At 71.2% G+C, this 56,116-nt stretch carries 51 protein-coding genes (2 of these 51 running past the window's edge); 24 read left to right on the top strand and 27 right to left on the bottom strand.

Going from position 1 to position 56,116, the window contains the following annotated elements:
- Positions 1-8 carry the start of an ABC transporter permease subunit gene (locus ACFY8W_RS08325; RefSeq protein WP_391101944.1) on the bottom strand. 946 nt of this gene lie to the left of the window's left edge, so the window shows 8 of its 954 coding nt (coding positions 1-8); its start codon is at positions 6-8; the stop codon falls past the left edge of the window.
- Positions 1-933, bottom strand: a complete 933-nt coding sequence (locus ACFY8W_RS08330; RefSeq protein WP_391103810.1) for an ABC transporter permease subunit — start codon at positions 931-933, stop codon at positions 1-3. Before ACFY8W_RS08330 ends, ACFY8W_RS08325 begins: the two co-directional genes overlap by 8 nt.
- Before the next feature lie 176 nt (positions 934-1,109).
- A complete protein-coding gene (locus tag ACFY8W_RS08335) occupies positions 1,110-2,750 on the bottom strand; it encodes an ABC transporter substrate-binding protein (RefSeq protein ID WP_391101946.1) in 1,641 nt (546 codons plus the stop codon).
- A 495-nt stretch (positions 2,751-3,245) separates the two neighbouring features.
- A complete protein-coding gene (typA, locus tag ACFY8W_RS08340; protein WP_391101949.1) occupies positions 3,246-5,147 on the bottom strand; it encodes a translational GTPase TypA in 1,902 nt (633 codons plus the stop codon).
- Positions 5,148-5,553: 406 nt separating this feature from the next.
- On the bottom strand, positions 5,554-8,052 hold the full coding sequence (locus ACFY8W_RS08345; protein WP_391101952.1) for an ABC transporter substrate-binding protein: 2,499 nt from the start codon (positions 8,050-8,052) through the stop codon (positions 5,554-5,556).
- Between the two features lie 250 nt (positions 8,053-8,302).
- Between ACFY8W_RS08345 and ACFY8W_RS08350 the strand changes: the two genes are divergently transcribed.
- Genes ACFY8W_RS08350 through ACFY8W_RS08365 form a run of 4 tightly spaced genes read left to right on the top strand, consistent with a single transcriptional unit; the run spans position 8,303 to position 12,061 of the window.
- Complete coding sequence (locus ACFY8W_RS08350; protein ID WP_391101955.1) at positions 8,303-8,530, top strand: hypothetical protein; 228 nt, start codon at positions 8,303-8,305, stop codon at positions 8,528-8,530.
- Between the two features lie 16 nt (positions 8,531-8,546).
- Positions 8,547-9,368, top strand: coding sequence for a hypothetical protein (locus ACFY8W_RS08355; RefSeq protein ID WP_391101958.1), 822 nt, complete (start codon positions 8,547-8,549; stop codon positions 9,366-9,368).
- Between the two features lie 19 nt (positions 9,369-9,387).
- Complete coding sequence (locus ACFY8W_RS08360) at positions 9,388-11,277, top strand: fumarate reductase/succinate dehydrogenase flavoprotein subunit (RefSeq protein WP_391103812.1); 1,890 nt, start codon at positions 9,388-9,390, stop codon at positions 11,275-11,277.
- A 10-nt stretch (positions 11,278-11,287) separates the two neighbouring features.
- Entirely contained in the window at positions 11,288-12,061 is a 774-nt protein-coding gene (locus ACFY8W_RS08365) for a succinate dehydrogenase/fumarate reductase iron-sulfur subunit (protein WP_391101961.1), read from the top strand.
- A 10-nt stretch (positions 12,062-12,071) separates the two neighbouring features.
- On the opposite strand, the gene ACFY8W_RS08370 is transcribed toward ACFY8W_RS08365, so the two are convergent.
- Entirely contained in the window at positions 12,072-13,091 is a 1,020-nt protein-coding gene (locus ACFY8W_RS08370) for a hypothetical protein (protein ID WP_391101963.1), read from the bottom strand.
- Positions 13,092-13,265: 174 nt separating this feature from the next.
- On the opposite strand from ACFY8W_RS08370, the gene ACFY8W_RS08375 reads away from it, so the two are divergent.
- Together ACFY8W_RS08375 and ACFY8W_RS08380 are read left to right on the top strand one after the other, a co-directional pair.
- The gene (locus ACFY8W_RS08375; protein WP_391101965.1) at positions 13,266-15,395 is read left to right on the top strand and encodes a TPM domain-containing protein; all 2,130 of its coding nucleotides are present in this window, start codon (positions 13,266-13,268) and stop codon (positions 15,393-15,395) included.
- Positions 15,396-15,460: 65 nt separating this feature from the next.
- On the top strand, positions 15,461-16,171 hold the full coding sequence (locus ACFY8W_RS08380; protein WP_391101967.1) for a PspA/IM30 family protein: 711 nt from the start codon (positions 15,461-15,463) through the stop codon (positions 16,169-16,171).
- A gap of 8 nt (positions 16,172-16,179) precedes the next feature.
- On the opposite strand, the gene ACFY8W_RS08385 is transcribed toward ACFY8W_RS08380, so the two are convergent.
- The 6 genes from ACFY8W_RS08385 to ACFY8W_RS08410 all read right to left on the bottom strand — a co-directional run bounded on the left by ACFY8W_RS08385 (position 16,180) and on the right by ACFY8W_RS08410 (position 22,511).
- Entirely contained in the window at positions 16,180-18,825 is a 2,646-nt protein-coding gene (locus ACFY8W_RS08385) for a SpoIIE family protein phosphatase (protein ID WP_391101969.1), read from the bottom strand.
- 144 nt (positions 18,826-18,969) lie between these two features.
- On the bottom strand, positions 18,970-19,392 hold the full coding sequence (locus tag ACFY8W_RS08390) for an ATP-binding protein (protein WP_391101972.1): 423 nt from the start codon (positions 19,390-19,392) through the stop codon (positions 18,970-18,972).
- A gap of 109 nt (positions 19,393-19,501) precedes the next feature.
- Entirely contained in the window at positions 19,502-19,951 is a 450-nt protein-coding gene (locus ACFY8W_RS08395; RefSeq protein WP_391101974.1) for an NUDIX domain-containing protein, read from the bottom strand.
- Positions 19,952-19,986: 35 nt separating this feature from the next.
- Positions 19,987-20,166, bottom strand: coding sequence for an SPOR domain-containing protein (locus ACFY8W_RS08400; protein ID WP_128975943.1), 180 nt, complete (start codon positions 20,164-20,166; stop codon positions 19,987-19,989).
- Positions 20,167-20,435: 269 nt separating this feature from the next.
- Positions 20,436-21,188: a GntR family transcriptional regulator gene (locus ACFY8W_RS08405; protein ID WP_391101976.1), complete on the bottom strand. Its 753-nt coding sequence runs from the start codon at positions 21,186-21,188 to the stop codon at positions 20,436-20,438.
- Positions 21,189-21,386: 198 nt separating this feature from the next.
- Positions 21,387-22,511 (bottom strand): DUF4190 domain-containing protein, encoded by a 1,125-nt coding sequence (locus ACFY8W_RS08410; protein WP_391101978.1) that lies wholly within the window; start codon positions 22,509-22,511, stop codon positions 21,387-21,389.
- A 297-nt stretch (positions 22,512-22,808) separates the two neighbouring features.
- On the opposite strand from ACFY8W_RS08410, the gene ACFY8W_RS08415 reads away from it, so the two are divergent.
- Positions 22,809-24,035: a serpin family protein gene (locus ACFY8W_RS08415; protein ID WP_391101981.1), complete on the top strand. Its 1,227-nt coding sequence runs from the start codon at positions 22,809-22,811 to the stop codon at positions 24,033-24,035.
- A gap of 107 nt (positions 24,036-24,142) precedes the next feature.
- Here the strand turns inward: ACFY8W_RS08415 and ACFY8W_RS08420 are convergent, their stop codons facing one another.
- Positions 24,143-25,714: a S8 family serine peptidase gene (locus tag ACFY8W_RS08420; protein WP_391101983.1), complete on the bottom strand. Its 1,572-nt coding sequence runs from the start codon at positions 25,712-25,714 to the stop codon at positions 24,143-24,145.
- 206 nt (positions 25,715-25,920) lie between these two features.
- Between ACFY8W_RS08420 and ACFY8W_RS08425 the strand changes: the two genes are divergently transcribed.
- On the top strand, positions 25,921-27,153 hold the full coding sequence (locus tag ACFY8W_RS08425; protein ID WP_391101985.1) for a pyridoxal-phosphate dependent enzyme: 1,233 nt from the start codon (positions 25,921-25,923) through the stop codon (positions 27,151-27,153).
- Between the two features lie 120 nt (positions 27,154-27,273).
- Here ACFY8W_RS08425 and ACFY8W_RS08430 read toward each other — a convergent pair whose 3' ends face one another.
- The 3 genes from ACFY8W_RS08430 to ACFY8W_RS08440 are packed head-to-tail and all read right to left on the bottom strand — an operon-like array spanning position 27,274 to position 28,882.
- Entirely contained in the window at positions 27,274-27,756 is a 483-nt protein-coding gene (locus ACFY8W_RS08430; protein WP_391101987.1) for a cupin domain-containing protein, read from the bottom strand.
- A gap of 14 nt (positions 27,757-27,770) precedes the next feature.
- On the bottom strand, positions 27,771-28,106 hold the full coding sequence (locus tag ACFY8W_RS08435; RefSeq protein WP_391101990.1) for a hypothetical protein: 336 nt from the start codon (positions 28,104-28,106) through the stop codon (positions 27,771-27,773).
- A gap of 53 nt (positions 28,107-28,159) precedes the next feature.
- Positions 28,160-28,882 carry a DUF4232 domain-containing protein gene (locus ACFY8W_RS08440; protein WP_391101993.1) on the bottom strand — a complete coding sequence of 241 codons (723 nt, stop codon included), beginning with the start codon at positions 28,880-28,882 and terminating at the stop codon, positions 28,160-28,162.
- A 256-nt stretch (positions 28,883-29,138) separates the two neighbouring features.
- Here ACFY8W_RS08440 and ACFY8W_RS08445 point away from each other — a divergent pair, with 256 nt between their 5' ends.
- Positions 29,139-29,753 (top strand): antibiotic biosynthesis monooxygenase, encoded by a 615-nt coding sequence (locus ACFY8W_RS08445; protein WP_391101996.1) that lies wholly within the window; start codon positions 29,139-29,141, stop codon positions 29,751-29,753.
- A 360-nt stretch (positions 29,754-30,113) separates the two neighbouring features.
- Here the strand turns inward: ACFY8W_RS08445 and ACFY8W_RS08450 are convergent, their stop codons facing one another.
- From ACFY8W_RS08450 to ychF, 3 genes are all read right to left on the bottom strand, one after another.
- Positions 30,114-30,368, bottom strand: a complete 255-nt coding sequence (locus tag ACFY8W_RS08450; protein ID WP_391101998.1) for a Txe/YoeB family addiction module toxin — start codon at positions 30,366-30,368, stop codon at positions 30,114-30,116.
- Positions 30,365-30,646, bottom strand: coding sequence for a type II toxin-antitoxin system prevent-host-death family antitoxin (locus ACFY8W_RS08455; protein ID WP_391102001.1), 282 nt, complete (start codon positions 30,644-30,646; stop codon positions 30,365-30,367). The genes ACFY8W_RS08450 and ACFY8W_RS08455 overlap by 4 nt, the downstream gene beginning before the upstream one ends.
- 199 nt (positions 30,647-30,845) lie before the next feature.
- Positions 30,846-31,934, bottom strand: a complete 1,089-nt coding sequence (gene ychF, locus ACFY8W_RS08460) for a redox-regulated ATPase YchF (protein ID WP_391102004.1) — start codon at positions 31,932-31,934, stop codon at positions 30,846-30,848.
- Positions 31,935-32,107: 173 nt separating this feature from the next.
- Between ychF and ACFY8W_RS08465 the strand changes: the two genes are divergently transcribed.
- Positions 32,108-32,728 carry a DUF6542 domain-containing protein gene (locus ACFY8W_RS08465; RefSeq protein WP_391102007.1) on the top strand — a complete coding sequence of 207 codons (621 nt, stop codon included), beginning with the start codon at positions 32,108-32,110 and terminating at the stop codon, positions 32,726-32,728.
- A 160-nt stretch (positions 32,729-32,888) separates the two neighbouring features.
- Here ACFY8W_RS08465 and ppgK read toward each other — a convergent pair whose 3' ends face one another.
- Entirely contained in the window at positions 32,889-33,638 is a 750-nt protein-coding gene (gene ppgK, locus ACFY8W_RS08470) for a polyphosphate--glucose phosphotransferase (RefSeq protein WP_391102009.1), read from the bottom strand.
- Between the two features lie 53 nt (positions 33,639-33,691).
- Entirely contained in the window at positions 33,692-34,699 is a 1,008-nt protein-coding gene (locus tag ACFY8W_RS08475; protein WP_391102012.1) for a 4-hydroxy-3-methylbut-2-enyl diphosphate reductase, read from the bottom strand.
- A 65-nt stretch (positions 34,700-34,764) separates the two neighbouring features.
- On the opposite strand from ACFY8W_RS08475, the gene ACFY8W_RS08480 reads away from it, so the two are divergent.
- The 4 genes from ACFY8W_RS08480 (at position 34,765) to ACFY8W_RS08495 (ending at position 38,538) form a co-directional block, all read left to right on the top strand.
- Entirely contained in the window at positions 34,765-36,135 is a 1,371-nt protein-coding gene (locus ACFY8W_RS08480) for an amino acid permease (protein ID WP_391102015.1), read from the top strand.
- 151 nt (positions 36,136-36,286) lie between these two features.
- On the top strand, positions 36,287-37,504 hold the full coding sequence (xseA, locus tag ACFY8W_RS08485) for an exodeoxyribonuclease VII large subunit (RefSeq protein ID WP_391102017.1): 1,218 nt from the start codon (positions 36,287-36,289) through the stop codon (positions 37,502-37,504).
- A 35-nt stretch (positions 37,505-37,539) separates the two neighbouring features.
- The gene (locus ACFY8W_RS08490; protein WP_385693245.1) at positions 37,540-37,791 is read left to right on the top strand and encodes an exodeoxyribonuclease VII small subunit; all 252 of its coding nucleotides are present in this window, start codon (positions 37,540-37,542) and stop codon (positions 37,789-37,791) included.
- Positions 37,792-37,947: 156 nt separating this feature from the next.
- The gene (locus tag ACFY8W_RS08495; RefSeq protein WP_391102019.1) at positions 37,948-38,538 is read left to right on the top strand and encodes a malonic semialdehyde reductase; all 591 of its coding nucleotides are present in this window, start codon (positions 37,948-37,950) and stop codon (positions 38,536-38,538) included.
- Between the two features lie 72 nt (positions 38,539-38,610).
- Here the strand turns inward: ACFY8W_RS08495 and ACFY8W_RS08500 are convergent, their stop codons facing one another.
- Positions 38,611-39,126: a DUF4245 family protein gene (locus tag ACFY8W_RS08500; protein WP_391103815.1), complete on the bottom strand. Its 516-nt coding sequence runs from the start codon at positions 39,124-39,126 to the stop codon at positions 38,611-38,613.
- A 135-nt stretch (positions 39,127-39,261) separates the two neighbouring features.
- Between ACFY8W_RS08500 and glpX the strand changes: the two genes are divergently transcribed.
- Positions 39,262-40,293 (top strand): class II fructose-bisphosphatase, encoded by a 1,032-nt coding sequence (gene glpX / locus ACFY8W_RS08505; protein ID WP_391102021.1) that lies wholly within the window; start codon positions 39,262-39,264, stop codon positions 40,291-40,293.
- Between the two features lie 186 nt (positions 40,294-40,479).
- Here the strand turns inward: glpX and ACFY8W_RS08510 are convergent, their stop codons facing one another.
- Both ACFY8W_RS08510 and ACFY8W_RS08515 read right to left on the bottom strand, forming a co-directional pair.
- Positions 40,480-40,857, bottom strand: coding sequence for a WhiB family transcriptional regulator (locus ACFY8W_RS08510; RefSeq protein WP_391102023.1), 378 nt, complete (start codon positions 40,855-40,857; stop codon positions 40,480-40,482).
- 154 nt (positions 40,858-41,011) lie between these two features.
- Entirely contained in the window at positions 41,012-41,710 is a 699-nt protein-coding gene (locus ACFY8W_RS08515) for a DUF1707 domain-containing protein (RefSeq protein WP_391102025.1), read from the bottom strand.
- A 272-nt stretch (positions 41,711-41,982) separates the two neighbouring features.
- Between ACFY8W_RS08515 and ACFY8W_RS08520 the strand changes: the two genes are divergently transcribed.
- Positions 41,983-43,650, top strand: a complete 1,668-nt coding sequence (locus tag ACFY8W_RS08520) for a FumA C-terminus/TtdB family hydratase beta subunit (RefSeq protein ID WP_391102028.1) — start codon at positions 41,983-41,985, stop codon at positions 43,648-43,650.
- Positions 43,651-43,844: 194 nt separating this feature from the next.
- A complete protein-coding gene (locus ACFY8W_RS08525; protein ID WP_391102030.1) occupies positions 43,845-44,486 on the top strand; it encodes an HAD family acid phosphatase in 642 nt (213 codons plus the stop codon).
- 134 nt (positions 44,487-44,620) lie between these two features.
- Here ACFY8W_RS08525 and ACFY8W_RS08530 read toward each other — a convergent pair whose 3' ends face one another.
- A complete protein-coding gene (locus tag ACFY8W_RS08530) occupies positions 44,621-45,118 on the bottom strand; it encodes a hypothetical protein (protein WP_391102032.1) in 498 nt (165 codons plus the stop codon).
- A gap of 94 nt (positions 45,119-45,212) precedes the next feature.
- Here ACFY8W_RS08530 and ACFY8W_RS08535 point away from each other — a divergent pair, with 94 nt between their 5' ends.
- The gene (locus ACFY8W_RS08535) at positions 45,213-45,899 is read left to right on the top strand and encodes a lipoprotein (RefSeq protein WP_391102035.1); all 687 of its coding nucleotides are present in this window, start codon (positions 45,213-45,215) and stop codon (positions 45,897-45,899) included.
- Positions 45,900-45,989: 90 nt separating this feature from the next.
- On the opposite strand, the gene ACFY8W_RS08540 is transcribed toward ACFY8W_RS08535, so the two are convergent.
- Positions 45,990-47,519 (bottom strand): ricin-type beta-trefoil lectin domain protein, encoded by a 1,530-nt coding sequence (locus ACFY8W_RS08540; RefSeq protein ID WP_391102038.1) that lies wholly within the window; start codon positions 47,517-47,519, stop codon positions 45,990-45,992.
- A gap of 176 nt (positions 47,520-47,695) precedes the next feature.
- Here ACFY8W_RS08540 and ACFY8W_RS08545 point away from each other — a divergent pair, with 176 nt between their 5' ends.
- The 3 genes from ACFY8W_RS08545 to ACFY8W_RS08555 all read left to right on the top strand — a co-directional run bounded on the left by ACFY8W_RS08545 (position 47,696) and on the right by ACFY8W_RS08555 (position 51,975).
- Positions 47,696-49,090 (top strand): aspartate ammonia-lyase, encoded by a 1,395-nt coding sequence (locus tag ACFY8W_RS08545; protein WP_391102040.1) that lies wholly within the window; start codon positions 47,696-47,698, stop codon positions 49,088-49,090.
- Between the two features lie 64 nt (positions 49,091-49,154).
- Positions 49,155-49,820, top strand: coding sequence for a DUF402 domain-containing protein (locus ACFY8W_RS08550; protein WP_391102042.1), 666 nt, complete (start codon positions 49,155-49,157; stop codon positions 49,818-49,820).
- 301 nt (positions 49,821-50,121) lie between these two features.
- Entirely contained in the window at positions 50,122-51,975 is a 1,854-nt protein-coding gene (locus ACFY8W_RS08555) for a SpoIIE family protein phosphatase (protein ID WP_391102044.1), read from the top strand.
- 72 nt (positions 51,976-52,047) lie between these two features.
- Here ACFY8W_RS08555 and ACFY8W_RS08560 read toward each other — a convergent pair whose 3' ends face one another.
- On the bottom strand, positions 52,048-54,234 hold the full coding sequence (locus tag ACFY8W_RS08560) for a transglycosylase domain-containing protein (protein WP_391102046.1): 2,187 nt from the start codon (positions 54,232-54,234) through the stop codon (positions 52,048-52,050).
- A 263-nt stretch (positions 54,235-54,497) separates the two neighbouring features.
- Between ACFY8W_RS08560 and ACFY8W_RS08565 the strand changes: the two genes are divergently transcribed.
- The 3 genes in view from ACFY8W_RS08565 to ACFY8W_RS08575 are tightly spaced (each overlapping or abutting the next) and all read left to right on the top strand, a layout consistent with a single transcriptional unit that may run on beyond the window.
- On the top strand, positions 54,498-55,022 hold the full coding sequence (locus tag ACFY8W_RS08565) for a helix-turn-helix transcriptional regulator (RefSeq protein ID WP_391102048.1): 525 nt from the start codon (positions 54,498-54,500) through the stop codon (positions 55,020-55,022).
- A complete protein-coding gene (locus tag ACFY8W_RS08570; RefSeq protein ID WP_391102051.1) occupies positions 55,019-55,702 on the top strand; it encodes an ATP-binding cassette domain-containing protein in 684 nt (227 codons plus the stop codon). Before ACFY8W_RS08565 ends, ACFY8W_RS08570 begins: the two co-directional genes overlap by 4 nt.
- Positions 55,699-56,116: the 5' end (the start) of an FtsX-like permease family protein gene (locus tag ACFY8W_RS08575; protein ID WP_391102054.1), read on the top strand. Its footprint extends 1,934 nt past the window's final position; 418 of the gene's 2,352 nt are visible here — the first part of the coding sequence; it begins with the start codon at positions 55,699-55,701; its stop codon lies beyond the right edge, outside the window. Before ACFY8W_RS08570 ends, ACFY8W_RS08575 begins: the two co-directional genes overlap by 4 nt.

Consider the following 56,116-nt stretch of genomic DNA (forward strand, 5'->3'; position numbering starts at 1 on the left):
TCAGGCATAACGGATCCTCGGGTCCAGGACCGCGTACAGCAGGTCGATGAGCAGGCTGGTGACGAGGTAGACGATCACCAGGATGGTGACGAGTCCGACGAGGGTGCTGCCCTCACGACGGGAGATGGACTCGTAGATGAGGCCACCGACACCCTTGATGTTGAAGATGCCTTCGGTGACGACCGCACCACCCATGAGAGAGCCGATGTCGGTACCGAGGAAGGTCACGACCGGGATCATCGAGTTGCGCATCAGGTGGATGCCGATGACACGGCTCTTCGGCAGACCCTTGGCGACCGCAGTGCGCATGTAGTCGGCCCGCAGGTTCTCGGCCATCGAGGTACGGGTCAGCCGGGCCACGTACGCGAGGGAGAGGCCACCGAGCACGATCGCCGGGGCGATCAGCTCCGAGAACAGCTGGTCGTTGCTGACGTTCGGCTCGATCCAGCCCAGCTGGAAGGCGAACACCATCTTGATGATGAAGCCCAGGACGAAGACCGGCACCGAGATGATCAGCAGCGTGAAGATCAGGATGGCGTTGTCGGCCAGGCGACCGGCCTTGAGGCCGGCGATGATGCCGAGCGTTACGCCGAAGACCAACTCGAAGGCGAAGGCCAGCGCGGCCAGTTGGAGCGTCACCGGGAAGGCGTCACCCAGCACTTCGGTGACCGGGCGCCCGTTGCGGATCTGGGTGCCGAAGTCGAAGTGAAGAATGATGCCGGACATGTAGTCCCAGTACTGCTTGAGAATCGGCTGGTCGAGTCCGAGCTCATGCTTGATCTTCGCGAGCGTCGCCGGGTCCACGCCCTTGTCGCCGAACAGACCCGCCACGGGGTCGCCGGGCAGGCTGTAGACCATCAGGAAGATCAGCAGGGTTGTCCCGAAGAAAACCGGGATCATCTGGAGCAGTCGTCGTGCGACATAACGCCCCATCATGCCTCCGTTGAGATGTCACAGCGGCAGCCGGACGGGCCCCTCCTCGACGCCGTACCCGGATTCAGGCACGGTCAAGTCGCGGAAGGGCCCCCCAGCCACTGCGTAAGGCGCCGGATGGAGCCGGCCGGCGGACGGCCGGCTCCCCTCACGGCATGCGGACTACGCTTTTGGGTTTACTTGTGGACCTCGACGCCGGTCAGGATCGGGTCACCGTCCTGGCCGAACTGCACGCCGGTCACCTTCTCGGAGTAGCCCGCGTTGACCTTGTAGTACCACATCGGGATCGACGGCATGTAGTTGACCAGGTCCTTCTCGATGGCCTGGTACGCCTTCACCGACTCGTCGAGGGTCTTGGCCGAGTCGGCGGCCGCGATCTTCGCGTCCAGCTCCTTGTTGGAGAAGCCACCCTGGTTGCCACCCGCACCCGTACGGAACAGGTCCGAGATGAAGTTGGCGTTCACCGGGTAGTCGAGCACCCAGCCGGAGCGGTAGAACGACTTGACCTGCTTGTTCTTACGAGCGGTCAGGTCGGCCTGGAAGTCCGGCTTGCCGTCGCCCACGCACTGGACACCGGTCGCCTGCTGGATGGAGTTGCAGACGGCCTCCACCCACTCCTTGTGACCGGAGTCGGCGTTGTACTGGATGAAGATCTTGTTGTTCGGGACGCCGCCGCCGGCCTTGATGAGCTCCTTGGCCTTGGCCGGGTCGAACTTGGTGACGTCGCCCGCCGCGTTCTCCTGGAAGCCCAGGACGCCCTTGGCCACCCAGCCCGTCGCGGGCTCACGGGTGCCGTTCAGCACCGTCTTGGTGATGGTGGCGCGGTCGATCGCCATCGACAGACCCTGGATGACCTTCGGGTCGACCGGCTTCGGCTTCGACCACTGGTCGGCGTAGAAGGCGACGGCGATGGTCTGGATCGCGGAGTACGGCTGGTCCACGGCGCGGTCGCCGAGGTCCTGGCGGTAGACCGGCAGGTCCTTCGGGCCGACCTGGCGGATGACGTCCAGGTTGCCGGACTTCAGGTCCTCGTACGCGGCCTCGACGGTGGTGTAGTTCTTGAAGAGCACACCGCCGTTCTTCGCCTTGTTCGGGCCCTTGTAGCCGTCGTAGCGGACGATCTCGATCTGCTTCTTGTGGTCCCAGCTCTTGAACTTGTAGGGACCGTTGCCGACCGGCGCCTGGCCCGCGGCCTTCGGGTCCTTGAAGAAGGACTCCGGCAGCGGCGCGAAGACGATGTAGGCGAGCTTGTGGGCGAAGTACGGAACGGCCGTCTTCAGCTCGATGGTGAGCGTGTTGTCGTCAACGACCTTGAGGCCCTCGAGCTTGTCGGCGGTCGCCTTGGCGCCCTCCTCCTCGGGGTGGACCTTCTCGAAGCCCTTGATGTCCGCGAACCAGGACGCGAGGCCCTGGGCGTTCGCGATGTTGGCGTTCCAGTTCCACGCGTCCACGTAGGACTTGGCGGTGACCGGGGTGCCGTCGTGGAAGGTCCAGCCCGGCTTGAGCTTGACGGTCCACGTCTTGGAGTCCGTGGTCGTGACCGACTCGGCGTTGATCATCTCGAGCGAGCCGTCGGCCTTGTAGTCGACCAGGGTCGAGAACAGACCGGCCATGACGGACGCGCCGTTGGACTCCATGGTGTCGCCGGTGAGCAGCGGCTTCTCCGGCTCACCGAGGTCCATGGAGAAGATGCCGTTGGCATCGACGGCGCCCGCGGCACCCTTGTCCCCGTCGCTCTTACCCCCGCCACAGGCGGTCGCTGCCAGGGCGACGACGATCGCGCCCGCTACCCACTTGGCGCTCTTGGCACCGCGCATGGGTTCCTCCTCATGAGTCCACTTGTCACTACAAGAGGGGCACTCCGGGTGTTGCCGACACCCCTGACGGCGTTTCACCCATGTACCCCGAGTGTGCTCGTGAGTCGGCACTCCCCACAGTGCGTGACCCATTGACCCGAGCTCAATGGAGCCAACTATTAAGTACGCCCGGGCTGTAAACCACACTTAAGTGGTCTCGTTTTGACAACATCAGCAGGGGCCGTAAGACCGAAATCCGGACAAAGCGAGCACAGACAGACAGCGACGAAACGGACCGTTAACACACGTTCCGGAGAGCGACGGCCGATATCCGGACGTCGCCCCTCCTAAATCAGGTTGACGAAAAGTTGACGATCCACCGAAGAAGGGTCCGGCCCCTCGCACGTCGTGCGAGGGGCCGGACCCGGAGTGTGATGTTCCGCTCAGCCGGCCCCGGAGCGGGGCCGACGGCGGGCGGCGTCAGCGGTCGCCGACGCCTCTGTCGTTGTCGACGCGTCAGCCGTTCTTGGCGCGGGAGGCGGCGCGGGCGCGCTCGCGCTGGTCCAGGTTGACCTTGCGGATGCGGACGGCCTCCGGGGTCACCTCGACGCACTCGTCGTCGCGGCAGAACTCCAGGGACTGCTCCAGGGAGAGCTTGCGCGGCGGGACGATCGCCTCGAACGAGTCGGCCGACGAGGACCGCATGTTCGTCAGCTTCTTCTCCTTGGTGATGTTCACGTCCATGTCGTCGGAGCGCGAGTTCTCGCCGACGATCATGCCCTCGTACACCTCGGTGCCGGGCTCGGTGAACAGCACGCCGCGCTCCTGGAGGTTGGTCATCGCGAACGCGGTGACCGCACCGGCGCGGTCGGCGACCAGGGAGCCGTTGTTACGGGTCTGCAGCGGGCCGAACCAGGGCTCGTGGCCCTCGTGGATCGAGTGCGCGATGCCCGTACCGCGGGTCTGGGTCAGGAACTCCGTACGGAAGCCGATGAGGCCACGGGACGGAACGACGAACTCCATGCGGACCCAGCCGGAGCCGTGGTTCGACATGTTGTCCATGCGGCCCTTGCGGACGCCCATGAGCTGGGTGACGGCACCCATGTGCTCCTCGGGCACGTCGACCGTGAGGCGCTCGACGGGCTCGTGGATCTTGCCGTCGATCTCCTTGGTGACGACCTGGGGCTTGCCGATGGTGAGCTCGAAGCCCTCGCGGCGCATCTGCTCGACCAGGATGGCGAGCGCGAGCTCACCACGTCCCTGGACCTCCCAGGCGTCCGGGCGCTCGGTGTCGAGGACGCGGAGCGAGACGTTACCGATCAGCTCGCGGTCCAGACGGTCCTTCACCTGGCGGGCGGTGACCTTGCGGTCCTTGACCGCGGTCTTGGCGTCCGCGCCCTTGCCGGTGCCACCACGGCCGACGAGCGGCGAGGTGTTGGTGCCGATGGTCATGGAGATGGCGGGCTGGTCGACCGTGATCAGCGGCAGCGCGACCGGGTTCTCCGGGTCGGCCAGGGTCTCGCCGATCATGATGTCGGGGATGCCGGCGACGGCGCAGATGTCACCGGGGCCGGCGACCTCGGCCGGCTTGCGGGTGAGCGCCTCGGTCATCATCAGCTCGGTGATGCGGACGTTGGAGATCGTGCCGTCCCGCTTGATCCACGCGACCGTCTGGCCCTTGCGCAGCTCGCCCTGCTCGACGCGGAGCAGCGCGATGCGACCGAGGAAGTTGTCGGCGTCGAGGTTGGTGACGTGGGCCTGGAGCGGCGCGTCCTCCTCGTAGGCCGGGGCCGGGACGTGCTCCAGGATCGTGGAGAAGAACGGCTCCAGGTTGGTGGAGTCCGCCGGGACGGTGCCGTCCTCCGGCTTGGTCAGCGAGGCGACGCCGTCACGGCCGCAGGCGTAGACGATCGGGAACTCGATCTGGTCCTCGTCGGCGTCCAGGTCCAGGAACAGGTCGTAGGTCTCATTGACGACCTCGTCGATCCGGGAGTCCGGGCGGTCCGTCTTGTTGATGCAGAGGATGACGGGCTTGCGCTGCTGGAGGGCCTTGCGCAGCACGAAGCGGGTCTGCGGGAGCGGGCCCTCGGAGGCGTCGACGAGCAGGACGACCGCGTCCACCATCGACAGACCGCGCTCGACCTCGCCACCGAAGTCGGCGTGGCCGGGGGTGTCGATGATGTTGATCGTGATCGGGGCCCCGCCGTCCTTGGGGTGGTACTTCACCGCCGTGTTCTTGGCGAGGATCGTGATGCCCTTCTCACGCTCCAGGTCGTTCGAGTCCATGACTCGGTCGTCGACCTGCTGGTGGGCGGCGAAGGCACCGGCCTGCTTGAGCATGGCGTCGACGATGGTCGTCTTGCCGTGGTCGACGTGGGCGACGATGGCGACGTTACGGATGTCGTGGCGCGTGGGCATGGGTGGCTTGCGCTTCTCTCGGATCGTGGGAATCGGCGTCAGTTCCTCTTACGCCCGCCGGGCGGACGCGCCACGGCTATGTCCTATGGTACGGGGCTGCCGTGCAAGGGGCTTCCCCGGAGGGATCCGAGAGGGTCTACTGGGAGGTTTCAGGGTGTGGGGAAGATCATGCGACCGGGTCAAAGGGCCTTGGCGATCCTGCCCGCCGGGATCACCGGCGGGCAAGGAACTTGAGCTGGTTCTGAGCTTGTGACTTGGAGTTTCGGCCGCTTTCGGGTAATGGGGCGGTTTGCGTGCGGCCGGAGCCTGAGGTTCCGCGACGGGCGGCGGGAGGGGCGGGCCAGGCCGCTTCTTTCGGATCGGGGCCGGACACGCCGCGGGCCCGGTCAGGATCCGGAGGAGAGCCCTAGCGCCTGTTGCGCTCGGCACCCTTCGCGGACTCGGGCTTCTTGAAGCCGATGTCCTGGTAGCGCGGGGCCGCGAAGCCCCAGGCGCCGGCGTTCACCACCTCGGGCTTGACCGCCACCAGCTGCGGACGCTGGTAGAGGGGGATGGAACCGGCCGCGGCCCAGATCCGGGCGTCGGCCTGGCGGACCAGGTCGCGGGCCTCCTCCTCGTCGAGGGTGCTCGCCGCCTGGTCGAACAGCTGGTCGATGCGGTCGGTGCCGACCCGGGCGTAGTTCTGCTCGACGAGCAGCGAGCCGTCGGAGGCCGGCTCCGGCTTGGCGTAGATCGGCCGGGCGTCGGTCGCCGGGAAGGCGGTGGCGGGCCAGGAGTACAGGGCCAGGTCGTAGGCGCCGGAGGCGATGTGGTCCTTGAAGAAGCTCTCGTCGGAGACCTTGGTGACCTCGGTACGGATGCCGACGGCGTCGAGCATCCGGACGATCCGGTCGCCGACCGCCCGCAGCGACTCCGAGCCCGGCCCCGAGGGCAGGACGAAACGGAGGCTGAGCGGCTTGCCGTCCTTGCCGAGCGCCTGCGCGGCCGTGTCCGCCACGGCCGGGGCGGCGGAGCCGCGCGGCGCGTAGGCGCCGGCCACCGGCTTGGCCGGGTGGGCCTGGAGCTGGGAGTGGGCCTGGGTGCCGGTGGCGGCGCCGGAGCCCGAGCCGGTGTCGAGGGCCTCGGCCTGGCTGAGCAGGGCGGCGCTCTGGAAGGCGGCGACGGGGGCCGGGGCGAGGATGTTGGTGCCGTTCTCCGGGCCGCCGGCGCCGATGAGCGGGCTGATCATGCGGTCCCCGGGCTTGTCGTCGCCGACGATGTACGCGCCCTCGTCGGAGGCGGCGTCGGCCTCCTTCTTCCGCGTCTTCTCGGCGGCCGCCTTCTTCTCCGCGGCCTTCTTCTCCTCCGCCGCCTTCTCCTCGGCCGCCTTCTCCTCGGCCGTCTTCTCCTCGTCGGTCGCGGCCGCGTCCTCCTCCTTCGCCGCGTCCTTCTTCTCCGCGGCCTTCTTCGCGGCCTTCTTCTCCGCCTCGCTGCCCGCCTTCGTCCCGGCCACGGGCTTCTTCAGCGCGCCGCCCGGCACCCATCCGGCGTCGGCGAGCAGCGCCCGCGCCTCCTTGGTGTCCTGGTCGCCGAGCGCGTCACTGCTGTCGGCGTACGCGGCCTGCCCGGCCAGCGCGAGGTGGCTGCCCGGCGGCCTGGCCGGCAGGCCGAGCGGCTTGAGCACGGTCTCGGCCAGCTCCTGGCGGTCGATGGCGCGGGCCACGGCCCGGCGTACCCGCTCGTCGGCGAGCGGTCCCGACTCGCCGTTGAGGGAGAGCTGGGTGTAGGCGGGCTCCAGGGACTTGCGGACGACGAACTTCGCCAGGCCGTTCTGCTCGGCGGCGTACGCGGTGACGGCCTTCTGGTTCTTCTCCCGGGCGGCGCGCACCTCCGCGGCCTTCTCCTGGTCGGAGCCGTACGCGAGCGCCCAGGACCTGAGGGCGGCGGCCGGGGTGATCCCGGCGCCGGGTCCGTGAGCGACCGCGCCCTGCGAGCCGCTGCGGGCGGCCCGGGCGTCCCGTACCGCGAGGGCGATCCGCTCGGCGGCGGCCCGGTCGATCTCGGCCAGGTCGAGCTTGCCCGCGGCGAGCGCGGCGGCCCGGCCGGCGCGCGGGACGGCGCTGAGGACGAGGCTGTCGAGCTTCGCGCTCTGACCCCACCAGCGGGGGTTGCGGGCGAGGGTGACGCTGCCCGCCTTCCGGTCGATCGCCTTGAGGAGGAACGGTCCTGCGGTGGCCTTCAGGGTGGTGCGCGCACCGTCGTTGAAGGTGTTCGGGGAGCCCATCACCTCCTTCGGGTACAGCGGGGTGAAGAGCGCGCGCCAGTCGGCGTACGGCTTGGCGAAGGTGACCCGCACCTCCAGGTCGTTCTTGCCGCGCTCGATCTTCTCGATCCGCTCGTACCCGGCGTTGCGGGCGGTCCAGTACGCGGTGTCGCGGCCGCTGAGCGCGCGCCACTGGGCGACGAAGTCCGGTGCGCCGATCTCCCGGCCGTTGCTCCACACCGCCTGCTGGTTGAGCTTGTAGAGGACGACCTGCCGGGGCTCGGTCTCGACGACCTGCGCGGACTCCAGGTAGTCCGGGTTGAGCCGCGGCCGGCCACGCTCGTCGAGGGTGTGCAGGGCGGGGAGCACGGCCCCGGCGACCCTGGCGGTGGCGCCGTCGGCGTCCGCCTGGAAGGCGTTGAGCGTGGTGGGCAGCGCGTCGACGGCCCAGCGCAGGGTCCCGCCGTCGGCGACCTGGTCGCGTGCGGCCGGCGCGTGGTCCTGGGCGGCGGCGGGCGGCTCGTCGCCGCCGTCGCCGGAGCTGCATCCGGCGAGCACGGCGAGGGCGAGGACCGCACTGCCGAGGGAGGCCACGGAGCGGAGCGTGCGGGAGCGGGGGCTCCTGGAGCATGTCCTCCCGCGAGGGGCGCCGACCTGGGACATGACTTGTACCCCTTCGTCCAGTTTCCTGCCATTTGGAGATGATCACACCTATTGCTCATACACTGAAAAGGACGGAGCGGATCCGGTGACGGCGACACGGCGGCACGGCCGGCAAACCCCACTCGTGCGGCCCAATCGCCCGGACGCCGGGGCGCTCCGGACGAGTGGAATCACGTGCACACGGCTTCACAAGCGGGATGTGACGCGCGACACTCGCGTGTGACCCGCGCTCGCGGAAGTGAGGGCAACCATGTCCGTTCAGGACGACCTGGCGGCCGTCAAGCGCCGTCTGCAAGACCTGGAACACACGGTCGAAGAACTGGAACGACGCGTCGGGGCCGAGCGGAGCGCACCCAGGGTGCCGCCGAAGGGGCGCACCGAGAACATCGTGACGATCCCCGACACCCCGTACGACTCCCAGAAGTGGACGGACACCGACGACGAGGGCCTGGGAGCACGCGACCGCCACGCGCCGTAGAGCCGAGGAGGCCCTGTTGGCCACAGGTACCGAACCCCCTTCAGCGGCGACGGGGGTGCGCTCTCCGGGGCGCGCCTCCCTCGCCGCCCGCCATCTGCGCACCGACCGCTGGTGGCTGGCACCCGCCGTCACCGCCGCAGGACTGCTCGCCTTCGTCGCGTACTCGACCTGGCGGGCCTTCGCGAACGCCGACTACTACGCCGCGCCCTACGTCTCGCCGTTCTACTCGCCGTGCCTGGCGGAGAACTGCGTGCCGATGCGCGGCGGCCCCAACTGGGAGGTCTTCGGCAGCTGGTGGACCCTCTCCCCCGCCCTGCTGATCCTGATCTTCCCGCTCGGCTTCCGGCTGACCTGCTACTACTACCGCAAGGCCTACTACCGGGGCTTCTGGGCCTCGCCGCCGGCCTGCGCGGTGGCCGAACCCCACCGCGCGTACAGCGGGGAGACCCGTCTCCCGCTGATCCTGCAGAACATCCACCGGTACTTCTTCTACCTGGCCCTGCCCGTCGCAGGCGTCCTCACCTACGACACCGTGCTGACCTTCCGGGACGAGCACTACGAGTGGGGGCACGCGGGCCTCGGAACGCTGATCTTCCTGATCAACATCGTCCTCATCTGGGCGTACACGGTGTCCTGCCACTCCTGCCGGCACGTCGTCGGGGGCCGGCTGCGGCACTTCTCGAAGCACCCGGTGCGCTACCGGCTGTGGACCTGGGTGGGCCGGCTGAACCGCCGGCACATGCTCCTCGCCTGGTCCTCGCTGATCAGCGTCGCCGTGTGCGACCTCTACGTGTACCTCCTCGCCACCGGCGCCTTCGACGACCCGAGGTTCTTCTGAGATGACTCCTGTGACTCCGGTGAGTCCTGTGGAACGACAGCAGTGGGACGTGATCGTGGTCGGCGCGGGCGGCGCCGGGCTGCGCGCGGCGATCGAGGCACGGCAGCGCGGGGCCCGTACCGCCGTCATCTGCAAGTCCCTCTTCGGCAAGGCGCACACGGTGATGGCCGAGGGCGGCATCGCCGCCTCCATGGCCAATGCCAACCCGCACGACACCTGGCAGATCCACTTCCGCGACACCATGCGCGGCGGGAAGTTCCTCAACCAGTGGCGGATGGCCGAGCTGCACGCCCAGGAGGCCCCCGAGCGGGTGTGGGAGCTGGAGACCTGGGGCGCGCTCTTCGACCGCACGCCCGACGGACGGATCTCCCAGCGCAACTTCGGCGGCCACGAGTACCCGCGTCTCGCGCACGTCGGCGACCGCACCGGCCTGGAGCTGATCCGTACGCTCCAGCAGAAGATCGTCTCCCTCCAGCAGGAGGACCACCGCGCGACCGGCGACTACGAGAGTGGTCTGCAGGTCTTCCAGGAGTGCACGGTCACCCGCGTCCTCAAGGACGCCTTCGGCCGGGTCGCGGGCGTCTTCTGCTACGAGCGCGAGTCCGGGCGCTTCTTCGTGCTCCAGGCGCCCGCGGTCGTCCTCGCGACCGGCGGCATCGGGAAGTCCTTCAAGGTGACGTCGAACTCCTGGGAGTACACGGGCGACGGGCACGCGCTCGCGCTGCTCGCCGGGGCACCCCTGGTGAACATGGAGTTCGTGCAGTTCCATCCGACCGGGATGGTCTGGCCGCCTTCGGTGAAGGGCATCCTCGTCACCGAGTCGGTGCGCGGCGACGGTGGCGTGCTGCGCAACTCCGAGGGCCGGCGCTTCATGTTCGACTACGTCCCCGAGGTCTTCAAGGAGAAGTACGCGCAGTCGGAGGAGGAGGGCGACCGCTGGTACGAGGACCCGGACAACAACCGCCGGCCGCCCGAGCTGCTGCCCCGCGACGAGGTGGCCCGGGCCATCAACGCCGAGGTCAAGGCGGGCCGCGGCTCCCCGCACGGCGGGGTCTTCCTCGACGTGTCGACCCGCATGCCGGCGGAGGTCATCCGGCGCAGGCTGCCGTCGATGTACCACCAGTTCAAGGAACTGGCGGACGTCGACATCACGGCCGAGCCGATGGAGGTCGGCCCGACCTGCCACTACGTGATGGGCGGCGTCGCCGTCGACTCGGAGACCGCGGCCACGGCCGGCGTGCCCGGCCTGTTCGCGGCCGGTGAGGTCGCGGGCGGCATGCACGGCTCCAACCGGCTCGGCGGCAACTCCCTCTCCGACCTGCTCGTGTTCGGGCGCCGGGCCGGACTGCACGCCGCCGAGTACGCGGCCGGGGCCACCGCCGACGAGGTCGGCGAGGAGGCGGTCGCCGCGGCCCGGGCTGAGGCGCTGGCACCGTTCGACGGCGAGTCGTTCGGCGACGCCGCCGAGAACCCGTACACGCTCCACCAGGAGCTCCAGCAGACCATGAACGACCTCGTCGGGATCATCCGGCGGGAGGGCGAGATGGCCGAGGCCCTGGAGCGGATCGCGAAGCTGCGCGAGCGGGCGCGGCGGGTCTCCGTCGAGGGCCACCGGCAGTTCAACCCCGGCTGGCACCTCGCCCTCGACCTGCGCAACATGCTGCTCGTGAGCGAGTGCGTGGCCCGGGCGGCCCTGGAGCGCACCGAGTCGCGCGGCGGGCACACCCGCGAGGACCGCCCGGCGATGGACCGGGCCTGGCGCCCGGTGAACCTGCTGTGCCGGGCGGTCCCCGGCGGCGGGATCGAGCTGGAGCGGGTGCGCACCGAACCGATCAGGGACGACCTGCTCGCCCTGTTCGAGAAGGAGGAACTGGCGAAGTACCTGGCCGAGGAGGAGCTCGAGTCATGAGGCGGGACGCATGAGCACGTACGACGCGAGGTTCCGGATCTGGCGGGGCGACGCCGGCGGCGGCGGACTCACCGACTACACGGTCGAGGTGCACGACGGCGAGGTGGTGCTCGACATCGTCCACCGCCTCCAGGCCACCCAGGCGCCCGACCTGGCCGTCCGCTGGAACTGCAAGGCCGGCAAGTGCGGTTCCTGCTCGGCCGAGATCAACGGGCGGCCGCGGCTGTTGTGCATGACCCGGATGTCGGTCTTCGCGCGGGACGAGACCGTCACGATCACCCCGATGCGGGCCTTCCCGGTCGTCCGCGACCTGGTCACGGACGTCTCCTTCAACTACGCGAAGGCGCGGGAGATCCCGGCCTTCGTGCCGCCCGCCGGGCTCGCGCCCGGCGAGTACCGGATGCGGCAGGAGGACGTCGACCGCTCGCAGGAGTTCCGCAAGTGCATCGAGTGCTTCCTGTGCCAGAACACCTGCCACGTGGTCCGCGACCACGAGGAGAACAAGGCCGTCTTCGCCGGCCCGCGCTTCCTCATGCGGATCGCCGAACTCGACATGCACCCGCTCGACGCTGCGGACGAGGCCGGCCTGGACCGCCGCCGCACCGCCCAGGACGAACACGGCCTCGGCTACTGCAACATCACCAAGTGCTGCACCGAGGTGTGCCCGGAGGACATCAAGATCACGGACAACGCCCTGATCCCGATGAAGGAGCGCGTGGTGGACCGCAAGTACGACCCGGTGGTGTGGCTGGGCAACAAGATCCGGCGCCGGAGCGGCACATGACCGGCCCCGGTCAGTGCCAGCCCTCCCGGTAGGCCGTCCAGTCGCGCTCCTCCGCCGCGAAGTCGACGTACAGGGCGAGGCCGAAGCGCTCGCGGCCCGGGTCGGTGCGGCCGAGGCCGAGGCGTGCGCCGCGGACGGCCGCGGCGACCGTCTCGGCCGACTCGTGGTGGCCGAGGTCGTCCTCGTGGAAGAAGGGCAGGCCCATGAGCAGATCGGTCTCCTCGGGAGTCACCTCCAGAGCGAGGCTGGTCTGCTGGGCGACATAGCCGCCGTACAGGCCCTCCAGCGGCATCCAGGTGTCGTACGACATGACGGCTATCTGGTCGACGCGCCGGGCCACCTGGCCGAAGAACTCCTGTGACCACCACTTCTCGCTGCCGCTGACCGCGCCCAGGACCGAGTGGGCGGCCGGCAGCGGGTCTATCTGGTGCGCGGCGACCGACAGCGGCGCCTGGCGGGCCCTGGTCAGCGCCCGGAGGTCGTCGAGCAGGGACAGGTAGTGGGCGTCGTCCGAGTGCAGCGGCTCCAGGTCGAAGTGGACGCCGTCGAAGCCCGCGTCGAGGATCTGCCGGGCCGAGGTCACCACGGCGGCCCGCGAGCCGGTGTCCTCCAGGCGCAGTCCGTTCGGTCCCTCGGTGGCGAGGACGTCGCCCAGCCACGCGTGCACCCGTATGCCCGGCATGGTGCGGTGCACGGCACCGATCAGCCAGGCGGCCCGGGGATAGCGCTCGGCGGGCAGGGTGCCGTCATGCTCCAGCGGCCCCGCGTGGACGTACAGGTCGCGGATGCCGGTGTCCTTGATCCGCGCGGCGAACGCGATGAGGTCGGCGTCCTTCTTCCGGCCGTCGACCCAGGCGTGGCCCAGCCATATCGCGTCCTTGCCCCGGGTCGTCGCGTCCTCGCGGAGCTCCCCCGTGTAGTTGAGCCGGAGCGCGGTGCCCGCGGCGAGCACGGGCACGACGAGCACGAGGGCGAGCACGAGGGCGAACCAGCGCCCCCGTCGCCATGCGCGCTTCCACCGTCCGGTCACTGGGCCCCCCGAGGGTCGTCGTGTCACTGGAACCACCGTAGCGATGGCTACCGACAGTGACGCGAGCCTGTGGAGAACGGTTTCCGCATGGACCGTCGGCTTCCGCTCGTCCCCCGTTCCCGTCCGGCCTCGGTCCGGTCGCGGGCGCACAAGCCCGGACATAGCCTCGCTTTCGTGACGCGAATAGCCGCCCGAGTCCTGCTGTCGACGCTGACGGCGGCGTGGTGGCTGGTCGTGCCCGCCGCGCCCGGCGCCCACGCCGACGATCCCGTCGTCCTGTCCCGCGAGGGACAGATCACCGACCGGGTGGGCGCGCTCGGCGACCGCCGGCCCGCCGTGGTCGAGGCCCTCGACGGGCTCTACGACGCCCGGCGGGTGCAACTCTTCGTCGTGTACGTACGGGACTTCTCCGGCCGCGGGGCGCAGGGCTGGGCCGACGCCACCGCCGAACGGAACGGACTGGGCGACGACGACGTCCTCCTCGCCGTCGCCACCCACGACCGGCAGTACGGCTACTCCGCCGACCCGGACTCGCGCTTCACCCAGGCCCAGCTCGACGACGTGGCGCGCACGGCGATCGAACCGGCCCTGCGGCAGAACGACTGGGCGGGCGCCGCCATCGGCGCCGCGGACGGCTATACCGCCGTGCTCGCCGGACAGCCCGTCCCCGCGCCCGCGATCACCCCCGGCCCCGCCGACCCCGGCGGCACCGCGTCCGAAGACCCGACCTCCGCCTCCGACCTCATCCTGCCCGTCGCCCTGGTCGGCGGCGCGGGCGCCCTCGCCGCGTACACGTACACCAGACGCCGTCGCAGGGCCGCCAACCGCACCACGCCCGGCGGCGGGGGCTGGGGTTCCGCCAGCGGGGGCACCGGCTGGGGCGCCCCCAAGGGAGTTCCCGCGCTGCCCGCGCTCGACGAACTGGACGGGAAGGCCCGTCAGGCGCTCGTCGCCACCGACGACGCGGTGCGCACCAGCCATGAGGAACTGGGCTTCGCGACCGCCCAGTTCGGCGAGGAGGCGGTGAAGCCCTTCACCGAGGCCGTGCGGTACGCGGAGGGCGAGCTCACGACCGCGTTCCGGCTGCGCCAGCAGCTCGACGACGCCCTTCCCGAGGACGACGCGACGCGCAGGTCCATGCTGGAGGAGATCCTGCGGCGCTGTGCCGAGGGCAACGCCCGACTCGACGCCGAGTCCGCCGGCTTCGACCGGCTGCGGGACCTGGAGCGCAACGCCCCGCAGGCGCTGGCGGCGGTCGAGGCGGCCTTCCGCGAGCAGACCGGCCGGGTCGGCACCGCGGAGGCGGCGCTGACGGCGATGCGCGAGCGGTACACCGAGGCCGCGGCGGCGCCGGTGTCCGGGGACGTCGAACAGGCCAAGGACCGCCTGGTGTTCGCCACCGGCACGATCAACCAGGCCCGGCAGCTGGTCGACCGGGGCGACAACGGCGGCGCGGCCGTGCAGATCCGGGCCGCCGAGGGCGCCGTCGACCAGGCGGCGCGGCTGATCGAGGCCGTGGACCGGCGGGCCCAGGAGCTCGCGGAGGCGGTGGGCAAGCTGTCCGGGGCCCTGACCGAGACCGAGGCGGACCTGGCCGACGCCCGCGGCCTGCTCCAGGGCACGGCGGAGGACGTGCCGACGGCGGACCTGCGGGGCCGGATCGGCCGGGCCGAGTCGGTGCTCGCCGCCGTGCGGACCACGGTGGAGTCGGGCCGCTACGACCCGATCGACGCGCTCCGCCGGGTCGAGGAGGCCGACACCGCGCTCGACGAGGCCCTGGAGGGCGCGCGGGCGCGCGAGTCGGGCGACCGGCGCGCCCGGGCGCTCCTGGACCAGGCGACGCTGACGGCCCGGTCCGCGATCGGTGCCGCGGCAGACTACGTCACGACGCACCGCGGCGCGGTCGGCGCCGAGGCCCGCACCCGCCTGGCCGAGGCGCGGCGACGGCTCGACCGGGCCGGGCAGCTGGCCGACGAGGACCCGGCGGCGGCGCTCGCCGAGGCGCAGCAGGCGGACGCGCTCGCCCGGCGGGCGCAGGAGCTGGCGGAGCAGGACGTGCGGGCGTACGGGAACCCGAACGGCCTGGGCGGTGTAACAGGGGTGGGAGGTGCCGGAGGCGGCGGGCTCGGAGGAGCCGTGCTCGGCGGCATCATCCTCGGCGGACTGTTCGGCGGAGGTCGTGGGGGTGGGCACGGTGGTGGCGGTTCCGGAGGGGGTTTCGGGGGCGGGGGCTTCGGCGGCGGGCCCGGCAGTTTCGGCGGCGGTGGCACGCGCGGCCGGCTGGGCGGTGGCGGCCGCTTCTGACGCCGTCCTCTCTTTCACGACCCGTCTCGTACGTCTCGTACGGGGTGCACGCAAGGAGTCCGACCATGAGCAAGCAGACCGTCCTCGGCCGGGTGGCCCAGCTGGCGAAGGCCAACATCAACGCGCTGCTGGACCAGGCGGAGGATCCGCAGAAGATGCTGGACCAGCTGATCCGCGACTACTCGAACAACATCGCGGAGGCGGAGGAGGCGGTCGCGGCGACCATCGGCAATCTGCGGCTGATGGAGCAGGACCACCAGGAGGACCTGGACGCGGCGAAGGAGTGGGGCGAGAAGGCCCTGGCCGCCAGCCGCAAGGGGGACGAGCTGCGGGCCGGCGGCCGGACCGAGGAGGCGGACCGCTTCGACAACCTGGCGAAGGTCGCACTGGGCCGCCAGCTCCAGTCGGAGAAGGAGGCGCGGACGGCCGAGCCGACGATCGCCGCGCAGACCGAGGTCGTCGGGAAGCTCAGGTCCGGCCTGGACCAGATGAAGGCCAAGCTGAGCGAGCTTCAGGCCAAGCGGGACGAGCTGGTCGCGCGGGCGAAGTCCGCGCAGGCGCAGAACCGGATGATGGACGCGGTGAAGAGCATCGACGTCCTGGACCCGACGAGCGAGCTGAGCCGCTTCGAGGACAAGGTGCGCCGGGAGGAGGCGAAGGCCCTGGGCAAGCAGGAGCTCGCCGCCTCCTCGCTGGACGCCCAGTTCGAGCAGCTGGACGCGCTCGGCGACCAGGCGGAGGTCGAGGCCAGGCTCGCCCGGCTCAAGGCCGCCTGACCGGTCCCTCAGAACATGCTGAGCAGCTGGTCGACGGTGGGTTCGGCCGAGCCGTCGCCGTCCGGCAGCTGGAGCTCGAACCACACGGTCTTGCCGCGTGGCGTGCGGCGCGATCCCCAGGCGGCGCTGAGCAGTCCGACCAGCTGCAGCCCGCGGCCGCCCTCGTCGGTGTCCTTGGCGCGGCGGCGCCGCGGCTGGACCAGGCCCGCGTCCCACACCTCGCAGACCAGGGTGCGGTCACGCAGCAGCCGCAGCCGGATCTCGCCCTCGCCGTAGCGCAGGGCGTTGGTGACGAGCTCGCTGACCAGCAGCTCCACGGTGTCCACCAGGGGTTCGAGCTCCCAGGCGGTGAGCTGGGCACGGGCCAGCTCGCGGGCGCGGCCGACCGAGCGGGGTTCCCTGGGGAGCCGCCAGTCACCGACGGCCTCGCTGGGCAGGCCCTGGATGCGGGCCATGAGCAGGGCGATGTCGTCCTCGCCGTGCCGGGTGTCGAGAGTGGTCAGGACGTGGTCGCAGACGTCCTCGAGCGGCCGGCCCGGATCGGTGAGGGCGCCGCGGAAGGCGCTCAGCCCCTCGTCGAGCGGATGGTCGCGGGACTCGACGAGTCCGTCGGTGTAGAGCGCGAGGAGCGCGCCCTCGGGCAGGTCGACCTGGACCTCCTCGAAGGGCTCGCCGCCGACGCCGAGCGGCATCCCGGGAGGCACGTCGAGGAGCAGGGCCTCACCGCCCGGTTCGACGAGCACGGGCGGGAGGTGGCCCGCGTTGGCGAAGGTGCAGCGTCGCGTCACCGGGTCGTAGACCGCGTAGACGCAGGTGGCGAGGTAGACCTCGGAGAGTTCGGGGCCGCGGGCCTTGTGGGCGCGGGCGGACTGCTGGGCGTCGGCCGGGGCGCCGAGTCCGCGGGCGATCTCGTCGAGGTGGGAGAGGACCTCGGCGGGCTCCAGGTCGAGCTGGGCGAGGGTGCGCACGGCGGTGCGGAGTTCGCCCATGGCGACGGCGGCGCGCAGGCCGCGGCCCATGACGTCGCCGACGACGAGCGCGGTGCGGTGGCCGGGCAGTTCGATGACGTCGAACCAGTCGCCGCCGACCTCGGAGCCGACGGTGCCGGGGAGGTAGCGGCAGGCGATGTCGAGTCCGGCGGCCTCGGGGTCGCCCGGGGGCAGCAGGCTGCGCTGGAGGATCAGGGCGCGCTCGTGCTCGCGGCGGTAGAGGCGCGCGTTGTCGATGCAGACGGCGGCGCGGGCGGCGAGTTCGACGGCGAGGGCGCGGTCGCGTTCCCCGAAGGGTTCGCTGCCCTTGGCGCGGGAGAACTGGACGAGGCCGACGACGGTGTCGTGGGCGACCATCGGCACGACGAGCGTGGACTGGACGAGACCGCCGTCCACGCCGGGCACCGTGCGCACCCGCCCGGTGCGCAGGGCCCCGGCGCACGCGGAGTTGAAGGCGTAGCGGTGGACGGAGCCGACCTCGATGGGGCTCTCGTCACAACAGAGCTCGCCGGCCGTCGGGGTGGACCCGGCGGTTCCGGTGGCGCCGGCGCTCTTCCCGGTGCTTCCGGCGGGCTCGTCGTCCTCGCTCTGCCGCGGTTTCCCGACGCGTACGGGCGTGTCGGCGACGGCGCTGGCGACGGCCACGCGGCGCAGTTCGGCGCTGCCCGCGCCGTAGCCGACGTCGTGGGAGCTGCCCCAGCGTCCGGGCGGGGCCTCGTCGCCGGTGAGCAGACCCTGGTAGAGGTCGACGGCGGCGAGGTCGCAGAAGCCGGGGACGGCGACGTCGAGGAGTTCTCTGGCGGTGGCCTCGAGATCGAGGGAGTTGCCGATGCGGGCGCCGGCCTCGTTGAGGAGGGCGAGGTTGCGGCGGGCGCTGGCGGCCTCGCGGGCGGCGCTCTGCCGGCGGGTGACGTCGATGCCCAGCCCGGCGACGCCGATGGGCCGGCCGGAGCCGCTGTGCACGCGGTAGAGGTTGACCGACCAGTGGCGGCGGTCGCTGGAGCCGGGCGCGGCGCCGACGATCTGGAGGTCGGCGACGGACTCGCCGGTCTCCAGGACCTTGCGGAGCGCGGCGGTCATCCGGTCGGCCTCGGGCCTGGCGAGGTAGTCGTGGACTGTCCGGCCGCGGTGGTCGTCGGCGGAGCCGCCGAAGACCGTGGCGAAGCGGCGGTTGGCCCGCTTCACGGTGAGGTCGGTGCCGAAGAGCAGAAAGCCGAAGGGCGATTGGCCGAAAATGGCCTGCGAAGCGGCGAGGTCCGTCTCGATGCGGCGCAGGGCGCGCACGTCGACCACGATGCACAGCGCGGCCCGCTCGCCGCTCTGGGTCTCACTGGGCATGACGTAGATCTCGGCGATACCGCGCGGACGGTTCTCGCCGGGGATCCGGAACGGGACGAGGCCCGTCCACTCCTTGCCGTCGAGGATCTCCCGGATCCTGCGGTGTCCGCGCTCGCGCTGGTCGGCGGGCAGGAAGGCGTCCACTGGATCCTTGCCCCTGGCCTCCTCGGCGGTCACACCGAAGAGCTCGACGGCCCGTCTGCTCCACTGGTCGACGAGCCCGTCGGGGCCTATCGAGAAAGAGGCGACCCGGATGTAGTCATAGATCGACCCGGGCGGGCTGCTCTGCCACACGACACCGCTCGCCGTCTCAGGTATCTCGCTCACGCGACCGTCCCCTCCAGCTCACCGCACCGGACCGGCCATGACGGCAGTATTCAGCACCATGGCCCCCGTCGGCACGACGTTCACGATCACAGGGTGGTCTCGTTCGTTTCCGGCCGAGCCCCGCTGATCGTCGTCCCACCCTGTTTACTCACCAGGCAAGGCCAGCTCGAACCACACGGTTTTCCCGTGGTGCCCGGCCTTGGTGCCCCAGCGGCGGGCGGAACAGGCCACGAGCTGGAGTCCCCGGCCGCCTTCGTCCTCGGGTCCGGCGGGCCGCTCGGTGGGCTCGTCCGGAAGCGGATCGGAGACCTCCACCAGAAGGGCGGGGCCGGGGCCGGGGCGGGTTCCGTCGGGGTTCAGGCGGACGAGGCGGACGCCGATGGGCCCGGAGGCGTAGCGGAGCGAGTTGGTCACGAGTTCGCTGACGAGGAGGACGGTCACGTCGCCGATCACGGAATCGAGCCGCCAGGCCCTGAGGGTGTCCCGCACCGCGTGACGGGCCGTGCGCACGGCGTTGGCCTCCGCGGGAAAGTGCCACTCGGCGCAGTCGCCTTCGGTGTCGATCACGAGGCCCACGTCCTATTTCGGGGGGTTAATCACGACATACCCGATATTCGGAGTGGGATATCGCACCGACCGGTGCCGTCGGCGCATGGTGGTACGAACGGCGTAGGACTCAGCCCCGAGCGCCCTCCACCGGGTCTTCCGAGGCGTCAGGGACGGCCGGAAGCAGGCGCGCCGCCTCGGCGACGGCGGGGCGGTCCTGGTCGAGCCAGTCGACGGAGTCCAGCTCGTGACGGGCCAGCCAGCGCAGCTCGTCGTGGTCCTCCAGCGGCTCGGGCTCACCGGAGAGCAGGCGGGCGGTCCAGACCCGCAGGACGTAACCGGGCTTCAGCGGCCACTCGCCGGGGATGCGACCCGTGGTCTCCGACTCGACGCCGAGCTCCTCGCGCAGCTCCCTGACCAGGGCCTCTTCGGGGCTCTCACCCGGCTCCAGCTTGCCGCCGGGGAGCTCCCAGCGGCCGGCGAGTTCGGCGGGGGCGCTGCGGCGCGCGGCCAGCAGTCGCCCCCGGTCGTACAGGGCCCCGGCGACGACGACCACGGGGCCGGCACTGCGTTCGGTCATGCCCGGGAGCCTAACGCGCTCCCGGGACCCGGAGGTCAGAGCGCGGGCTGACCGATGCGCTCGACCCAGTAGAGCTGCTTGTGTCCGCGGTCGTCGAGGCTGTCGGCGACCTTCTGGGCCTCGTCCTTGGTCGCGTACCTGCCGACGCGGTAGCGGTTGCCGTTGTCGTCCTGGCGTATGACGAGCCAGGCAAGGTCGGGACCGCTGTCGCTCATCGGACTTCCCCCTCCGCCGCTCCGGCCATGTCTGACGATCTCCTGGAAACCGCACTGCGCATATGCCCGAGCTTACGCCTGACCTTTACGCAGCGGATACGGGTTTTCACAAAGAGATATGTATCTGGCCGGTAACAAGCGGTCGTCCGGTCCTCGCGGCGGCGGAAGACGCCGCCGCGTCAGCGAATCCGACGCCCCGTCACCGCGACGTGCCCCCTCCGGCACCTCGCACTCCACGCCCCGGCGCCCCCGGCCGCCGGGCCCTCCGGTCACCGCACCGGCAGGTGGTAGGCGACCTTGTAGCGGTCGGCCGGGACGACGACGTCGGCGGTCTCGACCGGCCGGCCCGAGGCGTAGTAGGTACGCTCGATCACCATCACCACATGGCCCGGCACTCCGCCCAGGGTCAGCAGTTCCTCCGCGAGGCCGGGGCGGGCGGTGACTTCCTCCAGCACGTTGTCCACGACCACGTCGATCGCGGCCATCCGCTCGACGACCCCGCAGCCACCCAGCGGCCCTTCCTCGGGCAGCATCACCGGGGTCCGGCCGGTGACCGAGAGCGGCTCCCAGGAGGTGGAGAGCATCATCGGCTCGCCCGCGTCCCGGAACACGTACCGCGTGCGCATGACCCGCTCCCCCGGCTCGACGCCGAGCCGGGCTGCGACCTCGACGCTCGCCGGCTCCTGCTCGCTGCCCGACTCCCAGGTGCCGCGCGTCCCTTCGGCGGCCTGCTCCTGGCGGAAGGGGCTCGCGCCGGAGCCCGGGCGATAGCCGGAGCGGGCGATCCGGCGCGGCACCGGCCGCTCGCGCACATAGGTACCCGAGCCCGAGCGGCCCTCCACCAGACCCTCGGCCATCAGGACCTTGCGGGCCTCCAGTGCGACGGTGTCCGAGACCCCGTACTCCTCGCGGATGCGCGCCTGCGAGGGGAGCCGGGTGTGCGGGGGAAGCGAGCCGTTGGCGATCTTCTCCCGCAGATCGCTCGCCACACGCAGATAGGCGGGCTGCTCACCGAACGTCACTGGACACTCCCCTCAGGTTGACTGTGAGCTACAGCCTGGCAACCGAGGGTGCACGGTCGCAAGCATGGGCCAGAGTTTCACCCGAAGTGATGACTTGCCTTTACGTAAACGCTCGTCGCAGGTATAGCCACCGAACTCCCGTCGGAATCCGCGGCGTTCACGGGTCAGGCCTGCGGGGCGCCCCGTAACGACGGGCCGTCAGACCTTCTCGCCGCTGTCCTCGAGCGTCTCCGTAAGCCCGAGCGAGGCGCGCGACGAGGCCTCGAAGTCCGTCGACAGCGCGTCGTACGCCTCCTCGTAGACGTCCCAGAACGCGTTCGCGTCCTTGGCCGAGGCGAGCTTCTTCCACTTCACCGCCGCGGCGTCCAGCTTCCGGGCCAGCTCGGAGACCGGCTTGGCGGAGGCACCGGACCAGGCGTGCCCGCGCAGACCGCTGCTCGCGGAGGTGACGGCCTCGTGGACCTGCCCGGCCCAGGCCTTGTTGGCCGCGAGGTCGGTGTCCACGTCCTCCTCCGGCTCCTCGAAGAGGGCGTCGTCGATCGGGTTGACGGTCCGCAGGAAGTGCAGCTGATGCGGGTCGAGGGTGGACTCGTCGCTGCGCAGCGAGGCGGTGAGGGGAGCCTTCTCCGTGGCGAAGGCACAGGTCACCGAGCGGTCCCCGGCCCGCCAACTCGCCTTGGTGGGAATGTAGTAGTAGACGAGCGCGTCCTCCGGCACCGCCCAGGTGTCCAGAGCGTAGGCGTTGTTGGTCCGGTCGCAGCGGTCCTCGGCGACCCGGTCGATCGCGTCCTCGCCCGGCCACCTGGTGAAACCGGAGAGCTTGAAGCCGCCGGTGACCTCGCCCTCGTGCGGCGAGGTGCACGGGACGGTGTCGACGTCGGTGGTGTAGGTCTCCAGCTTGCCGTCGACGCGGAAGCAGTCGCCCTTGCGCAGCGAGAACGGCGACTGGGCGGCGGCGGCCTCGTCCATGCCCTCCTTGAAGCTCCGCCAGGCCTCGCCGATCCCGCCGGACGCGAGACCGAGGATCAGCAGCAGGCAGGAGACGGAGGAGAGCACGATGCCGGCGATGGCCATGCCCTTGCCCTTCTGCTGCTTCTTCCGCGCCTGCGGCAGCGCGATCAGGCCGAGGACGAGACCGAGCGGCGGCAGGCAGCAGACGATGCCGGAGACGAGCGAGGCGACGGCGAGACCGTTCGTGGTCTGCTGCGGCGTCCCGTAGGGACCGGCTCCCGGCCGGCCCGGCCCACCCGGCCCGTAGGGCCCGTACGGACCGGGCGGCGGGGAGGTGTAGGGCCCCGGGGACGCGGCGTACGGACCGGGCACGGGCCCCTGACCAGGCGTGGGCCAGCCCTGCCGGGGCGGCGGCGGGGGCTGCTCCGGGCTCGGAGAATCCTGAGGCGGCTGGACGGGGTCCACGAGTACGGTGCTCCTGTTGGGGCGGGGATCTTGTTTCACGGTCCGAGGACCGGCTGCGGACGACCGGCTGCGGACCACGGCTGCAGCCCATCTGCTGCAGACATTCAGACGCAACAAGCGCATGCGGACAATCGGATTCTCGGATCCGGATGCAAGCAATCGAACGGCCGCGCGCATCGTACGCGGTCCGGAAGTGGGGGCGACATGCGGGGCTCGACGGTAGGCGCGGTCAACCGGCTCACGGCCCGTTGGGCCGGTGCCCTGCCGGACGGCCGGGACACCGTCCTGTCGGCGGCCGGTGTCTGGCCGCTGCTCGCCTTCCTCGCGGACGCCGCCGACGGCCCCGCCCGCGGCGAACTGGAGGACGCCCTGGGCCTGCCGGCCGGCACGGCGGCGGACGCGGCCCGCGAACTGCTCGCCGGTCTCGGGCGGATGCGCGGGGTCGACTCGGCGATCGGCCTCTGGACCCGCCCGCGCGTGGCGCTGCGCGAGGACTGGGCCGCCGGCCTGCCGGAGGCGACGCTGGAACGGCTCGGCGAGGACGACGCGGAGAGCAAGCGGCTCCTCGACGCGTGGGCGGCGAAGCACACCGGTGGCCTGATACCGGCGATGCCGGTCCTCATCGACGAGGACACGGAGCTGGTCCTGGCTTCCGCGCAGGCCGTACGGACGACCTGGCTGCGCCCGTTCCTCGACGGCCGGATGCGCCCCGCTCACGGCCCCTGGGCCGACCGCGAGCTCGTGGCGCTGTACCGCACGACCCAGCTGCTCGACCGGGTGGGCGTGGCGGAGACGGACGCGGGGCCGCTGACCGTCCTGAAGGTGCTCGGCGACACGGGGGTCGACGTCCATCTGCTGCTCGGCCCGGAGGAGGCCGGCGCCGGCACGGTCCTGAAGGCCGGACTCGACGTCCTGGCGGGCACGTTCCGCTCGGTTCCGGGCCACCTGCTTCCGCTGGGCGAGCCGGGCCCGGGCCTGACCGTCCGCAACGAACGCAGCAGCTCGCGCGCGTCGTACCTCTGGGTGAGGACCTCGCCGTTCTCGGTCGAGGCCACGCACGACCTCACCGAGCTGCACGAACCGCTCGGCCTAGGCACGGCGCGGGACCCGGGCCGCGGCCACTTCCCGGGCATCGCCGACCATCCCCCGCTCTACGTCCAGGGGGCCCGGCAGGCGGCGATGGCGCGGTTCGGCGCGAAGGGCTTCGAGGCGGCCGCCGTGACGGCCTTCGGGATGGCGGCCGGCGCGGGCGTGGTCCGCGAACCGTACGTGGTCCGGAGGGTCGGCGCGGCCTTCGACCGGCCCTTCGGCTTCCTGACGGTGCACCGCACCTCGCGGCTGGTCCTCACGGCGGGCTGGGTGCACGATCCGGTCCCGTACGTCCACCAGGACGTGGACTGGGACGAGGATGAGGACTGGAACGAGGACTGAGGGAGCCGCTGAACGCGGGGCCGAGGAGTGGCGGAGGGGCGGCCGCCGGATCGGCGACCGCCCCTCGCTCTTCCCGCTCGCGTACGCGGGTCAGTTCTCTACGGGGATCAGAACTGCAGCGCCCAGGAGTCGATCTTGCCGACGTCGTAGTTCGCGTTGTCCGTGACCCGGAGCTTCCACGTGCCGTTCGCGACCTCCGAGGAGGCGTTGACGGTGTAGGTGGTGTTGATGTTGTCCGCGCTGCCGCCGGTGCCGAAGGCCTTCAGCGTGTACGCGGTCCCGTCGGGCGCGATCAGCTGGACCTGGAGGTCACCGATGTAGGTGTGGACGATGTTCACCGGCACCTGGAGGGCGGACGGCGCGTTGCCGGAGACTCCGCTGACGGTGACCGGGGACTCGACGGTCGCGTTGTCGTTGATCGTGTAGTCCGCGGTGTTCTCGAAGCGCGGGCCGGGCGGAGTGGTCGTACCGCCGCCGACGTACAGCAGGCGGTTCGGGGAGCCGGTGCCGGGGCTGGTTACCACGTTCGGGGTGGCGGCGTTGACGAGCGCCGTGGCGACCGCCGACGGGCTCGCCGTCGGGTTGGCGGCCAGGTAGAGGGCGGCGGCACCGGCGACGTGCGGGGTGGCCATCGACGTGCCGGAGATGGTGTTGGTGGCCGTGTCGCTGGTGTTCCAGGAGGACTTGATCGAGGAGCCCGGGGCGAACAGGTCCAGGAGGCTGCCGTAGTTCGAGTAGCTGGCCTTGGCGTCGGTCGACGTCGTGGCGCCGACCGTGATGGCCTCGGAGACGCGCGCCGGCGAGTGGTTGTTCGCGTTGTCGGTCTCGTTGCCGGCGGCGACCGCGTAGGTGACGCCGGAGGCGATCGAGCGGCGCACGGCGTCGTCGAGGACGGTGTCGACCCCGCCGCCGAGGCTCATGTTGGCGACGGCCGGCTTCACGGCGTTCTGCGTCACCCAGTCGATGCCCGCGACGACCTGCTCGGTGGTGCCGGAGCCGGAGTTGTCGAGGACGCGGACGCCGACGATCTTCGCCTTCTTGGCGACGCCGTACGAGCTGCCCGCGACGGTGCCGGCGACGTGGGTGCCGTGGCCGTGGCCGTCCTGCGCGGTGTTGTCGTTGTCGATCGCGTCGTAGCCGTTGAAGGCCCGGCCGCCGAAGTCGCTGTGGCTGATGCGGACGCCGGTGTCGATGATGTACGCCGTGACGCCCTGGCCCGCGCTGTCCGGGTAGGTGTAGCTCTGGTTGAGCGGGAGGGCCTTCTGGTCGATCCGGTCGAGGCCCCAGGACGGCGGGGAGGGCTGGGTGCCGTCGACGTGGAAGACACGGTTCTGGCTGACGGACTCGACGGCCGGGTCGGCGGCGAGCTTCTTCGCCTGGGCCTCGGACAGCTCGATCGAGTAGCCGTTGAGCGCGGCCGTGTAGGTCCGCTTGATCTTGGCGCCGAACTTGGTCGCGACCGCCCGGCCCTGCGCGGTCTCCGCCTGGGCGGCGGACTCGCGGAGGGTGACGATGTAGCTGTTGGCGACGGTCCCTTCCGCGCCAGCGTTCAGGATGACGCCTTCGGCGGTCCCGGCGGCGTTGGCCGGGAGGGCGGAGAGGGAGCCGAGCGCGAGGGCCGCCACGGCTATGGCGCCGGCAGCGGCGAGTCTGCGCCGCGAGTCACGCATCACGGACATGTGAGGGGTCCTCCTCATAGGTGGTGCGTTGCTGTGGGGGTTGTTGAGCAGTGAAACGGTTAGCAGGGACATGACAATGCGACAGGGGCTCCGCGCCGCTCGTCATGTCCGGCCGCCGAGCGAAAGATTGACGGATCCATAGGAATCCCACAAGGGCCCCGAGCGCCCCGTAACGCCGCCGCCACACGGCTGACATGCTGGGGATCATGACCGACTACGTGTGCCCCCGGTGCCGTACGCAGGCACCCGACACCGCCCTCACCTGGTGTTGTCCGCGCTGCCGCGGCCCCTGGGACCTCGCGTACGCCGCCGCCCCCGTGTCACTCCAGTCGCTCGCGTCACTTCCGTCACGTGTGAATTCCCTGTGGCGTTACGCGGAGGCACTTCCGCTCGCCCCCGGGGCGACGGGTACGACCGATGCGCCGGGTGCGGCGGGTGGCACCACCACGACGGACGTCACCGGCCCGGCGGGCACCACCACCACGGCCGGCACCACCGGCGCGCCCCCGGTGAGCCTCGGCGAGGGCCGTACACCGCTGGTCCCGCTCACCGACACCGTTTCGGCCAAACTCGACTTCCTCATGCCCACGTTGTCCTTCAAGGACCGGGGTGCCGTGATGCTCGCCGAGCTGGCCCGCCGGCTCGCGCCGCGCACCGTGATCGCCGACAGCAGCGGCAACGCGGGCACGGCCGTCGCGGCGTACTGCGCACGGGCCGGACTCGACTGCTCCGTCTACGTACCGGACGGGACCTCCCCGAAGAAGCTGGAGCAGATCCGCGCCCACGGCGCCCGTACGGTCCTGGTCCCCGGCGGCCGCGAGGCCACCGCGCGGGCGGCCCGCGCCGCGGCCGACGGGCCCGGCGTCTTCTACGCCTCGCACGTGTACAACCCGCACTTCCTGCACGGCACGAAGACCTACGCCTACGAGCTCTGGGAGGAACTCGGCGGCCGGCTCCCCGACACCCTCGTCCTGCCGGTCGGCAACGGAACGCTGCTGCTCGGCGTCGCCCTCGCCGTCGAGGAGCTGTACGGCCACGGGCTCGTCGACCGCCGGCCCGCTTTCGTCGCCGTCCAGGCCGAGGCGGTCTCCCCGCTGGCCGCGGCCTTCCACGCGGGCTCGGAGGAGCCGCCGGGCCCCGCGGAGGTCCGGCCCACCCTCGCCGAGGGCATCGCCATCCCGGCACCGCCCCGGGCGGCCCAGATCCTGCGGGCGGTACGGGCCTCCGGCGGGACCTTCCACACCGTGACGGAGGACCAGATCCTCGCCGCCCAGCTCGACCTGGCCCGGCGTGGGCTGTACGTGGAGCCGACGGGCGTCGCCTGCTGGGCGGCCGTACGGGCCGCACCGGAGCGCCCGGGAACGACCGTCGTCCCGCTGTGCGGAGCGGGAGCGAAGACCGGCCTCGCGGCCGGAGCCGGCGACCGGGCCGTCCGGTAGGTGCCGGTCAGGGCGGGGTGCCGGCCAGTCCGGTAGGTACCGATCGGTCCGGTGGGTGCCGGTCAGGCCGGTGGGTGCCGGTCAGTCCGGTGGGGTGCCGGTCAGTCCGGTGGGTGCCGGTCAGTCCGTCCAGTAGGTGTCGTGCTTGACGAAGAACTCCGTGCGCTCCTCGTCCGTCATCCCGGCCACCGTCGAGACCTTCTCGAAGTACTCCTCGCGGGGCGCGCCCGGCGCGAACAGCAGCAGCATGGAGGAGGGTTCGTCGGAGTCGTTGCGGAAGGCGTGCAGACCGCCGGTCGGCACGTAGAGGAAGTCGCCCTTCTCGGCGTCGACCCAGCGCTCGCCGTCGTAGAGCCGGACCGTCCCGTCGAGGATGAAGAAGGTCTCGGAGATGGTGCGGTGGAAGTGCGTCGACGGACCGCCGGCCTTCGCCTGCATGTCGATCCGGTAGAGGCCGAACTCCCCGCCCGTGGAAGCGGTGGTGGCGAGGTAGTGGGTCCGCGTCCCGCCCGGGGACACGAACTCCGGGGGCGTACCGGCGGGCCGGAAGGCGGCGGTGATCTCGCCGCTCTCGCCGTGGTAGCGGGGTTCGGGGTACGACATGGGTGCTCCGTTCGTCAGGCGGCCGGACCGACCGCCCCCTGTTCGTACCCGAACTCCGGCACCCGCACCTCCAGCCACTCCGCACCCGCCCACCCCGCTGTGAGCAGGGTCACGAGGACGGCGACGGCGAGGACGGCGGCGGAGCGCCGGTGGAACAGTGCCCAGACTCCGAGGGTGAGGGCCGGGATGCCGAGCAGCATCACCGGCAGCTCCAGCCAGACCACGCTGAAGTCCCGTCCCTCACCCTCGAATCCGCCGGTCAGGGCGGGAGTCGCGCCGATGCCCCACACAACGAGCGCGACACCGAAGCCGCCGAGCACGGCCAGGAAGCCGATTCCGTCCTTCATCATGCGACGAAGGACGCCGGCCGCCCGGCCGGCGGTTCGGACTTCCCGTGGCTGAATCAGAACTCGTCGGCACCGTTGCGGAGTTCCGGAGTCCAGTAACCGGTCTTGGCGGCGGCCTCGTCGACGGCCAGGCCGCCGGCCGGGGCCTTGACGACGATGCTGCCCTCGGTGGGGGCGCTGCCGGTGAAGAGGTTCACGTTGAACGAGGTGACGACCCTGTTGTCCTCGTGGGCTCCGCCGAGCGCGATCCGCACGTTGGCGTACGCCGGGGCACCGGGCTGGAGCACGACGGGCGCGGCCGGCTTGCTCTTGGCCACGGCCGGGACGTCCTTGGCGGTCTGGATCTCGCCGAAGGCGATCAGCGGGTAGCCGTCGAGGCGGCAGACGCGCCCGGAGGTGTTGGTGGCGGTGAGCACGATGTGCTCGGTGGGCGTCTCGTCCACCTTGGCGGCGGCGATCCTCACGTCCTTGTACGTGCAGGAGGCCGGGGCCTTGGAGCCGGACGAGGCGGCGTTCTTGGCGGTGCCGCCGGAGGTGGACCCGGAGGACGCGGACGCCGGGCCGGCGGAGGCCGACCCGCCGGAAGCGGACCCGCCCGTGGTGGCGGTCGGCGCCGAGGCCGAGGAAGGGGACGCCGAGGAGGAGGGCGCCGAGGAGGAGGTGCCCGCGGCACCCTCGTCCCGGGTCCCGCCGTCGTCGCCGCCACAGGCCGTCAGGCCCAGCGAGAGGACGGCGGCGGCGGTGACGGCCAGGACGGTGTTCTTGCGCTTCGTACGCATGGTGGTGTTCCCCCGTGGAGCTGAGCGGTCGATCGGTCGGCCGGCACCGCATCCGGGTGCCGACTGCACCTACCTTGCCGCCCCGCCTTGCCGTCCCGCTTGCGCGCCGCTAACGCCCCGTTGTCGTCACCGGCCCGGACCGGCCCCGGTCACCTGAATGCCCCTGCCGCGTTGCCTGCCCTCCGTCCCGGCCATCGCATGAAGGGAGCGACACGAGCCCGGACCGGCGGGACCACTGGAAGGCAGGAATGGCGCCATGTACGTTCGCACCATCTACATGACAGGTGATCCGGCCAACGTCGACGGGTTCGCCGAGGCCGTCCGGACCAAGGGGCACGAGCTGCTGGCGGCGCAGCCGGGTTTCCGCGGGATGGGCCTGTTCGCCGACCGCGAGCTGGGCAAGATCCTGGTGGGCTCCTGGTGGGAGGACGAGGCCTCCCGTCAGGCGAGCGACGAGGCGCTGCGCGACCGCCGGGCCGAGATGATGGCGCCCTTCGCGCAGACCGTGACGATCGACAACTGGGAAGCACCGGTCGCCCGGCGCGCGCAGGACCAGGGCCCCGGCGCCGGCTTCCGCCTGGTCCGCATGGACGTCGAGCCGGGCGACGTCGACCTGCTGGTGACCACCTTCCGCGACACGGCCCTCCCGAGGGTCCAGAAGGTTCCTGGCCTGGCCGGCATCTCCCTCCTCGTCGACCGCGACCACGGCAGGGCGGCCGTCGGCGCCCTCTTCGCCGACCACGACGCCCTCGCGGCATCCCGCGGCGCCATCGCGACGATTCGCGGAGAAACGACGGCCAAGGCCCGCGTGACCACTCGCAGCCTGGAGGAATTCGACGTCGTCCTGGCCACGGCGGTGCCCCACACCTAGAGCATGGAGGCACGGGCCCGAGCTTCGGAAGATCCCCCGCATCGTCCACACCGTCGACGCCGGAGAACTGGTGGTCTGGGCCGTTCACGTGGAACACCAGTCCACCGTTCTACGGCACCTGATCACCGCTGACCCACGTCAGAAAATCCCACACGCATCCAGCACGGTGACGACGAAGGGTCGGACTCGACAGAGCCCGACCCCTTCCGACTTGCGCGTTGACTCAACGCCTCACGCTCAGTATGGACACGACTACAGTTTGAAGCGGAACCTTGAGCGCAGAGCCGCAACCTGCGGAAACGCCGCTTGGGATCCCAGCACGGGAGGCACATCCCAGAACCGCCTGCATTGCACGAGCGCTCAGTAGTGATATCGAGCCGCGAGGATGACGATCTCCTTGTCCGTCACCAGGTAGACGAGACGATGCTCGTCATCGATCCGCCGCGACCACGCCCCAGGCAGGTGGTATTTCAGCGGCTCCGGCTTGCCGATCCCCGTAAAGGGGTCACGCCTGACGTCCTCGATGAGCTTGTTGATCCGGGCGAGCATCTTGCGGTCGTTCTTGAGCCAGGACGTGTAGTCCTCCCAGCCGTGATCTTCGAAGACAAGCCTCACGCGGCACCCGCACCTGCGTCCGCGGCGTCCGGATCGATCAGCTCGCGATCCGACACGTTGATGTGGGTCAGGGCATTCTCGTACGCCTTGAGCAACCGCCGGGCGTTCACCGGAGAGCGCAGCAGGTACGAGCCCTCGCGCAGCGCCGCGTAATCCTCGGCCGAGACGAGCACGGCGTTGCCGTGCTTCGAGACGATCTCGATGGCCTCGTGATTCTCGTTGACCTTCTTGATCAGCGGAAAGAGTTCCTTGCGGGCTTCGCTCGCAGTTATGGACATAACCTGCCCCCATCCCTCAAGTGGTACCTGATAACGTACCACTCTCGGCGCCCTCCAGCCGGGCCACATGGCTGACGAGAGGTCAGACTTCCCAGCACCATCCCCACACGGGAAACCACAAGGGGCCGACTCCCGACGGAGTCGACCCCTTACGACCTGCATGTTTGCCGCGTCAGTGACGTGGTGCTAATTCACCCGCTCAGACGTTGAAGCGGAACTCCACCACGTCGCCGTCCTGCATGACGTACTCCTTGCCCTCCATGCGGGCCTTGCCGGCCGCGCGGGCCTCGGCGACCGAGCCGGTCGCGACGAGGTCGGCGAAGGAGATGACCTCGGCCTTGATGAAGCCCTTCTGGAAGTCGGTGTGGATCACACCGGCGGCCTCGGGGGCCGTCGCGCCCTTCTTGATGGTCCAGGCGCGGGACTCCTTGGGGCCGGCCGTCAGGTAGGTCTGGAGTCCGAGGGTGTCGAAGCCGACGCGGGCGAGGGTGGCCAGGCCGGGCTCCTCGGCGCCGACGGACTGGAGGAGCTCCATGGCGTCCTCCTCGTCGAGCTCGGCGAGGTCCGCCTCCAGCTTGGCGTTCAGGAAGATCGCCTCGGCCGGGGCGACCAGGGCGCGCTGCTCGTCCTTGAAGGCGTCGTCGGTCAGCTCGTCCTCGTCCACGTTGAAGACGTAGAGGAACGGCTTGGTGGTGAGCAGGTGGAGGTCGTGGAGGAGCTCCGCCTTCTCCGAGCCCTGGACGATGCCCTGCGAGAACAGCGTGTCGCCGCGCTCCAGGATCTCCTTCGCCGCCTCGACGGCCGCGACCTTGGGGGCCACGTCCTTCTTGATGCGGGCCTCCTTCGCCAGGCGCGGGAGGACCTTCTCGATGGTCTGGAGGTCGGCGAGGATCAGCTCGGTGTTGATCGTCTCGATGTCGTCCTTCGGCGAGACCTTGCCGTCGACGTGCACGACGTTCTCGTCCTTGAAGGCACGGATGACCTGGCAGATCGCGTCCGACTCGCGGATGTTCGCGAGGAACTTGTTGCCCAGGCCCTCGCCCTCGCTCGCGCCGCGCACGATGCCGGCGATGTCGACGAAGTCCACCGTCGCCGGGAGCACGCGCTGCGAACCGAAGATCTCGGCGAGCTGCTGCAGGCGGGCGTCGGGCACGCCGACGACGCCGACGTTGGGCTCGATCGTGGCGAACGGGTAGTTGGCCGCCAGCACGTCGTTCTTGGTCAGGGCGTTGAACAGGGTCGACTTGCCGACGTTCGGCAGGCCGACGATTCCGATCGTGAGCGACACGGTGGCGACTTCCCTAGGAGGAGTGGAGGTGGGGCGATCCCCCAGTTTACGGGGCTGCGCCCGTGGTACGGCCTACGCCCTGACCCGGCCGGAACGGCCCTCTTCGCGCCAAGGTCACCCAAAGGGCGTGTCCCGAGCGGGGATACCGGCCCCTTCCGACCTACGTTGGTGACGTGGAGCAGCACAGGACACGCAAGCCGCAGCCCCGCCGCCCCGCCGAGGGCCGGCCGCAGGGCCCTCTGACGCCGCCCGGCGCACTGGTCGAGGGCGCGGCGGTCTACCGCGTCGCCGCCCGGCCCCGGCCGGGCAGGCCCCGCGTCGAGCGCGCCGCGCCGCCGGTGGTCGCGGCCCTGCGCAGGCTGCCCAACCCCCGGCTCACGGGGCTCGGCGCCGGCCTCTTCGCCTCCTCCGTCATGCTGGTGATCGGCTTCCTCGACTGGCTCCTGTTCGACGGGTCCCCGGTCGTCTTCGGGCTCCTGTTCCTGCCCGTCAGTGCCCTGACCGCCCTCTGGGTCCGGACCGCCGACCTGGTCACCGCGCCCATCTCCGTGCCGATCGCCTTCGCCGTCGGCGTCGTACCCATCTCCGGCGGTACGGGAGGCGTCGGCGGCCAGGCCATGGCCCTCGTCACCGCCCTCGCCGTCCACGCCGGCTGGCTGTACGGCGGCACCCTCGTCGCCGGTCTCATCGCCAGCGTCCGCAAGGTACGCGACATGGGGCGCCGCCAGCGCGCCGGCGCCGCCATCCGAAAGCCCGTACGCCCGGTCCGCCGCCCGGCCCCGGAGCAGGGCTAGCTAGGGGGCCGGGAGGGCCGGCCAGGGCAGGGAGGGCTGGCCCGGCAGGGAGGGCTGGGAAGACTACGGGGCTGCGAGCGTGCCGGGCCGATGGCCCGGGACGCCGCCTCCCCCAGGACTGCGCGGGGCCGGAGGCCCCGGGCACCGCCCCCCACGGGCTTCAGGCCTCAGAAACCCGCGTCGCCATCGCCGCCCCCACGATCCCCGCGTTGTTCTGCAGCTGCGCCGGAACGATCTCGGCCCTGATGCCCTCGATCAGCGGCAGGAACTTGTCCGCCTTGCGGCTGACCCCGCCGCCGATGATGAACAGCTCCGGCGAGAACAGCATCTCCACGTGCGCCAGGTACTTCTGCAGCCGCCTGGTCGCCCAGTGCTCCCAGCTCAGCTCCTCGTCCTCGCGCGCCTTCGACGAGGCCCGCTTCTCCGCGTCGTGGCCCTTCAGCTCCAGGTGGCCCAGCTCGGTGTTGGGCAGGAGCTTCCCGTCGACGAAGACGGCGGAGCCGATGCCGGTGCCGAGGGTCAGCAGGATGACGGTGCCCTTCCGCCCCCTGCCCGCGCCGAAGGTCATCTCGGCGACTCCGGCCGCGTCGGCGTCGTTCAGGACGGTCACCGGCAGCCCGCCGAGGCGTTCGCCGAGCATCCGGCCCGCGTCGACGCCGATCCAGCCCTTGTCGACGTTGGCCGCCGTGCGGATCGTCGAGCCGGTCACCACGCCGGGGAAGGTGACGCCGACCGGCCCGGTCCAGCCGAAGTTCCGGACGACCTCCACGACACAGCCCGCGACACCGTCGGGTGTCGCGGGCTGTGGGGTGAGCACCTTGTGGCGCGGCTCCGCCAGGTCGCCGCGCTCCAGGTCCACGGGGGCTCCCTTGATGCCCGATCCGCCGATGTCCACTCCGAAGACGTTCATGGACCCAACGTTACGGGCCGGAGCCCTCCGTCACGCGTTCACGCGGGTACTCGTCACTCGTTTTCGAGGAGTGCCGCCGCCTCCGTGCGCAGCTCCCGGTTGCGGAGCTCCTTGGGCAGCGAGAAGGTCAGCGACTCGTCGGCGGTCTTGACGAGTTCGACGTCGACGTAGCCGCGCTGGGACAGCCACTCGAGGACCTCCTGGACGAGCACGTCCGGGACGGAGGCGCCGGAGGAGAGGCCGACGCTGCCGACGCCCTCGAGCCAGGCCTCGTCGATCTCGCTGGCGAAGTCGACCAGGTACGCGGCGGGGACGCCGGCCTGCTTGGCGACGTCGACCATGCGCTGGGAGTTCGAGGAGTTCTTGGAGCCGACCACGATGACGAGCTCGGCCTGCGTGGCGAGCTCCTTGATGGCGGTCTGGCGGTTCTGCGTGGCGTAGCAGATGTCGTCGGACGGCGGGGAGATCAGCTGCGGGAACTTCTCCTTCAGCGCGTCCACGGTCTCCATGGTCTCGTCGACGGAGAGCGTGGTCTGGGAGAGCCAGACGACCTTGGACGGGTCGCGGACCTCGACCTTGGCGACGTCGCCGGGGCCGTCGACGAGCTGGATGTGGTCGGGGGCCTCGCCGGAGGTGCCGATGACCTCCTCGTGGCCCTCGTGGCCGATGAGGAGGATGTCGAAGTCCTCGTTCGCGAAGCGCACGGCCTCCTTGTGGACCTTGGTGACCAGCGGGCAGGTGGCGTCGATGGTCTTGAGGCGGCCGACGCGGGCCTCCTCGTGGACGGTCGGGGCCACGCCGTGGGCGGAGAACATCACGATGTTGCCCGGCGGCACCTCGGTCGCCTGGTCGACGAAGATCGCGCCCTTCCGCTCCAGGGTCTGCACGACGTACTTGTTGTGGACGATCTCGTGCCGGACGTAGATCGGGGCGCCGTACTGTTCGAGGGCCTTCTCCACGGCGATCACGGCACGGTCCACGCCCGCGCAGTATCCGCGGGGAGCGGCGAGCAGGACACGCTTCGGGCGGTTGGTGGCGGGCGTCGCAGTCATGGTCCCCATCGTAAGGCGGGCCGGTCGGCGTTTTGGTCAGCGGTTCGGGCGGTGGCGTGGCCGAGACTGGCGCCATGTCTGAGGAGACGCGGGCGGCGGAGCCGGAGAATCCGGAGGAACCGGATCACGAGAGCCTGCGACGGAGTCTGGGTTTCCGGGACCTGGTGGTCTACGGGCTGCTCTTCATCGCCCCGATGGCCCCGGTCGGCATCTTCGGCACGCTCGACGCCAAGTCGCGCGGGGCGGTCGCACTCGTGTACGTGGTGGCCACCGTGGCCATGGGGTTCACCGCGTTCAGCTACGCGCAGATGGTGCGGGTGGCGCCGCGGGCCGGCTCGGTCTTCACGTACGCGCGTACGGCGCTCGGCGAGGGTCCGGGCTTCGTCGCCGGGTGGATGGCGATGCTCGACTACCTGCTCATCCCGGCGGTCGCGTACCTCTTCGCGGGCATCGCGATGGAGGCCCTGGTGCCCGAGGTGCACCGCTGGGTGTGGACCGGGATCGCGGTCGTCGTGACGACGCTGCTGAACCTGTGGGGCGTACGGGCGGCCGCCCGGGTCGGCTTCGCGGTGCTCGCGATGGAGATCGTGGTGCTGCTGGTCTTCGTCGTGTCGGCGGTCGTCGTGCTCGCCCGGAACGGGGCGTCACGGGACTGGTGGTCGCCGCTGACCGGTGACGCCGGGTTCTCGGCGGCCGCCGTCGTGGGGGCGGTGTCGGTGGCCGTCCTGTCGTACCTGGGCTTCGACGCGATCGCCTCGTTCGCGGAGGAGGTGACCGGGGGCTCGTCGAAGGTGGCGCGGGCGGTGCTGTTCTGCCTGGCGCTCGCGGGCGTGCTGTTCGTGGCGCAGACGTGGCTGGTGGCTCTGCTCGAACCGGTCTCGTCGGCGGAGCTGGCGGCGGACCCGGCCGCCCAGGGCTCGGCGTTCTACGACGCCGTGGACTCCGCCGTCGGCGGCTGGCTGCACGACCTGGTGGCGGCGTCGAAGGCGATCGGCGCGGCCTTCGCGGCGCTCGCGGGGCAGGCGGCGGGCGGGCGGCTGCTGTTCGCGATGGGCCGGGACCGGCGCCTGCCGCACGCGCTGGCGCGCACCGACTCGGGCGTGCCGCGGGTGGCGCTGCTGGTGTCGGCGACGGTGACGATGGCCGCGGCGATCTGGGCGGCCCGCCAGGACGACGGTCTCGACCATCTGGTCTCGGTGGTGGACATCGGCGCCCTGACCGCCTTCGTGCTGCTGCACGCGAGCGTGGTGAGCTGGTTCGCGGTACGCCGCATGGCGGGGCCGCCGCGCTGGCTGCCGCACGTGGTGGCGCCGGTGGTGGGCGCGGCGATCCTGGTCGCGGTGATCGTGGAGGCCGCGCCGTCGGCGCAGGTGGTGGGCGTGATCTGGCTGGGGATCGGACTGGTGGTGCTGGCCATGCAGGGGATGCGGCAGCCGACGCCCTGACCCGGGCAGGCCGACACCTCCCTGGCCGGCGCCGGCCCCCTCCCCTTCCCCCTCTCTCTCCCCTTCCCCGCTCCGGCCCGCTTACCAGCCACCACCGTCCGCCGGGTCGCGGCGCCCTTCCGCTGTCCGAGCCGCCCGTTACGCTCGGCGCATGGGTCTGAACACGTCAGTGGAAGCACCGCTGCCCGTCGGCGAGGTCTCCCGGCTGATCGGCGGCTGGATCGACCGGCTGGGGGCGGTGTGGGTCGAGGGGCAGATCACGCAGCTGTCGCGGCGCCCCGGCGCCGGGGTGGTGTTCCTGACGCTGCGGGACCCCTCGTACGACATCTCGATCAACGTCACGTGCTACCGGCAGGTCTTCGACGCCGTCGCCGACGTCGTGTCGGAAGGCGCGCGGGTCGTCGTGCACGCGAAGCCGGAGTGGTACGCGCCGCGCGGGCAGCTGTCGCTGCGCGCGGCGGAGATCAGGCCGGTCGGCATCGGGGAGCTGCTCGCCCGCCTGGAGATGCTGAAGAAGTCGCTGGCCGCGGAAGGGCTCTTCGCCCTGGACCGCAAGAAGCCGCTGCCGTTCCTGCCGCAGCTGATCGGGCTGGTCTGCGGTCGGGCGTCGGCGGCCGAGCGGGACGTCCTGGAGAACGCGCGGCGCCGCTGGCCGGCCGTCCGCTTCGAGGTGCGGAACGTGGCGGTGCAGGGCGTGCGGGCCGTGCCGCAGGTGATCCAGGCCGTGAAGGAGCTGGACGCGCACGAGGACGTGGACGTGATCGTCGTGGCCCGCGGTGGCGGCAGCGTCGAGGACCTGCTGCCGTTCTCGGACGAGCAGCTGGTCCGGGCGGTCGCCGACTGCCGTACGCCGGTGGTGTCGGCGATCGGGCACGAGCCGGACTCGCCGCTGCTCGACCTGGTCGCGGACCTGCGGGCGTCCACGCCGACGGACGCCGCCAAGAAGGTGGTCCCGGACGTGGGCGAGGAGCTGGAGCGGGTGCGGGGGCTGCGGGACCGGGCGCTGCGGTGCGTGCGGGGCCTGCTGGAGCGTGAGGAGCGGGGGCTGGCGCACGCGCTGGCCCGGCCGGTGATGGAGCACCCGCAGCGGATGGTGGAGGTGCGCGAGGACGAGCTGGCGGCGCTGCTCGCGCGCAGCCGGCGGACCCTGGGGCATCTGCTCGACCGGGCCGACTCGGAGCTCTCGCACACCCGGGCCCGGGTCCGTGCGCTGTCCCCCGCGGCGACGATGGAGCGGGGTTACGCGGTGCTCCAGCGGGCGGACGGCTCGGTGGTGCGGGACCCGGTGGAGGTCGCGGCGGACGAGGAGCTGCGGGCCCGGGTGGCCGCGGGCGAGTTCCGGGTGCGGCGGCTGCCCGACCCGGCCTGATCGAAGACGAAGAGCGAACACGGAGGACTGGATTCATGGCAACGGGCACGGGCAACGCGGAGACCGCCCTCGGCTACGAGCAGGCGCGCGACGAGCTGATCGAGGTCGTCCGGCGCCTCGAAGCGGGCGGAACGACCCTGGAGGAGTCGCTGGCGCTCTGGGAGCGCGGCGAGGAGCTGGCCAAGGTGTGCCGGCGCTGGCTCGAGGGGGCCCGGGCACGTCTGGACGCCTCGCTGGCGGCCGAGCGGGCCGCCGACGAGGCGGCGGAGGACGCCGACGACGAGTGACCTCGCAGGTCAGGTCGTGACGCGGGCGCGTACACTGCCTGTGAAGCGGATCACTATCCGGTTCGGATAGTTGAAACTTCACCTACTGCGGGCGTACTGTCGTGACATCGCTCGAACCCCGCGAGCGAGCCCCTTGCAGTCCGGAAGGTACGCAGCATGTCCCTCGCCCTTGACCCCGCCGCCCAGGACCTCCTCTTCCGCGAGGCCCGCACCGCCAACACGTTCACCGACGAGCCGGTGACGGACGAGCAGGTCCAGGCGATCTACGACCTGGTCAAGTTCGGCCCGACCGCCTTCAACCAGAGCCCGCTGCGCATCACCCTGGTCCGCTCCCCCGAGGCCCGCGAGCGCCTGGTCCGCCACATGGCCGAGGGCAACCAGGCCAAGACCCAGGCCGCCCCGCTGGTCGCGATCCTCTCCGCGGACAACGAGTTCCACGAGGAGCTGCCGGCCCTGCTCCCGCACTTCCCGCAGGCCAAGGACATGTTCTTCGCCGAGCGTCCGGTCCGCGAGCAGTCCGCGCTGCTGAACGCCGCCCTCCAGGCCGCGTACTTCATCGTCGGCGTCCGCGCCGCCGGCCTGGCCGCCGGCCCGATGACCGGCCTGGACTTCGCCGGCGTCCAGAAGGAGTTCCTGGACGACGACCACACCCCGCTGATGGTCGTGAACATCGGCAAGCCGGGCGAGGACGCCTGGTTCCCGCGCTCCCCGCGCCTGGGCTTCGACGACGTCATCACCACCGTCTGATGACCTGAGCACACGCGGAAGGGCCCCCGGTGCGGTGCACCGGGGGCCCTTCCGCATGTCGCCGGTTCGCCGTCAGGCCTTCTTCGACTGCAGCGCGCCCGCCATCTGCGCGAGCCGCTCGAACGAGGCCGTGCCGGTCACGACGGTCGTCGCGCCTCCCTCGGAGCGCACCAGGGCGTCGTACTTCGGGCCCTCCCAGCGCTGCCAGACCTGGCCGCCCACGTTCTGGGTCCTGCCGGTGTCCTTGGCCTCCAGAGTGACCTTGGGCACGTACTTCTTCGGGTCCTCTGTGGACTGCTGGACGGAGACGTACTGGGTGTCCGGGTCGAGGAAGCCCAGCTTCCACGCGTCGTGCTCCTCGCGCCGGTAGGAGACCACCGTCGCCTTCCAGTCGTCGCCCAGGCCCTCGGGGGCCAGCACCGGGTACGGCGCGGCCCGCTGTGCCGTCAGCAGCTCGACCCGGTAGTCCTTCACCTGGACCGGGTCCGCCTTGTCGTCGTGCGGGATGAAGAGATACATCACGCCCGCGGCGACCATGATCACCGCGAGGGACTGGAACATCCCGCGTACCGTCTGCCTGCCTCGCATACCTGCCACGCCCCTTATGGTCGCATCAAGGGTTCGTGCTCATACGTGGGGCCCTCTGCTCAATTTGTCGACCTGACGATAGAGTCGCAGCACCCTCTTTTTTCCGGCCGTCGCCGTACAGAAAGGTGCGCTCCGATGACCGAGCACCACTTGCCGCCCGAGCTCGAGGTCTCTCCCGAGGCCCCCGACCGTAACCTCGCCCTGGAACTCGTCCGGGTGACCGAGGCCGCCGCCATGGCCGCCGGTCGCTGGGTGGGCCGCGGCGACAAGATCGGCGCGGACGGCGCCGCGGTCAACGCGATGCGGACCCTGATCTCCACCGTCTCGATGAACGGCGTGGTCGTCATCGGCGAGGGCGAGAAGGACGAGGCCCCGATGCTCTTCAACGGGGAGCACGTGGGCGACGGCACCGGCGCCGAGGTCGACATCGCCGTCGACCCGATCGACGGCACCACCCTCAACGCCAAGGGCATGCCGAACGCGATCGCGGTGCTCGCCGCCGCGGACCGCGGCACGATGTTCGACCCGTCCGCGGTCTTCTACATGGACAAGCTGGTCACGGGCCCCGAGGCCGCCGACTTCGTCGACATCAACGCGCCCGCCTCGGTCAACATCCGCCGGGTCGCGAAGGCCAAGGGCATGCAGCCCGAGGACGTCACCGTGGTCATCCTGGACCGCCCCCGCCACGAGGGCATCGTCAAGGAGATCCGCGAGACCGGCGCCCGGATCAAGTTCATCTCCGACGGCGACGTGGCCGGCTCCATCATGGCCGTCCGCGAGGGCACCGGCGTCGACCTGCTGATGGGCATCGGCGGCACGCCCGAGGGCATCATCTCGGCCTGCGCCATAAAGTGCCTGGGCGGTGTGATCCAGGGCAAGCTGTGGCCGAAGGACGAGCCCGAGCGCCAGCGGGCCCTCGACGCGGGCCACGACCTCGACCGCGTCCTCACCACCAACGACCTCGTCTCCGGTGAGAACGTGTTCTTCGTCGCCACCGGCATCACCGACGGCGAGATCCTCCGCGGCGTGCGCTACCGCTCCGAGACGGCGACCACCCAGTCCCTGGTCATGCGCTCGAAGTCCGGCACGATCCGCCAGATCGACTCCACGCACCGCCTGTCCAAGCTGCGCGCCTACAGCAAGATCGACTTCGACCGGGCGAAGTAGCACCCACCGGGACGGACGACGGTACGAAGAGGGGCGCCCCCATGTGCGGTGGGGGCGCCCCTTCCCGTACGGGCACTCGTGCCGACGGCGGACCCGTCAGCCGGCCCGCCCCGGAAGGCGGGCACCGTCCGACGGACTCACGGCCGGACGGGCCGGCCGGACGGCGGCAAGATCCGAAGAAACGGCCTACGCGATCCGCTCGGCCCGCTCGGCCGCGGCGGCCTTGCGCAGCTCGACGTCACGGCGGCGGCGCCGGGCGAGCACCACACGGCGCTCGGCGGCGGTGAGCCCGCCCCACACCCCGTACGGCTCGGGCTGGAGCAGGGCGTGCTCGCGGCACTCGACCATCACGGGGCAGCGGGCACAGACCCGCTTCGCGGCCTCCTCACGGGAGAGCCGGGCGGCGGTGGGCTCCTTGGAAGGGGCGAAGAACAGTCCGGCCTCGTCCCTCCGGCACACCGCCTCCGTGTGCCAGGGACCGGCCTCGTCCTCCCGAGCGGGCGTGGTGCGCTGGGGCGGCACGGCGGCGGCGACCCGGAGGGGCTGATGCGGCGGCTGCAGCACGGTCTACTCCTGACGACGGCTTCCGTGGACGAGCGAGCGACGATGCACCAGCCCTACCCGCTGTGCGTGCGCCTATGCACTGCGTGCCGCGCCGTTCCGCAGGACGGACGGCGGACGGCGAATTCCGGTCACCGGGAGAAGTGGAACGCGGCCGTCAGTGGCCGAGATGCTTGCGCAACTTGTCCTGAATCTGATTCTGCAGGTCGGTGACCCACTTGCCCCGCTTGGGCCGGGCCTCCACGTGACCGAACACCGCGTACCCGTTGACGACCACGACCGGGGCCTGCGGGTCGACGCCCTCCAGGGTGACGACCTCGAAGTTGCCGAAGATCCCGGTGCCGTTGCCGCGCAGCGTCACGTTCTCCGGGACGCGGACCTCGACGCTGCCGAAGATCGAGGTCGCGTTGATGACGGTGAGGCGCTGGGCGAAGATCGCCTCGGTCAGGTCGATCTCGATGCTGCCGAACAGCGAGAAGGCGTTGGTGCGCCGGCCCACCCGCCAGCGGCCCTTCCGGGTGGAGGCGGAGAAGACCGCGATCATGTTCTCCGCGGGGCCCTCGATCCCCTCGGGGCCGTACTGCGGCGCGGCCGCCGGCGTATGACGGGACCGGTCGGCGGGCAGGTCCCGCACGATCGGCTCCAGCTCGCCCACGGTCTTGGCCCGGTACACGGCGTCGATCCGCTCCGAGTGCTCCTCGGGGTCGATCCGCCCTTCCGCCAGCGCGTCCCTGAGGATGTCCGCGATCCGGTCCCGGTCGGCGTCCGAGGCGCGCAGCGAACCCTGGGGGTCGGCGACGTCGGGCTGCCGGGGCGCGGGGGCGGGCGGCTGCTGGGGCTGCTTTTCGAGGTCCACGGCCTCAGCGTAGCGAAACGCGATAGATCGCGACTAGGGGAAGCGGTCGTGTCCCCGGCCCAACCCGGACGGCCCGGGCCGGAAACGCGCCATGCGCCGTTTCAGCGCGGTGGCGCGCCGCGACACCGGGGCCCGTCCGGCCCTGCTACCGGAAGAAACGGCCTAGTGAGCCTTACCTCACAGGATCGGCGTCGCCCCCGCGTCTTACGCTGGAGTGCGCGCCGCCAACGGAGGCGGCGCCGCTGTCTGCCGAGTGAGGAATGGCCGCCGTCATGCCAGAGTTTGCGTACTCCGATCTGCTCCCCCTGGGAGAGGACACCACGCCCTACCGCCTGGTGACCTCCGAAGGCGTCTCCACCTTCGAGGCCGACGGCCGTACGTTCCTCAAGGTCGAGCCGGAGGCGCTGCGCAAGCTGGCCGCCGAGGCGATCCACGACATCCAGCACTACCTGCGCCCCGCGCACCTCGCCCAGCTGCGGAAGATCATCGACGACCCGGAGGCGTCGAGCAACGACAAGTTCGTCGCGCTCGACCTCCTGAAGAACGCGAACATCGCCGCCGCGGGCGTCCTGCCCATGTGCCAGGACACCGGCACCGCGATCGTCATGGGCAAGCGCGGCCAGAACGTGCTCACGCAGGGCCGCGACGAGGAGGCCCTGAGCAAGGGCGTCTACGACGCCTACACCAAGCTCAACCTGCGCTACTCGCAGATGGCCCCGGTGACCATGTGGGAGGAGAAGAACACCGGCTCGAACCTGCCCGCGCAGATCGAGCTGTACGCGACCGACGGCGGCGCGTACAAGTTCCTCTTCATGGCCAAGGGCGGCGGCTCCGCCAACAAGTCCTTCCTCTACCAGGAGACCAAGGCGGTCCTGAACGAGGCCTCCATGATGAAGTTCCTGGAGGAGAAGATCCGTTCGCTCGGTACGGCGGCCTGCCCGCCGTACCACCTGGCGATCGTCGTCGGCGGCACGAGCGCCGAGTTCGCCCTGAAGACCGCCAAGTACGCCTCCGCGCACTACCTGGACGAGCTGCCCACCGAGGGCTCGGCGGAGACCGGACACGGCTTCCGCGACAAGGAGCTGGAGGAGAAGGTCTTCGAGCTGACGCAGAAGATCGGCATCGGCGCGCAGTTCGGCGGCAAGTACTTCTGCCACGACGTGCGCGTGGTGCGCCTGCCCCGCCACGGCGCCTCGCTGCCCGTCGCGATCGCCGTGTCCTGCTCGGCCGACCGCCAGGCCGTCGCGAAGATCACCGCCGAGGGCGTCTTCCTGGAGCAGCTGGAGACCGACCCGGCGCGCTTCCTGCCGGAGACCACGGACGAGCACCTCGGGACCGAGGGCGACGTCGTGAAGATCGACCTCAACCAGCCCATGGACGAGATCCTGGCCGAGCTCACCAAGTACCCGGTCAAGACCCGCCTGTCGCTGACCGGCCCGCTGGTCGTGGCGCGTGACATCGCGCACGCCAAGATCAAGGAGCGCCTGGACGCGGGCGAGGAGATGCCGCAGTACCTGAAGGACCACCCGGTCTACTACGCGGGTCCGGCGAAGACCCCCGAGGGCTACGCCTCGGGCTCCTTCGGCCCGACGACGGCCGGCCGCATGGACTCGTACGTGGAGCAGTTCCAGGCGGCGGGCGGCTCGAAGGTCATGCTGGCCAAGGGCAACCGCAGCAAGCAGGTCACGGACGCCTGCGGCTCGCACGGCGGCTTCTACCTGGGCTCGATCGGCGGCCCGGCGGCCCGCCTCGCGCAGGACTGCATCAAGAAGGTCGAGGTCGTCGAGTACGAGGAGCTCGGCATGGAGGCGGTCTGGAAGATCGAGGTCGAGGACTTCCCGGCGTTCATCGTGGTGGACGACAAGGGCAACGACTTCTTCCAGAACCCGGCGCCGGAGCCGACGTTCACGCACATCCCGGTGCGGGGCCCCGGCCTCTGATCCCTGCTCCTCAGGGCTTCCCGACGCCCCTCGGTCCTCCGGGCCGGGGGGCGTTCGGCGTTCCCGTTCCTCCGGGCGACGTCGGTCTTCGCTCAGAAAGTCGCTACCGACCGGTAGCCTTCCGGCCACCTACTGGCCAGTATGGGTCGCGAGCATGTCAACCACTGAGCCGGTCGACCACTCGGGAGCCCCCCATGCCCTCCACCCCTCTCATCAGGCGTGCCACCGCCGGGACCACCGCCGTCCTCGGCCTGACGGCCCTCCTCGTCGTCGGGCCCGCGCCCGCCGCCTCCGCCTCCGATCCGGACGGCCACCACACCTCCACGGCCGCCATCCAAGACATCGACTACACGACCTGGCGCAAGGACGTGGCGGCCGTGGTCGCCGAGGCCCGCCCGTACATCGAGGAGCGCAGCGAGGACGCCGACGAGGAGAAGCAGGCGATCGTCCTCGACATCGACAACAGCTCCCTGGAGACCGACTTCCACCCCTTCTGGGAGCTGCCGACCCCGGCGATCCCCGAGATCCGCCAGCTCGTGCGCGACGCGCACGACCGCGGCGTGGCCGTCTTCTTCGTCACCGCCCGCCCGGGAATCATCTACTCCCTGACGGACTGGAACCTGAAGCAGGCCGGCTACCCCGTGAACGGGCTGTACGTGCGCTCGCTGCCCGATCTGTTCTCCGAGGTCAGCGCGTACAAGACGGCCAAGCGCGCGGAGATCGAGGCCAAGGGCTACACGATCATCGCGAACATCGGCAACAACACCACCGACCTGGTCGGCGGTCACGCCGAGCGCGCCTTCAAGCTGCCGGACTACGGCGGCAAGCTGTCGTAGTCCGGCAGTCGGCGGACGGCGTCAGGGCGGACGGGTTCAGGGCGGACGGGTTCAGGAGTGCCGCCGGGGACCGACGGCGTGTCTTCCGGATCCTGCCGGGGCCCGGCGCCCGGCCTGATCCGAAGGGACGCCCCCTAGCGGCTGATGTGGAACTCCAGTCGCGAGTAGTCCCCGTCGGGCGTCGAACGGATCCAGCCGCGCGCGTCCTTGAAGTCGCCGGTTCCGCCGGTGACGGCGATGTCGAACGCGGCGGGCGCCTCGTCCGAGGGGTCGAACGAGAGCAGGTTCTGGCCGGTGAGCTGGCCGCCGGGACCGCCGGTCAGGGCGAACGTGCCCACGCACATCAGGTCGTTCGGGTCGCCCGTGCGCACGACCGTGCAGGCCACGCCGTCCCGGCCGACCTTGTCGCCGCCCTTGGTCTTGTACAGGTCGTCGGCGAAGGCGAAGGAGTCCCCGACCTTGGGTGCCGGACCGCTCTCGTCGGCGCCCTGGACGGGGACTTCCTTCGAGTAGAGGGTGAACTCGAGCCCGTTGCTGCTCGCGGCGGCCGACGCCGGGGCGGCGGCTGCGAAGGTGACGGCCGCGATCGTCGCTGCACCGAGCGCGCCGGCCCTCCTGAAGCTGCGGTTCATGTCCTGCCTCCCGTGGGACGGCGGTTCCCCGAGGCCCGCCCACCATTGTCCGGCCCCTCACGGCGGGCCGCACCCCGTCGTGGATGATGAGCGCATGCCAGAGAGAGCACCGATACGTACGGCGGTCCCCGCCGCCCTGCTGGCGGCCGGACTGCTGCTGACCGGCTGCGGGACGGAGAAGGACCCGGCCGGTCCGCCGGCTCCCGCCTCCGGCCCGAGGAATTCCGCGCCCGCGGCCGGCGCGCAGGATTCCGCCCCTGCCGAGGGCGTCGCCGCCGCCGCGCCTGCCGGTGCGCTGGGCGGAGCCGGGACGGCCTGCGCCCTGCCGGTCACCTTCTCGCTCGCCGAGGACTGGAAGCCGAAGGCGATCGACGCGCCCGCGGACCCGGAGGTCGCCGACCTCCTCGAGGGGCTCTTCCGGCAGGGTCCGGCCACGGCGCTCTGCGAGGTGGACGCCAAGCCGGCCGGCAACATCGGCTTCCTGCGGGTGTGGTCGGCTCCGAAGGGCCCGTTGCGGTCCACGCTGGAGGCCTTCGTGAAGGCGGAGGACGGCTCCCGCGAGGCGGTCTACGCGGAGACGAAGGCGGGCGCGCTGCCCGCCGTCGAAGTGACGTACGCGGTCCACAGCGAAATCATGGAGGAGACGAGCGACAAGCGCGCCCTCGCCGTCGCGACCCCGAAGGGCGTGGTCATCGTCCACCTCGGCGGGCTCGACTCCGAGGAACACCGGGCGATGCTCCCGGCGTACGAGCTGGCGAAGTCGACGCTGAAGGTCTCGTGAACGGGCCGTGGCCCCCCGTCCCGCACCGGACGAGGGGCCACGGCGTTCCGTGGGGGCCTGGCCGTACGCGGCCTCGCGCGGCCCTCGGCCCTACGCGAACCGCTGGTTCGCGGAGCCGTCGCAGGCGCGCAGCCTGACCGGCTCCTTCGCCGCGCCCTGAGTGAGGCAGAGTCCGGTCGCCGCGGCCGGGCGGACGGTGGCGCCGTCGCGGACGAACTTCTGGTTGGCCGCGCCGCTGCAGTTCCAGACGATGAGCGCCTTGCCGGCCTCATAGGCCGCGCCGGGGACGTCCAGGCAGCGGTCCTGGGTGAGTTCGGTGTGCAGGGTGCCGCGGGCGGAGTCGTACCACCAGCCCTGGTTGCGGCCGCCGTGGCAGTCCCAGCCGAGCACGGCGGTGCCGTTGGCGGAGTCGGAGGCGTTCAGGTCCAGGCAGTTGCCGGTGGCCGCGTTCTTCAGCGGCCGGTACCCGTCGTCCCAGGCGAGCGGGAACAGCTTCGGGCTGCCGGAGGAGTCGACGTCCGCGCAACTCGCCTCGCGCAGTCCGGAGTCGTAGACCTGGGTGAGGCAGGACGCGAAGGCGCCGTGACCGCGGTAGTTCGGGTGGAACGACTGCCGGGCGGTGTTCTCGTCCCACGGGAAGTGGTCGGCCAGGTCCAGGTAGAGGCCGCGGGCCCAGGCGTCCTCCATGCAGACCTCGTGGCCGTGGAAGAGCCGCGAGTTGTCGAGGTACACGGCCCCGGTGTTGCGAGCCGCCGCGCGCATGCCCTTCTCGAAGGCCGGCACCGCGTGGTTGCGGCCCCACTTGGCGTCGGAGTCGTAGCCGGCGCAGCCGCCGGGGAGCTTGCCGGGGAAGTTCGGGTTGTCGTAGAAGTCGGGGCCGATGGGGCTCGGGTAGCCCATGACCACCAGCTTGTACGCGTCGTCCGCGTAGCCCGCGTCGCGCATCACGGTGCGCAGGTCGCCGATGGTGGCCTCGACCTTCGGGCGCAGTCCGTCGACGCGTGCCTGCCAGCCGGGGGCGTACTTCGGCTCGCAGGTGCCCTGGCTGAGGACCCATCGGGTCACGCAGTCGGTCATGACGGGGCCGAACTGCAGGTCGTCGTTGGCCCCGGCGACCAGCACGATCATCTTGATCCGGGTGTTGCGGGCCTTGATGGCCAGGCTGTCGCTCTGGACGAGCTCGTCCGCGTACTGCTTCGAGCCGCCGATGCGGATGTTCCCGGAGTACGCGCCGGAGCAGGCCACGTTGAAGGTGAGGTCCGCGGCGATCCCGGTCCGGTGGATCGCCGTGTCGGGCGAGCGGTGGCACTGGTTGGACGAGGTGTTCGTCGCCGGGTCGTAGTTGCCGACGCCCTCGCCGGAGATCTCGCTGTCGCCGAGGGAGATCAGCCCGCTCTTGCGCTGTGCGAGCGGACGCTCCTCGGGGCTTCCGTAGATCGTGGTGGCCTCGGCGGCCCGGATCGCCTCCAGCTCGGGGCGGAGCGGTACGGAGGTGATTCCGGCCGTGGTGCTCGTGTCGGCCGCTCCGGCGGGGGCGGCGGCCGTCATGCTGCCGAGGGCGGCCGCGGCAGCGGCGAGGGCCGCGACCGGCCAGCGGAGTCTGTACCTGGTGCGCGTCATTGCGCCTCCTGGAAGTGGGGTTACCCACGGTTTTTACTGGCCGGTAAGCGACTTGGGAATACGTCGAACAAGACAAGTGCTCATCTTTTTCGGGGGGTTCGGGGGTCGCCCCCGGAAGACCCAGCCGGGGGTTCGGGGCCCGCCCCCCGGAAGACACAGCTAGGAGTTGACGAACCATGAGCAACGAAGACGGCTACCGCACCGAGCACGACTCCATGGGCGAGGTCCGGGTCCCCGCCCACGCCAAATGGCGCGCGCAGACCCAGCGCGCGGTGGAGAACTTCCCGGTCAGCGGCCAGCGCCTGGAGCGCGCCCACATCGCGGCACTCGCCCGGATCAAGGCCGCGGCGGCGAAGGTCAACGCCGAGCTCGGCGTGCTGGACGCGGACGTCGCGCGGGCGGTCCAGGAGGCGGCGGAGGAGGTCGCCGACGGCCGCTGGGACGAGCACTTCCCGGTCGACGTCTTCCAGACCGGCTCCGGCACCTCCTCCAACATGAACACCAACGAGGTGCTCGCGACGCTCGCCACCGAACGCCTGGGCCGGGACGTGCACCCCAACGACCACGTGAACGCCTCGCAGTCGTCCAACGACGTCTTCCCCTCCTCCATCCACATCGCGGCCACCGCCGCCGTGACCCAGGACCTGATCCCGGCCCTCGATCACCTGACCGCTTCCCTGGAGCGGAAATCAGCCGAATTCGCGAGCGTCGTGAAGTCCGGCCGCACCCACCTCATGGACGCCACCCCGGTCACCCTCGGCCAGGAGTTCGGCGGCTACGCGGCCCAGGTCAGGTACGGGATCGAGCGGCTGCGCGCCGCGCTGCCCCGGCTCGCCGAACTGCCCCTCGGCGGCACCGCGGTGGGCACCGGCATCAACACCCCGCCCGGCTTCTCCGCCGCCGTCATCGCCGAGGTCGCCCGCGCCACCGGACTGCCGCTCACCGAGGCCCGCGACCACTTCGAGGCGCAGGGCGCCCGGGACGGCCTCGTCGAGACGTCCGGACAGCTCAGGACCATCGCCGTGTCGCTCACGAAGATCGCCAACGATCTGCGCTGGATGGCCAGCGGCCCGCGCACCGGGCTCGCCGAGATCAACCTGCCCGACCTCCAGCCGGGCTCCTCGATCATGCCGGGCAAGGTCAACCCGGTGATCCCCGAGGCCGTCCTCATGGTCGCCGCCCAGGTGACCGGAAACGACACCACGGTCGCGGTGGCCGGCGCCGCCGGGAACTTCGAGCTCAACGTCATGCTGCCGGTCATGGCCAAGAACCTGCTGGAATCCGTGCGCCTTCTGGCCAACGCCGCCCGGCTGCTCGCCGACCGCACCGTCGACGGGATCACCGCCAACGCCGAGCGGGCCCGCGAGTACGCGGAGTCCTCGCCGTCCGTCGTCACGCCCCTGAACAAGTACATCGGCTACGAGGAGGCCGCGAAGGTCGCCAAGAAGTCGCTGGCCGAGCGCAAGACCATCCGCGAGGTCGTCCTGGAGTCCGGCTACGTGGAGCGCGGCGACCTCACGCCGGAGCAGCTCGACGAGGCCCTCGACGTCCTGCGCATGACCCGCCCCTGACGTCGCTGACTGATCCGTGACCTTCACCGCAGCGGTGCCGGGGAGCCACCCCTAAGATCTGCGCATGACAGGATCCGGCCGCCCTCAGCACTGGGCGCCAGGGGATCACATCCTCTGGCGCTACCGCGACAACGGCACCGGCGACGTGCACATCTGCCGCCCGGTGACCGTGGTCCAGGACACCCCTGAGCTGCTCGCGGTCTGGATGGCGCCCGGAACCGAGTGCGTGAAACCGGTCCTGGCCGACGGCACGCCCGTCCACGAGGAGCCGCTGGCGACCCGCTACACGGCGCCGCGCACCACCGTCCGTGCCCACTGGCACGGCGCCGGCGTGCTGAAACTGGCCAGGCCCGGCGACCCGTGGTCGGTGTGGCTGTTCTGGGAGCGCGGCTGGCGCTTCCGCAGCTGGTACGTGAACCTGGAGGAGCCCCGTACCCGCTGGTCCGGCGGGATCGACTCCGAGGACCACTTCCTCGACATCTCCGTCTATCCCGACCGCAGCTGGCTGTGGCGGGACGAGGACGAGTTCGCCCAGGCCCAGCGGGCCGGCCTGATGGACCCGGCGCTGGCCGCCCGGGTCAAGGAGGCGGGCAGCGCCGCCGTCGAGCTGATCCGGGCCTGGGGGCCGCCGTTCTCGGACGGCTGGGAGGACTGGCGTCCCGACCCGGCCTGGCCGGTCCCCGAACTGCCCGCCGACTGGGATCGCACTACGGCGCACACGGCTCCATGAGACTCTTGATGCGCCCCCCGGGTGCAAACGTAGGATCGTCCTCCGCAAGTCGGTCGACCGGACCCGACCGCACCCGATCGATCCGACAGCACGTCATACACCCGGCACGGCGCAGGAACTGACCACACGTCATCCAGATTGCTTCATGAGGGGGAAGAGCAGTGCCGGACCCGTGCGCGGACGCCCCGCCCCCCTCCTCCACATCGACCTCGTGCCGGTGGTTTAGCCCCGCCGAAGGCGCGGCATCGGCGAGAAGAGCGCGTGCAACGCACCACCGGCCCGGACGGACGGAATCCCAGGCGTGACGGAGCATCCCACCTCCCACGAAGGCCGCAAGGCGATGGCCGACCGGCCGCAGGAACGCACCCGCCCCCGTCAGGAGACGGCGGCGACGCCCGCGGCCGCCGTCGCCGTGCCCGCACCCGCGCCCGGTGGCGGCGGCACGGCGGGCCCCGACGGTGCTGCGGCGCGCCGCGAGGGCGAGCGGCTGCGGTTCGTGGGCGCCGCGACCCGGCGGATCGCGCGCGGCCTCGACCTCGACGAGATCGTGCTCGGCCTGTGCCGGGCGACCGTCCCCACCTTCTCCGACGCGATCCTGGTCTATCTGCGCGACCCGCTGCCGGTGGGCGACGAGCGGCCCGCCGAGCCGTTCGTGCTGCGGCTCCGCCGCACGGACCGGCTGCGGTTAGCGGACGTGGAGGGCGAGGAACTGGTCCTCGTGCCCGACCCCGATCCGACGCCCGCGGCGGAACTGTGCGAGGTCCGCTCGGGCGGCGCGCTGGCCGAGGTGCTGCGCGGGGTGCGTCCGGTGCCGGGCGACTCGCCCGCCGCCCGCGCCGCGCTGCCGGAGCTGCTCGGCCCGGACCACCCGGTGCCCGGCGGGCAGCGGGCGATACTGGCGCCGCTGCGGGGGCGGCGCCGGGTGATCGGCGCGGCGGTGTTCCTGCGCCGCCCCGAGCGGGCCGGCTTCGAGCCGAACGACCTGCTCGTGGCGGCCCAGTTGGCGACCCACACGGCGCTCGGCATCGACAAGGCCGTGCTGTACGGGCGCGAGGCGTACATCGCGGACGAGCTGCAGCGCACCATGCTGCCCGACTCGCTGCCGCAGCCGACCGGCGTGCGGCTGGCATCGCGCTACCTGCCGGCGGCCGAGACGGCCCGGGTGGGCGGCGACTGGTACGACGCGATCCCGCTGCCCGGCAGCCGGGTCGCCCTGGTCGTCGGCGACGTCATGGGCCACTCCATGACCTCGGCGGCGATCATGGGCCAGCTGCGCACCACCGCGCAGACCCTGGCCGGGCTCGACCTGCCCCCGCAGGAGGTGCTGCACCACCTGGACGAGCAGGCCCAGCGGCTCGGCGAGAACCGCATGGCCACTTGCATGTACGCGGTGTACGACCCGGTCTCGCACCGGATCACCATCGCCAACGCCGGCCATCCGCCGCCGATACTGCTGCACCTGGGCGGCCGGGCCGAGGTGCTCCGGGTGCCGCCGGGCGCGCCGATCGGCGTGGGAGGCGTGGACTTCGAGGCGGTGGAGCTGGACGCGCCGGCCGGTGCCACGCTGCTGCTCTACACGGACGGCCTGGTGGAGTCCCGGCTGCGTGACGTGTGGACGGGCATCGAGCAGCTGCGGGAACGGCTCGCGGCGACGGCCCAGTTGACCGGGCCGGACCACTCGCCTCCGCTGGAGGCGCTGTGCGACGACGTGCTCGACATGCTCGGCCCGGGCGACCGGGACGACGACATCGCGCTGCTCGCGGCCCGCTTCGACGGGATCGCGCCGAGCGACGTGGCGTACTGGTTCCTGGAACCGGAGGACGCGGCCCCCGGCCGGGCCCGCCGGCTCGCCCGGCGGGCGCTCGCACGCTGGGACCTGGAGGACCTGACGGACTCGGTGGAGCTGCTCATCAGCGAGGTCGTCACCAACGCGGTGCGGTACGCGGAGCGCCCGGTGACGCTGCGGCTGCTCAAGACGGACGTGCTGCGCTGCGAGGTCGGCGACGACTCGCCGCAGCTGCCGCGGCAGCGGCGGGCGCGGGACACCGACGAAGGCGGGCGCGGGCTCTTCCTGGTGAACAGGCTGGCCCGGCGCTGGGGCGCGACGCGGCTCTCGGGCGGCAAGGTGGTGTGGTTCGAGCTGGCCACGCGCTGACTTCACGTTCGGCTACGACGAAGGCCGGAGCCCCTTCGGGCTCCGGCCTTCGTCGTCGTCACCGGTCCGGTGTCACTGGCCTCCTCGGCCGCCGTCGATGAATCCGGCGTCCCCGTCCGGAGTGGGCACGATCGTCGGCTCGGTCGTCTTCGAGGGCGTCGGCTCCGGAGGGGTCGTCGCGGTCGACGTGGGCGGCTGCGTCGGCGTGGTTCCGGTCGGCGTCGGCGGCTGCGTCGGCGTGCTGGTGTCCTCGCTCTCCGTCGGGGTCGGCGACGGCGAGCCGGTGGTGGCGCTCGGCGTCGGGACGCTGTCGCCGCCCGAGGTGCCGTCGGTCTCCAGGTCGAAGGTGGCGTCGGAGCCGCCGCCGAGCGCGGAGGTGGTGTACGCGCCCCAGATCTGGGCCGGGGTGCGGCCGCCGTTGGCGCGGCCCGGGTTGATGGTGTCGGTCAGGGTGACCTGGTTGCCCTTGGCGTCCTCGCCGAAGAGGCCGACGGCGGTGACGAGTTCGGGCGTGTAGCCGACGAACCAGGCCGAGCGGTTGTTCTCGGAGGTACCGGTCTTGCCGGCCGCCTGGTAGTCGCCGGCGGCGCGGAAGCCGGAGCCGGACTGGACGACGCCCTGCATGGCCTTGGTGGTGGTGTCGGCGGCCTCGCGGCTGATGACGCGCTCGCCGATGGACTTCACCGGGTCGGCCTTGCGGTCCTTGTGCTCGGCGGACTTCACGAGGGTCGGGGTGACCTTGACGCCGTGGTTGTCCAGGGTGGCGTAGGCGCCGGCCATGTCCATGGTGGAGGCGCCCATGACGCCGAGCGACATGGCGGGGGTGGCTCCGAAGTCCTGGCCGTCCTTCATGCCGAGGGCGAGGGCGGTCTGCTTGGCCTTGGTGGGGCCGACGTCCACGATCATCTGGGCGTAGACCGAGTTGATCGAGTTGTTGGTGGCCTTCTGGACGGTGACCGGGCCGTAGCTCTGGTTGTCCTCGTTCTCCGGGGCGAAGGCGATGGCGCTGCCCACGACCGGGCGCTTGCTGGTGCCGTCGTAGACCGTGCCGAGGCCGATCTTCCGGCCGTCCTGGGTCTCGGCGCCGTTGTCGAGCGCGGAGGCGAGGACGAGCGGCTTGAAGGTCGAGGCGGGCTGGTAGTCGCGCCGGGTGGCGTTGTTGGTCCAGTGCTCGGTGGCGCCGACGCCGCCGTACATGGCGACGACCGCGCCGGTCTTCGGGTCGACGGAGGTGGCGCCGGCCTGGACGGTGGCCTGCTTCTTGTCGCCCTTGCGGTCGATCTTGTCCTCGAGCTGCTTGTCGACGGCCTTGACCAGGGCCTTCTGCTTCTTCTCGTCGATGTTGAGGGTGATCGTCCAGCCGCCGGCCTTGAGGTCCTCCTCGCTGACGCCCTGGCGCATGAGCTCCTGGTTGGCGGCCTCGACGATGTAGCCGCTCTGGCCGCTCAGGCCCTTGGGGGCCTTGGGCTTCTGCGGGGCCGGGAACTTCAGTCCGGCGCGCTTGCCGGCGTCCAGCCACCCTTCCTCGACCATGTTGTCGAGGACGTAGTTCCAGCGCTGCTCGACCAGCTTGCGGCCCTCGGGGCCCGCGGAGGTCCAGTCGTACTGGCTGGGGGCCTGGAGCACGGAGGCGAGGTAGGCGCCCTGGCCGACGGTGAGCCTGGTCGCGTCCACGCCGTAGTAGGCCTGGGCGGCGGCCTGGATGCCGTAGGCGTTGCGGCCGTAGTAGCTGGTGTTCATGTAGCCGGCGAGGATCTCCGGCTTGGACATGTTCCGGTCGACCTTGAGCGCGATGACCATTTCCTTGAGCTTGCGCGTCGCGGTCTGGTCCTGGCTCAGGTAGTAGTTCTTGACGTACTGCTGGGTGATCGTCGAACCACCCTGCTTGCCCTTGCCGGTGAGGGTGTTCCAGGCGGCGCGGGCGGTGCCCTTGATGTCGACGCCGTTGTCCTTGTAGAAGGTCTTGTTCTCCGCGGCGACGAAGGCCCGCTGGACGTCGAGCGGCACCTTGTCCAGGCCCACGATCTCGCGGTTGATCTTGCCCGTGCGGGCGAGCACCTTGCCGTTCGCGTACTTGTAGACGTTGCTCTGGAGGGTCGCGTCCGCGTTGGCCGACGGCACCGGCACCATCAGGTAGAGCACGTAGAAGGCGCCCATGACGAGCAGGCAGCCCACCAGGAACGTGCCCAGGAGTTTCTTCCAGGTGAAGAGGCGGCGTATCCGCCCGCCCTTCTTCGCCTGGCCCTTGCCGTTCCCCATGTCCGCGTTCGCTCCGCTCGTCGTCGAATCAGCTCAGAAAGCTAACACCGCCCAATACGACAAAGGGCGATCGATCCGGCATTTCAGGGCGTGAGAATCAGCACCCACTCCCGACGGAACCGACGCTCCAGAGGCGGAGATGGTTGTGTGCCTCCGGTCACAGCCCTTTCGTTCGAGGGGTGTCACCCGCCCGCGGGGTTCCCCCGGGCGGCCCCCTCCCGGCCTATACATCGTGCGTATACACCCGGTGTACAGTGACCGGCATGTCCATCGGTCACACCCTCCTCGGACTCCTGGAGTCCGGCCCGCGCCACGGCTACGACCTCAAGCGGGCCTTCGACGAGCGCTTCGGCCACGACCGGCCGCTGCACTACGGGCAGGTCTACTCGACCATGTCCCGGCTCCTGAAGAACGGCCTCGTCGAGGTCGACGGCATCGAGGCCGGCGGCGGCCCCGAGCGCAAGCGGTACGCCATCACCGAGGCCGGCATCACCGACGTCGAGCACTGGCTGGCCACCCCCGAGAAGCCGGAGCCGTACCTGCAGTCCACGCTCTACACCAAGGTCGTCCTCGCCCTGCTCACCGGGCGCGGCGCCGCCGAGATCCTGGACTCGCAGCGCTCCGAGCACCTGCGGCTGATGCGCGAGCTCACCCGGCGCAAGAAGGACGGCGACCTCGCCGACCAGCTCATCTGCGACCACGCCCTGTTCCACCTGGAGGCCGACCTGCGCTGGCTCGAGCTCACCGCCGCCCGCCTGGACCGGCTCGCCGAGGAGATCCGCCGATGACCGCCGCACCCCTGCTCAGGGCGAGCGGGCTCGACAAGGCGTACGGGCCGACGCCCGCCCTCGCCGGCGCCGACTTCGGCCTGCGGGCCGGCGAGGTCGTCGCCGTGATGGGGCCCTCCGGATCCGGCAAGTCCACCCTGCTGCACTGCCTCGCCGGCATCGTCCGCCCCGACGCCGGCACCATCCACTACGACGGACGCGAGCTCACCGCCATGACCGACGGAGAGCGCAGCGCCCTGCGCCGCTCCGACTTCGGCTTCGTCTTCCAGTTCGGCCAGCTGGTGCCCGAACTGACCTGCGTCGAGAACGTCGCCCTGCCGCTGCGCCTCAACGGCGAGCGGCGCAAGGACGCCGAGCGACGGGCCCGCGAGTGGCTGGAACGCCTGGAGGTCGAGGACGTGGCCGCGAAGCGCCCCGGCGAGATCTCCGGCGGCCAGGGCCAGCGGGTCGCCGTGGCCCGCGCGCTCGTCACCGCCCCGCGGGTGATCTTCGCCGACGAGCCGACCGGCGCGCTCGACTCCCTCAACGGCGAGCGCGTCATGTCACTGCTGACCGACGCCTCGCGCGACACCGGCGCCGCCGTCGTCCTGGTCACCCACGAGGCGCGGGTCGCCGCCTACTCCGACCGCGAGATCGTGGTCCGCGACGGCTCCGTACGGGACACGGAGTGGGCGGCATGAGCGTGCGGAGCTGGACCCGCGACCTGGCGTTCGGCGCGCGCTTCGCCGTCACCGGCGGCCGCGGCGGATGGCTCCGCACGACCCTGACCGCGACCGGCATCGGCCTCGGCGTGGCCCTGCTGCTCGTCGCCGCCTCCATGCCGAACATGCTGTTCCAGCGCGAGGTGCGCGAGTCGGCCCGCTCCGTCGACGCCAGCGAGCCGGTGGAGCGGCCCGGTCCGGAGACCTTTCTCTACGCGGACCAGTCCACGCTCTACCGCGGCGACACGATCACCGGGCTCCTGCTGCAGCCCGACGGCGGCAGCCCCGCGCTCCCGCCGGGGGCGGCGAAGGTGCCCGCCCCCGGCGAGATGCTGGTCTCCCCCGCCCTCCGCGAGCTGCTCGACTCCGCCGACGGCGCGCTCCTGCGCGAAC

Source organism: Streptomyces sp. NPDC012637 (genome assembly GCF_042954805.1).
GTDB lineage: Bacteria > Actinomycetota > Actinomycetes > Streptomycetales > Streptomycetaceae > Streptomyces.

Coding starts and splice junctions, on each gene's coding strand:
- ACFY8W_RS08560 (WP_391102046.1), bottom strand. CDS start 54,234: ATGGGGAACGGCAAGGGCCAGGCGAAGAAGGGCGGGCGGATACGCCGC.
- ACFY8W_RS08380 (WP_391101967.1), top strand. CDS start 15,461: ATGAGCAAGCAGACCGTCCTCGGCCGGGTGGCCCAGCTGGCGAAGGCC.
- ACFY8W_RS08350 (WP_391101955.1), top strand. CDS start 8,303: ATGTCCGTTCAGGACGACCTGGCGGCCGTCAAGCGCCGTCTGCAAGAC.
- ACFY8W_RS08455 (WP_391102001.1), bottom strand. CDS start 30,646: ATGTCCATAACTGCGAGCGAAGCCCGCAAGGAACTCTTTCCGCTGATC.
- ACFY8W_RS08490 (WP_385693245.1), top strand. CDS start 37,540: ATGGCAACGGGCACGGGCAACGCGGAGACCGCCCTCGGCTACGAGCAG.
- typA (WP_391101949.1), bottom strand. CDS start 5,147: ATGCCCACGCGCCACGACATCCGTAACGTCGCCATCGTCGCCCACGTC.
- ACFY8W_RS08395 (WP_391101974.1), bottom strand. CDS start 19,951: ATGACCGAACGCAGTGCCGGCCCCGTGGTCGTCGTCGCCGGGGCCCTG.
- ACFY8W_RS08550 (WP_391102042.1), top strand. CDS start 49,155: ATGACAGGATCCGGCCGCCCTCAGCACTGGGCGCCAGGGGATCACATC.
- ACFY8W_RS08435 (WP_391101990.1), bottom strand. CDS start 28,106: ATGATGAAGGACGGAATCGGCTTCCTGGCCGTGCTCGGCGGCTTCGGT.
- ACFY8W_RS08545 (WP_391102040.1), top strand. CDS start 47,696: ATGAGCAACGAAGACGGCTACCGCACCGAGCACGACTCCATGGGCGAG.
- ACFY8W_RS08400 (WP_128975943.1), bottom strand. CDS start 20,166: ATGAGCGACAGCGGTCCCGACCTTGCCTGGCTCGTCATACGCCAGGAC.
- ACFY8W_RS08520 (WP_391102028.1), top strand. CDS start 41,983: ATGCCAGAGTTTGCGTACTCCGATCTGCTCCCCCTGGGAGAGGACACC.
- ACFY8W_RS08495 (WP_391102019.1), top strand. CDS start 37,948: ATGTCCCTCGCCCTTGACCCCGCCGCCCAGGACCTCCTCTTCCGCGAG.
- ACFY8W_RS08530 (WP_391102032.1), bottom strand. CDS start 45,118: ATGAACCGCAGCTTCAGGAGGGCCGGCGCGCTCGGTGCAGCGACGATC.
- ACFY8W_RS08535 (WP_391102035.1), top strand. CDS start 45,213: ATGCCAGAGAGAGCACCGATACGTACGGCGGTCCCCGCCGCCCTGCTG.
- ACFY8W_RS08500 (WP_391103815.1), bottom strand. CDS start 39,126: ATGCGAGGCAGGCAGACGGTACGCGGGATGTTCCAGTCCCTCGCGGTG.
- ACFY8W_RS08420 (WP_391101983.1), bottom strand. CDS start 25,714: ATGTCCGTGATGCGTGACTCGCGGCGCAGACTCGCCGCTGCCGGCGCC.
- xseA (WP_391102017.1), top strand. CDS start 36,287: ATGGGTCTGAACACGTCAGTGGAAGCACCGCTGCCCGTCGGCGAGGTC.
- ACFY8W_RS08330 (WP_391103810.1), bottom strand. CDS start 933: ATGGGGCGTTATGTCGCACGACGACTGCTCCAGATGATCCCGGTTTTC.
- ACFY8W_RS08480 (WP_391102015.1), top strand. CDS start 34,765: ATGTCTGAGGAGACGCGGGCGGCGGAGCCGGAGAATCCGGAGGAACCG.
- ACFY8W_RS08570 (WP_391102051.1), top strand. CDS start 55,019: ATGACCGCCGCACCCCTGCTCAGGGCGAGCGGGCTCGACAAGGCGTAC.
- ppgK (WP_391102009.1), bottom strand. CDS start 33,638: ATGAACGTCTTCGGAGTGGACATCGGCGGATCGGGCATCAAGGGAGCC.
- ACFY8W_RS08335 (WP_391101946.1), bottom strand. CDS start 2,750: ATGCGCGGTGCCAAGAGCGCCAAGTGGGTAGCGGGCGCGATCGTCGTC.
- ACFY8W_RS08415 (WP_391101981.1), top strand. CDS start 22,809: ATGCGGGGCTCGACGGTAGGCGCGGTCAACCGGCTCACGGCCCGTTGG.
- ACFY8W_RS08445 (WP_391101996.1), top strand. CDS start 29,139: ATGTACGTTCGCACCATCTACATGACAGGTGATCCGGCCAACGTCGAC.
- ACFY8W_RS08345 (WP_391101952.1), bottom strand. CDS start 8,052: ATGTCCCAGGTCGGCGCCCCTCGCGGGAGGACATGCTCCAGGAGCCCC.
- ACFY8W_RS08440 (WP_391101993.1), bottom strand. CDS start 28,882: ATGCGTACGAAGCGCAAGAACACCGTCCTGGCCGTCACCGCCGCCGCC.
- glpX (WP_391102021.1), top strand. CDS start 39,262: ATGACCGAGCACCACTTGCCGCCCGAGCTCGAGGTCTCTCCCGAGGCC.
- ACFY8W_RS08540 (WP_391102038.1), bottom strand. CDS start 47,519: ATGACGCGCACCAGGTACAGACTCCGCTGGCCGGTCGCGGCCCTCGCC.
- ACFY8W_RS08430 (WP_391101987.1), bottom strand. CDS start 27,756: ATGTCGTACCCCGAACCCCGCTACCACGGCGAGAGCGGCGAGATCACC.
- ACFY8W_RS08365 (WP_391101961.1), top strand. CDS start 11,288: ATGAGCACGTACGACGCGAGGTTCCGGATCTGGCGGGGCGACGCCGGC.
- ACFY8W_RS08425 (WP_391101985.1), top strand. CDS start 25,921: ATGACCGACTACGTGTGCCCCCGGTGCCGTACGCAGGCACCCGACACC.
- ACFY8W_RS08525 (WP_391102030.1), top strand. CDS start 43,845: ATGCCCTCCACCCCTCTCATCAGGCGTGCCACCGCCGGGACCACCGCC.
- ACFY8W_RS08565 (WP_391102048.1), top strand. CDS start 54,498: ATGTCCATCGGTCACACCCTCCTCGGACTCCTGGAGTCCGGCCCGCGC.
- ACFY8W_RS08475 (WP_391102012.1), bottom strand. CDS start 34,699: ATGGGGACCATGACTGCGACGCCCGCCACCAACCGCCCGAAGCGTGTC.